Here is a 56,856-nt window from a genome sequence, read left to right on the forward strand (position 1 = left end):
TGCCGGCCGGACCTACCGCCATCGCGAAAATCTCTCAAAACCACGAACTCCAGGCCGAAAACCGCACAAGGCCATGAGTCAGAAAAATTGCTGAAATGTCTTAACTTGGGTGGATTGACGGGAACCCTGCCGCGCAAGTCGGGCAAGCCGAAAGTAGTGGTGCCATTGCCGCCAAACTGGACGCCCAGCAGGGAAAATAATGCAGTGTTAGTCGATACCGGCATCATTTGCCCTTCGCATGCTGCCCATCCCCTTGGGGCAAAGCCAATGCTGAACAGGCGTATTTCACCTAAAAACGGTTCCATTACACGTTCTCCTGATAATGAATTTATTGGGATGAATAAATATTGATTTGTTCAGGGCAAGATCACGGCCGGCTGGGAAACATCCCGGCGGTCGCGATGATGAAAGAAATGGCCATGAACGGCATCATGTTTTCATGCGGCTGCGTGCCACCGACCGGGGCAATGGTGGTCGGACTCATATTCATCAGTTCGCTGGTGACGCCGATGTAGTTATTCACCTTCGTGCTTGCCCACACGCCGCTGGCCGGACTCGATGCCGTACCTACTGCCGTTTGCGCCTGGGCAGCGTGACTATGTGCGGGCAGCTGCGTGGGGAGCACGGTAACGGTCTCGGTGCCGGCCATTTGTCCCACCGGGTGGGTAGGCGCATTGTGGATGGGAACGCGGCCGCGCAGGTCCGGCAGGGCGAATGTGGTGCTGCCATTGCCGCCATAAGTGGTGCCGATTAATGCATACAGAACCTGATTATCGCCGATGTTGAGCATTTGCCCGTCACACATCAGCCAGCCAGGAGGCGCGTAATTACCCGAAAACATCCGGATTTCGCCCATATAACATTCAGACATAAACTACCCCTTTTTTATCTAGCGAAGAAGAAAAGTTAATAATTTGTCGCCGCTTGACTTTATCAGAAGCGTAAAAAAATTCCACTCATTTTGTTGCAACAACGTAAATAAGCTTTCTGCCAGCCCTGGTTTTCGCTTATAAAATGATGTGCCGGCTTGATTTGGCTGAAAATGAGGGGATTGCAGCCAATGCTGCACCGCCTGCGGCACTGCAGGCAGTCGCATGGCGCGCCGGCCGTGTGGATTTAATGCGAAAATAAAGCGCCATGTGGAGTACCTGGCGCTGGTGGACTTATGTGAACATATACGCCTGGCGGTGCATGGAATGAAATGAATGATTAAATTGACAATTGCATATCAAGAGTGTTCTATTGCCGCTACATGTCAAGACCCGCTTGCTTATAGACGCGTTTAACGAATAATGCCACGCCGGATAATTGGATGAAAAATTTTCTTTTCGATATTTAAATGCGAGGCAAGCTCAGTGCCCCATAAAAACAAAAAGCCCACCTTCCTGCGAAGACGGGCTTTCTGATGGATACGGCGCAAGGCGGTATTACGCTTTTGCCTTGTTCTGCTTGATCCAGTAGCCGATGCCCAGCGCAGCGAGCCACACGGGGATCAGGTAGACGGAGATGCGCAAGCCAGGCGTCAGGTACATGATCACCAGGATGCCGGCCAGGAACACCAGGCACAGGTAGTTGGTAAACGGGTAGCCCAGGCTCTGGAACAGCGTCGTCTTGCCTTCGCGCTGCTTTTGCGCGCGGAAGCGCAAATGGATCCAGCTGATCATGGCCCAGTTGATGATCAGCGCCGACACCACCAGCCCCATCAGCACTTCGAACGCTTCACCGGGCATGAAATAATTGACCACTACGCAGGCGCCTGTCGCCAGGGCCGACACGCCCAGCGCCGCCAGCGGCACGCCGCGGCGATTCAGGTGCAGCAGCGCGCGCGGCGCATTGCCTTGCTTGGCCAGGCCGAACAGCATGCGCGTGTTGCAGTACACGCCGCTGTTATACACGGATAGGGCCGCCGTCAGCACCACCACGTTCAGGGCCGTGGCCACCAGGTTGCTATCGAGCGCATGGAAGATCAGCACGAAGGGGCTGCCGCCGGTGACGACGTTTTGCCATGGGTACAGCGACAGCAGAATGGCCAGCGCGCCGATATAGAAAATCAGGATGCGGTAGATGGCCTGGTTGGTGGCGCGCGGAATCGTGGTTTCTGGATCGTCCGCTTCGGCCGCCGTGATGCCGATCAGTTCCAGGCCGCCAAACGAGAACATGATGACGGCCATGGCCATCACCAGCCCTTGCCAGCCATTCGGGAAGAAGCCGCCGTGCTGCCACAGGTTGGCCACCGATGCCTGCGGACCGGCGTCGCCGGAGGCGAGCAGGTAAGCGCCGAAGACGATCATGCCGATAATGGCGACGACCTTGATGATGGCGAACCAGAATTCCATTTCGCCGAAGGCTTTGACATTCAACAAACTGATGGCGTTGATGGCGCAAAAGAAGATCAGCGCCGAGACCCAGGTGGGCACGCCCGGCCACCAGTACTGCACGTAGATGCCGACGGCCGTCAGTTCGGCCATGCTGACCAGTATATACAGCACCCAGTAATTCCAGCCCGACAAGAAGCCGGGCAGGTGGCCGCAGTACTTATCGGCGAAATAGCTGAAGGAGCCTGCGACAGGCTCGTCGACCACCATCTCGCCCAGCTGGCGCATGATCAGGAAGGCGATGACCCCGGCGATGGCGTAGCCCAGCAGCACCGAGGGGCCGGCCATCTTGATGGTTTGCGCGATGCCCAGAAACAGGCCGGTGCCGATGGCGCCGCCCAGGGCGATGAGCTGGATGTGGCGGCTCTTCAGGCCGCGCTTGAGCTCTTGTGGCTCGGTAGTCCCGACTGCCGTCATAGTGTGTGATCCTGATTTGCGGGGATAAAGTCGCTGATTCTAAAGCATGGCCGCGCAAAGCAGGAGCTAAATGCATGGTGCACTGCGGGGGCACAAGAAAAGCCATTCATCTTCCTTGAACGGCGGGCAAAACGGCTGCCGCCCGCAACGGCGACACGGTATGATGGCGGCTCATTGTCGTTGAGATGTTATGAATCTGGCGCAGCGCAGCCGCATGCAAGGCATCAGCCTGGGTTTTTTGGCCGGCTATGTCGACACCCTGGGCTTTGTGGCTCTGTTTGGCCTGTTCACGGCCCATGTGACGGGCAACTTCGTGTTGATTGGAGCCGCGCTGGCGAATGCCACGCATGCCTCGATCGCCCTCAAACTGCTGGCGTTTCCCGCCTTTGTCCTGGGCGTGGCGGCGGCGCGCCTGTTGAGCGTGGCGGTGGAACGGCGCGGCGGCCCGGCGTTGCGCCTGGCGCTGGTGCTGGAATTGGCGCTGCTGCTCGGCTTCATGGTGTGCGGCATGCTGGCCGAACCGCTGGGGCCAGAGCCGGGCGCGCTGGCCATGGCGGCGGGCCTTTTTGGCGCGGGGGCCATGGGCGCGCACAGCGCCATCAGCCGGCTGCTGCTGGCGCACCTGGCGCCCACCTCGATGATGACGGGCAACGTCACGCAGGTGGTGATCGACACGGTCGATGTGCTGCGCGGCGCGGCTGACGGCGCCACGCGCGAACGCTGCGTCAAGTTCTTCTGGCCCTTGCTGGGCTTTGCGGTGGGCGCCATCCTGGCCGCCTTTGCCTATCTGGCCGCGGGATTTGCTGCGCTGGCAGTGCCGCTGGCCATCCTGCTGGTGCTGATCGCACTCGAGCCGGCACGCTTGCCAGCTTAGTTTGCCGCGACGATGGCCGGTTCGTATACGGCCAGGAACTCCGGCGGCAAGCGCCGCGTACGGCCGCTGCTCAATTCGATGCAGATCAACTCCCAGCGCCCGCGCACCACTGTGGCGCCGTCGCTGTCGCGCACCAGCTGGAAGCGCCGCTCCATGCTGGAACGGCCATCGCTGGCGCACAGCCAGGTGGCCAGGGTCAGCGCCTCGCCGGCCCGCGTCGGCAGCAGGTAATCGTATTCGCCGCGGCGGATCGCCATGGCGCGGTCCAGGCGCCGGTAATCGTCCAGGTCCAGTCCCAGGGTGGCCGAATGGTGCCAGCCGATATGCTCGCACCAGCGAACATACACGGCGTTGTTCGTGTGCTGCAAACCGTCAATGTCACCCGCTTCCGGCGTGACGCTCAAGGTGTAGGCATGCGGATAATCCCAGTTCAAGTGGCGTCCTTTCGGTGGCTAGGAGTCAATTGTATGTGCCCGCGGCGTTATGCCAGGGGGCAGCGACTGGGCGCCCATGAACCTGCGCGCGCCTGCCATCGCATTGCTTATGTTCTCAGGGCGCGTCTAGCTGCGCCTGCAGTGCGGCCACCACCAGCGCATGGTCGTCCGCCTGCGCCAGGCCCGAGACAGTCACGCTGCCGACCAGCCCCACGCCGCGTATCAGCAGGGGGAAGGCGCCGCCATGGCCTGCGTACTCGATGTCATCGAGATATTTTACGTCTTCGAATGTGCTGCCGCGGCTTTTGTAGGAAATACCCATATAGTAAGAACTGCGGCAGAAACGCTGCACCGTGTTGTTCTTGCGGCGTATCCAGTCCGCCTGATCCAGCGTGGCGCCCGTCATGGCGTGATGGAATAGCACTTGACCGTTGCGCGTGATATTGACGGTGACGGCCTTGCCGCGCCGGCGTACTTCCTCGACGATCCACAGGCCCACGGCCAGCGCGGTATCGTTGTCGAAGCGGTCGAACTGCAGCGATTCTTCCTGCTGCGCCAGGGTTTGCAGCAAATCGGCGTAATGATCCATCGTAAAGTGGGCAAGAGTGGGTCGAAGCGCTACTGTAGCGCACCAGGGTGCCCCGCGCGCGCTTTTTGCGCCGTGCGGCTAAAATACGCGGCATGAACCTGTCCCTGTTTGCCGATGATGACCTGGCCCCGTCCGGCCCCGTGCCACTGGTGGCAGGGACGCGCGCGTCGATGCTGCTGCGCGGTTTCGCGCTGCCCATGATCGATCAGTTGCTGGCCGCGCTCGATGGCATCGTGCAGGCGGCGCCGCTGCGCCATATGGCCACGCCGGGCGGCTTGCGCATGTCGGTGGCCATGAGTAATTGCGGCCCGCTGGGCTGGGTCACGGACGGGCGCGGCTACCGTTATGTATCCCGCGATCCTGCCAGCGGCCAGGCGTGGCCAGCCATGCCGTCCGTGTTCCTGCGCCTGGCGCAGGAGGCGGCGCTGGCGGCCGACTATACGGATTTCGTGCCCGACGCCTGCCTGGTCAATCGCTACGTGCCCGCTGCGCGCATGGCGCTGCACCAGGACCGCGATGAGCGCGATTTCGATGCACCCATCGTCTCCGTCTCGCTCGGTTTGCCCGCCGTGTTCCTGTTTGGCGGCGCGGCCCGCGCCGGCAAGGCGGCGCGCATTGCCCTGTCGCATGGCGACGTGGTGGTGTGGGGCGGCGTGGACCGTCTGCGTTTTCACGGCGTGGCGCCCTTGAAGGAGGGCGAACACGCACGGCTGGGCGCGCAGCGCATCAATTTGACCTTTCGCAAGGCCGGCTAGGCGGCGCTGGCGTGCGGCAGCAATCGCGCGAAGCGCCTACACTTTTTGTCATTCACCCAGAAGGAGGACAGCATGCCGAAGAAAATCGAGCGGGACGCCAGCGATGGCACCCTGGAGCAGGAACTGCAGCGCGAACGGCGCGAGCATGCGCTGATCGACGAAGAAAAACTGGGTATGGACGAGCTGGAGGAAGAACGGCTGCGGCGCGAACTGGCGTCCGATGATGACGGTTCAACGACGAAAAAATAGCATTGCAAATCGTGCGCCTGGTGCAGGGCGAGCAGAAGGGCCAGCAATCGGCAGGCACGAGCACGCGCGTCGCCATGCTGCAAGAATTGCCGGCACTGCTGGAGTCGGTGCAGAAGTGACGCGGCCAGCCGTCGCGGCAACGCTGATCACCTCTGATGGCGGCGCGATGCTTGCCTGGCGTAAAATCCGGCCTGCTTTGTTGCCCGCCCTATATACTTGCAGAAACGGATCATCCGGCATCAGACAAGGTTACAGGCATGGCATCAGGCATGGAGCAGTTTCAGGAAAAAGCACGGCAGGCGTTGGCACAGGCGCGCACGCAGGCGATCCGCGTGGCGAGTATGGCATGGGCAAAAATGGTGGCGCTGTACCGGCGCGGCCATGCACACTTGATGACTTTACCGCCCGTGCGGCGGGCGCTGGTGCTGGGCCTGTGGTCCTTCCTGGCCTTGCTGGCGCTACTGAGTGCCTACATGCTGCTGCTGATTCCATTGACGCCCAGCATCCATGACTTGCGCCAGGCGCGCGCGGCCGCGCCGAGCACCATGGTCAGCGCGGACGGCAAGGAACTGGTGCGTTTCGACCAGGGTTTGCAGGAACGCGTCACCTTGAAGCAGATTTCGCCGAACGTGGTCAGCGCGCTGATTGCCACGGAAGACCACCGTTTCTATGCACACCACGGCATCGATTTCACGCGCACGGCAGGCGCCATGCTGCACAGCCTGCAGGGCAATGCCCAGGGTGGCTCCACTATCACGCAGCAGCTGGCGCGCAATATGTTCCCCGAGGAAATTGGCCGTTCGCGCAACCTGAACCGCAAGCTGAAGGAACTCATCACGGCGCTGAAGATCGAGGCAACGTACAGCAAGACGGAAATCCTCGAAGCGTACCTGAATACGGTGCCTTTCCTGTACAACACCTACGGTATCGAGATGGCGGCGCGCACGTATTTCGACAAGCCCGCGTCGCGCCTCGATATCCTCGAGAGCGCCACCCTGGTGGGCATGCTCAAGGGCACGAATTACTACAATCCAGTCGGCAATCCCGAACGCTCCTTGCAGCGGCGCAATGTGGTGCTGGGCCAGATGCGCAAGCATGACGTCATCGACGAGGCGCGCTACAAGCAGTTGATCAAGCGCCCGCTGCGCCTGCATTTCGAGCGTCAGAGCGAGCGGGCGCAATCGGACAGCCATTTCACGGCCTATGTGCGCAAATGGCTGATCGACTGGGCCGATGAAAACGATTACAACCTGGAACGCGATGGCCTGGCGGTGCACACCACGCTCGATCACGATTTGCAGCAGGCGGCCGAGCGCGCCGTCGAGCGCCAGGCGAATGCCTTGCAAGCCATTGCCGACGTGGAATGGAGCCGCGCCGGCGTGCCGTCGTCCACTTCAACGGGCATGTATGTGGGCATGCAGGCGGGCAGCGTAGCGTTTGATTACTTCTGGAAATCGCATCCGGCCCTGCTGGACGCGTTCGTGCGCGAATCGGGCGACTACCGCAAGCTCACAGCCGCCGGCAGCACGCCCGACGATGCGCTGGCGCAAATGAAGGGCGACCGCGCCTTCATGGCGGCCCTGCGCAAGTCGAAGACGCGCCTGGAAGCAGGCTTTACCGCGATGGACCCGGCCACCGGCGCCGTGCGGGCCTGGGTGGGCAGCCGCGACTTTGCGCGCGAGCAATTCGACCACGTGTCGCAGGCGGCGCGCCAGCCCGGTTCCACCTTTAAACCCATCGTGTATGGCGCGGCGCTGGAAAAGGGCCTCAGTCCCGAGCACGTGTACCGCGACGCCGTGATGGATATCAAGGCGGCCGATGGCACGATATGGCGCCCGACCGACATGAGCGGCACCACGGGGCGCGACATGACCATGCGCGACGGCCTCGTGTATTCGAAAAACACGATCACGGCGCAGGTGATGCAGGATGTGGGCTTGTCGCCGATCATCAAATTGGCGCGCGCGCTGGGCATCCGCGACAGCAAGCTGGAAAAAGTGCCATCGCTGGCGCTGGGCACCAGCCCCGTCACCTTGCTGGAAATGGTCAACGCCTACGCCAGCATCGCGGCGCAGGGCGAGGCGCGCGTGCCATTTGTCGTCACGCACATCACGGACCGCGAAGGCAAGACCATCGCCCGCTTCGGCGAAGACAAGCCCAAGCGCGCGATGCAGGCCGCATCGGCGGCGACACTCACCGATATGCTGCGCGGCGTCATCGACCGCGGCACGGGCACGGGCATCCGCAGCCGCTTCGGCATCCGCTCCGACGTGGCCGGCAAGAGCGGCACCACGCAAAACAATGCGGACGGCTGGTTCATCCTGATGCACCCGGAATTGGTGGGCGGTGCCTGGGTCGGCTTCAACGACGCACGCGTCACCATGCGCAGCAATTACTGGGGCCAGGGCGGCCACAACGCCGTGCTGGTGGTGGGCGACTTCTTCAAGACGGCGCTGGACACGGGAAAGATCGCACGCGATGCCATCTTCCCCGGCGGCAAGGCCCCACCGCCCCTGCGCCATGTGGAACCGGTCGAAGAACCGCAGGATGAACCGGTGGAAGAGCCGGGCGATTTGCTGCCGGAAGGTGCGCCTCCGGCCCCGTTGGCCATGCCGGCCGAAGGCGATGGCGGGCAGGAAACGCATGGCAAGGCGGTGCCGGAGGCGCCTTCTGCTACGCCAAATCCGCAGCCGGCGCCAGTACTCGTGCCGGCGCCGCCAGGCTGACCGGCCGAAGGGGCGCATCCATGTGCGCCGCGCGGCAGTGCTGCTGCTGATCAGGCCAGCTTGCTCAACTCCGCCACGTCGATCTTGGTGACCTTGTCGCCCACGGCGGCCACCAGGGTCTGCGCCGTGGCTACTTCGCTCACCTTCACGCCTTCGGTGCGCACGAGGCCAAATTGGCGAGCCAGTTACCGGCGCAAGATTAAGCCAGTTCGATGACGGCCAGCATGTCGTTGCCAGCGGCATCCATGCCTTTTTCCACGAAACCCATGCTGGCATAGAACTGCTTCGCGTTGTCATTGCCGGGCTTGTAGCAGATTTCGATGCTGCGCGCGTCCGGCCGGGTGCGCATTTCCGTCAGCGCCAGGGCCAATGCGGCCCTTCCATGGCCTTGCCCCTGGCGTCGGTGCTCGACCATGAAGCGCCAGATCTGGTAATGGCCGGGCGGATCTTCGTCGTCGGGCGAGACGAACATCAGGAAGCCGATCACTTCCTCATCACAATACACGGCGCGCGTGTGCATGGTGGCGGGATAGAAACTCGCCTGCGCGATGGAATAGTCGTTGCTGGCCAAATACTCGCGCTATTGCGCCAGCAAGGGCAATTCGCTGATGATGTCAAAATTGTCGGCGGTGACGGGACGCAGGCTGATGCTCATGATCGAGGGCAATGTAAGGGGCAAGGTTCGACAGTATGTGGGAAAGTTACTTAACAGGCAACGCCGCTCCGTCGCCGGTCCCAAACAGCTGCGCCATGGTCTGGCGCAGCCAGCGGTTCGACGCATCCTGGTGGTAGCGTTCGTGCCAGTGCTGCTTGACTGAAAAGCTGGGCAGCGTCACCGGCAGTGGCAGGATGCGGAACGCTTCGTGCTCCTGCATTTTTAGCGCGTAGTGGTGCGGTACCGTGACGATGTAATCGGTTTCGGCGACGATGCGCGACACGCCCAGGAAGCTGGGCAGCTTCAGCACGATGCGCCGCTGCACGCCGGCGGCGGCCAGCACCTTTTCCACGATGGAATGGCCGGTGCCCGAACTTTTCACTTCGATGTGCCCTTCATGCAAGAATTGCTCTACCGTAATGGTTTCGTGGATGCGGGGATGGCTGTTGGCCACCAGGCAGACAAAATGCTGGTCGAACAGTTTCTGCTGGTAAAACCCCGATTCCAGGTGCGGCATGAAGCCTACCGCCAAGTCCACTTCGCCCCCGGCCAAACGCTCCGGCGTGTCGGTGGCGATCTTCGACACGTCCAGCGTGATGCCGGGCCCGATCTGCTGCAAATGGTTGAGCAGGGTGGGCAGCAGCACGATTTCGCTGATGTCCGTCATGCAGATGGCAAATTCGCGCGTGCTGGCGGCCGGGTCGAACACGGGCTGGTCGGCCAGCGCATGCTGCCAGGCGGCAATTGCGGCGCGCACATCCTGCACCGCGTTTTGCGCGCGCGGCGTCGGTTCCATGCCTTTCGAGGTGCGCGCAAACAGGCGGTCGCCGAAATGCGTGCGCAATTTCCCTAGGCCGATGCTCACCGTCGATTGCGGCAAACCCAGGTTTTCCGCCGCGCGCGTCACGTTGCGGCTCTTGTAGATTTCGTCAAAGATGAACAGCAGTTCGATATCGAAGCGTGACATGGGGAGGGCTTTCTAGCATTATTTAGAATCGTGATGACGGTTATTATATTCCATCACTTTACCAAATACTGAGCTGGCGGCACACTAGTTGCCATACCAAGTGCAATACAAAGTGCGCAAAGCGCAAGCACACAGATCAATTGGAGGAGAATTATGGAAAGCACCAAAAAACCGTCCGCGCTGATCGTCGGCGGCGGCATCGGCGGCATGGCCGCCGCCTTGTCCCTGTCGCGCCTGGGTATGGCCGTTACCGTGCTGGAACAGGCGGCGACCCTGGGTGAGATCGGCGCCGGCATCCAGCTGGCGCCGAATGCCTTCGCCGCGCTCGACGCGCTGGGCGTGGGCGAACGCACGCGTGCCAAGGCCGTCTTCACGGAACGCCTGGTGATGATGGACGCCGTCGATGCGACGGAAGTGGGCACCTTTGTCGTCGATGCCGCCTTCCGCGAACGCTTCAGCAACCCGTACGCCGTCATTCACCGCGCCGACATCCACGGCGCCATCCTCGATTGCGTGCGTACCTCACCGTTGATCACCTTTGTCACGTCCTCGCATGTGACCGAAGTCACGGAAGATGCGGACGGCGTCACCGTGCTCGATGCGGCAGGGCGCAGCTTCCGCGCCGATGTGCTGATCGGCTGCGACGGCGTCAAGTCCGTCATCCGCGAGCGCATCGTGGGCGACAAGGTGCGCGTTTCCGGCCACGTGGTGTACCGCGCCGTGGTGCCGGCCGCCGACATGCCGGCGGACTTGCGCTGGAATGCGCCCGTCGTCTGGGCCGGGCCGAATTGCCACCTGGTGCACTACCCGCTGCGCAATGGCGAGCAATACAACCTGGTGGTGACCTTCCACAGCCGCGAACAGGAAGAATGGAGCGTCAAGGACGGCAGCAAGGAAGAAGTGCTGTCGTACTTCGACGGCATCCACGAACAGCCGCGCCAATTGCTGCACAAGCCTACGTCCTGGAAGCGCTGGAGCACGGCCGACCGCGACCCCGTCGCCAACTGGAGCACGCCGCGCATGACCTTGCTGGGCGATTCGGCCCACCCGATGCTGCAATACCTGGCGCAGGGCGCCTGCATGGCGCTGGAAGACGCGGTGACCCTGGGCGAAGCCGTGCGCGCCTGCGATTTCGACATGACTGCCGCCTTCCAGTTGTATCAGCGCTCGCGCATCGCCCGCACGGCGCGGGTCGTGCTGTCGGCCCGCGAGATGGGGCGCCTGTATCACGCCAAGGGCGTCGAACGCCTGGTGCGCAACGATTTATGGCGCGGCCGCACGCCTGCGCAATTCTATGATGCGCTGGCCTGGCTGTACGGCTGGACGGCGCAAACCTGTTTGACCACGGATTGAAAGGCAGGCCATGATTTCCCATCAAAATCCCGAACGCGAGGCCCTGTACCAGGCCTTGAGCGGCATGCATCTGTCGCCGCTGTGGCAATCCTTGCACACCCTGGTGCCGCCCCATCCAACGGCGCCGTATGCAGCCGCCCTGTGGCGCTACACTGATATCGCGCCGCACCTGGCGCGCGCCGGCGAAGTCATTACGGCCCACGAAGCCGTGCGCCGCGTCCTGGTGCTGGAAAACCCGGCGCTGCCGGGCAGTTCCTCGATCACGCAATCGCTGTACGCGGGCCTGCAGCTGATCTTGCCCGGCGAAGTGGCGCCGTCGCACCGCCACAGCCAGTCGGCGCTGCGCTTTGTCGTGAGCGGGCAGGGCGCCTACACGACGGTGGCCGGTGAACGCACCAGCATGCACCCTGGTGACTTCATCATCACGCCCTCGTGGACCTGGCATGATCATGGCAACCTGGGCGTCGATGGCATTAGCGAGCCTGTCGTCTGGCTCGATGGCCTGGACATTCCCATGCTGCGCTATTTCGACTCCGGCTTTGCGGAAAACGACATTGAGGACAGCCAGACTGTCACGCGTCCGGAGGGGCAGAGCTTCGCCCGCTACGGCTACAACATGGCGCCCGTGAAGTCGCTGCACCAGGGCGCCACTTCGCCCATCTTCAACTACCCGTATGCCCGTTCGCGCGAGGCGCTCGACCTGTTGTCGCGCACGGATGCCATCGATGACTGGCACGGCTACAAGCTCAAATACACGAATCCACTGACCGGCGGCGCGCCCATGCCCACCATGGCCACCTTCATGCAACTGCTGCCGCAAGGTTTCAAGGGCAAGCGCGCGCGCAGCACCGACGGCACCGTCTACAGCGTCGTCGAGGGCCATGGCAGTGTGCAGATCGGCGAGCAAAGTTTCGACTTTGCGCCGCGCGACACCTTTGTCGTGCCTTCGTGGGCCATCGTCTCGTTCGACTGCCCGCAGGAAGACGTCGTGCTATTCAGTTTTTCCGACCGCCCCGTGCAGCAAGCCATGGGCGTGCTGCGCGAGCAGTTTTTAACCGATTGATTTTAAACAGGATTTCACCATGACCAACTTCATTTTTGAACCTCAAGCCATCGCCGGCCTGCCTGTTCTGGGCACGGACGCGCAATTTCCCGTGCGTCGCATCTACTGCGTGGGCCGCAACTACGCCGCCCATGCGCGCGAAATGGGTTTTGACCCCGACCGCGAACCGCCATTCTTCTTTTGCAAGCCAAATGACGACAAATCCGTCGTTCCCGTCGCCCCCGGCGCGACGGCCACGGTGCCGTACCCGGTGCAGACGTCGAATTACCACCACGAGATTGAACTGGTGGTCGCCATCGGCAAGGGCGGCAGCAATATCGCCCTGGCTGACGCAGCGTCGCACATCTTCGGCTACGGCGTAGGCCTGGACATGACGCGGCGCGACCTGCAGATGCGCATGCGCGAACAGGGCCGTCCGTGGGAAATCGGCAAGGCGTTTGACTATTCGGCGCCCATCGGTGCGCTGACGCCGATAGGCGTCTCAGGCGAAATCACCACGGGCGACATCGTGCTGGAAGTCGATGGAAAAGTCGTGCAGACCAGCGACTTGACGCATTTGATCTGGTCCGTCAATGAAGTCATTGCCAACCTGTCGACCCTGTTCGAGCTGCAGCCGGGCGACATCATCATGACGGGCACGCCCGAAGGCGTGGGCGCCGTCACCAGCGGCCAGACCATGGAAGCGCGCATCGCCGGTTTGACGCCGATCAAGGTCGCCGTGCAGTAAAACCCCCGGGCCAGCGCGGCACAGATCGCGCAGCCCAATCGCACCACTGGCACCACGAATAATAATAGAGGCAAGACAATGAGCACCCATGCAGGGACAGATGTCCAGCAATTCCTTGACCAGCATCCCTTTTCGCGCTACCAAAAGCTGATCCTGTGGCTATGCTTCCTGATCGTCGCCATCGACGGCTTCGACACGGCCTCGATCGGCTTCATCGCACCGGCCATCCGCGCCGAGTGGGGCTTGACGCCGGCCGCGCTGGCGCCCCTGTTTGGCGCGGGCCTGTTTGGCCTGATGGCCGGTTCCTTCCTGTTCGGCCCCCTGGCGGACCGCTATGGCCGCCGTCCCGTGCTGATATTCTCGGTGGCTTTCTTCGGCGCGGCCAGCCTGCTGTCGGCCTGGTCGACGGACTTGACGATGCTGCTGGTGCTGCGCTTCCTCACGGGCCTGGGCCTGGGCGGCGCCATGCCGACTTCCGTCACCATGACGTCCGAATACTGCCCGCAGCAGCGCCGTTCCGGCCTGGTGACCATGATGTTTTGCGGCTTTACCATCGGTTCGGCGCTGGGCGGCCTGGCCTCGGCGCAGCTGCTGCACCTGATCGGCTGGCGCGGCGTGCTGATGCTGGGCGGCGCCTTGCCGCTGTTGCTGGTGCCCGTGCTGCTGCTGGCGCTGCCCGAGTCCTTGCGCTGGCTGGTGCTGAAGGGCCGTGACGCCAGCCAGGTGCTGAACATCGCGCGCCGCATCGCGCCCGCCATGGCAAGCTTGCCGCGCCTGATCGTCAGCGATAAAAAACTCGCCGGCTCGCCAGTGGCGGAATTGTTTCGTCCCGGCGTAATAGGCGGCACCTTGCTGCTGTGGTTCACGTTTTTCATGAGCCTCCTCATCATCTATCTGCTCTCGAGCTGGATGCCGACCCTCTTGAACGGCAATGGCCTGTCGCTGTCGAATGCTTCGCTGGTGACGATGATGTTCCAGGTGGGTGGCACCGTCGGCGCCATATTGCTGGGCCGCTGGATGGACCGCTACAGCCCGCATAAAGTCCTGAGCATCGCCTACCTGGCCGCCGCCGGCTGCATCGTCGTCGTGGCCCTGTCGGGCAGCAGCCTGGCCTTGCTGGTGCTGGCTGTGTTTGGCGTGGGCTTCGGCGTGAGCGGCTCGCAAGTGGGCGCCAATGCGCTGGCGGCCGCGTTTTACCCCACCTCCAGCCGCGCCACGGGTGTCAGCTGGGCGGCAGCCGTGGGCCGCAGCGGCTCCGTCCTGGGCTCCATGGGCGGTGGCTTGATGCTGACCCTGAAACTCGATAACGAAACCATCTTCTTCTTGCTGGCCATTCCTGCTGTGCTGGCATCCCTGGCGCTCTTGGCCATGGGCCGTTTGATGCGCAGCCGGGGAAAATCGAGCCCCGTTTGCGCCACCCTCACTGAAAGTACTGTATGAAACTACATGGCTATTACCGCAGCTCTGCGTCCTACCGCGTGCGCATCGCGCTGAACCTGAAAAATCTGGAGGCCGACACGGCTTACGTGCACTTGAGCCGCAACGGCGGCGAACAGTTCGGCGCGGCCTTTTCCAGCCTGAACCCGCAGCACCTTCTGCCCGTGCTGGAGGACGAGGGCGCGGTGCTGACGCAGTCGCTGGCCATCATCGAGTACCTCGACGAGACGCAGCAAGGGCAGAAGTTGCTGCCGGCTGACGCCCTGGGCCGCGCCCGCGTGCGCCAGCTGGCCATGGTCTCGGCCTGCGATATCCACCCGCTCAACAATCTGCGCGTGCTCAATTACCTGACGGGGCCTTTGGCCCTCTCGCAAGAGCAGAAAAACACCTGGTATCTGCACTGGACGAACCTAGGCCTGGCCGCGCTGGAAGCGCAGCTAGCCAATGACCCGCGCACGGGCCTGTTCTGCCACGGCGACACGCCGACCCTTGCCGATTGCTGCCTGGTGCCGCAGATTTACAACGCGCTGCGTTTCAAGTGCGACCTGGCGCCATATCCGACGATACGCCGCATCGTGGCGCAATGTGAGGCGCTGCCGGCGTTCCAGCAGGCGCATCCCGACGCCCAGCCCGACGCAGAGTAGCGGCCAGGCGGCAATTCAAGGCGCCGCCAGCGCCTCCAGCTTCGCCTGCAGCGTCACGAGCATCTGCGCCAGGCGCTGGTGATCGGGCGCCGCCATGCCGGCGAACAACTCGCCAGCCAGGCGCGTTTCCAGCGCTTCGAACCACAGGCATTTTTTCACGCCCGCCGCCGTCACGCTCAAGCGCCAGGCGCGCTTGTCCTGCGCGTCGGGCGTGCGCAGCAACCATCCCAGCTCTTCCAGCTCGCGCGTCATGCGCGCAATCTGCCCCTTGTCGCGTCCCATGGCTTGCACCAGTTGCCGCTGCGCGCCGCCCGGATTGCGCCAGCACAAACATAGGGCGTGCAAGTGCAGCGGTCCCAGTCCCTGGGCTTGCTGCGCATCGGCCTGCATCCAGTCTTTGAGTACCTGTTGTGCGCTGCCGAAGACGGTCATGAAGGCGACAAAATTATCGCGGGCGGGTGCAGCGGTAGCGTTTGTCATCATGGCATTTGGTTGACTTAATCAACTTGTTTGGGTATCGTTGCTATTATCAACTACTTTGAATGCCATTGCCATGCCTGCTCCATCCGTCGTTAAAAGGCCGTCGCTGACCTTCCGCCAGATCCTGCCCGACCTGATCCTGCTGCCCTCCATCGCCTTGCTCTTGAGCGGCATCATGACCTGGGCCAACGTGGGCCTGGGCGATGCGTTCTTTCCTCGCTGGGGGCGCGGCTTCCTTACCAGCCTGCTGATACTGCCGCTGATTCTGGTCTGCCTGGGCGTGCTGGAAAAAGGCGTCGACCGGGCCATGGGTGGCGCGCACTGGGTGGCGCGCAAGCTGGTCGTGGCGTTGCTGACGGCTTGCCTGATCGAAAGCGTGCTGGCGCTGGCCGTCACCGCCATCAATCATGGCGTGGGTGATGGCTTTGGCGCTGCCTGGTGGGTCGCCTTCAGCCGCTCCTTGCCGGCCGGCGTGGTGATTGGCCTGTTCATGTGCTTTTACATGAAGCCGAAAATGGACAGCATGCGGGCCGCCGCGCGCGCCGCCGCATAAACGCTTCAGCACTCTAGCGCCCGGCAGCATCGCTGCGGTAGCGCGCCGGCGGCAGCGCGAACTGCGTCTTGAAGAAGCGGGTAAATGCGCTTTGCGAGGAAAAGCCCAGGCGGTCGCCGATTTCCGCCACGCTCATGCTCGTTTCGCGCAGCAAGCGGCGCGATTCGCGGCTCTTGGCGCGCAGTTCCAGCGCGCGGAACGAGGTTTGTTCCTGCTGCAACTGGCGCTGCAAGGTCCAGCGGTTCATCGCCAGGCCGTCGCACAGGGCTGGCAGCAGCAAGGCGCCGTCGGCATCGCCCGTGCCCTGGTTCCCCAGTAAATCGAGGATGGCTTGCTCCACGCGGGCCGAAAACAGCTGCGCGCCCTGCAGCTGTTGTAATTGCCCCTGCGCGTGGCGCAGCGCGTGGGGCGCCAGCATGGCGTTGAACTGGGCGAACGGCAGGTCCAGATTGGGCGCGTCAAACACCAGCGTATTGCGCGCTTGGCCGAACGCGGCGGCGGCGCCGAAGCATTCGGAGATGGCCGGCGCAAAGCGCGGCGCCTTGCCGCGGAAATGCGCCTGGAAAGCCGTGGGCGCGCCCATGTCATAGGCGCGCGCGACCAGGGCCAGCATGCGGAAATTGGCCAACGCCTGCATCGCGCCCCCTAGCGGGCAGAATTCGGACAGGTATTCGATCTCGATGCGCGTGCCATTCTCACTCATCAGCATGAAATCAAATTCACCGATCAGGCCGCGCAGGTGCAGCAGCTCGTGCAGGGCGCTGCGCAGGGTGGGGCGGTTGAAGCAGACGTGGGCGACGCCGGAAAAATGCGCGAACCAGTGTGTGACATCGAGGTCGAGGATGCCGCAGTGCGGCGGCACGTGCTGTGCGTAGGCGACCATGCGGCGGTGCCGCTCGGCGTTGATGCGTCCGCCCGGTTCATTCAGTTGCGCGGGCGTGATGCCCGTCTGGCGGACAAAGTCGGCAGGATCGTGGCCATCGGCCTGCATGGTGCGTGCGCATTGCTGCGCAATCCGGTTTGAAACCGTGCGCGTATCGTGTTTGTGCATGGGTGTCTCCCGCTTGTTGTAGTAATTTTTCACAAATATTAGCACTTTGTAGGAAATTGTTGCTGGCAGTGCCGCCCAAACAAAAATTGTTCTCGCGGGTATAAAACGCGTGCTGCGCAGTCAAAATACGCACGGATTGTCAGGCTATATTGTTTGCGGGCCGGCCTTGCTGCCGCCCATATACCTACAAAAACAATCTAGGAGATCATCATGCATTGCACTATGAAACCGATGGCCCGCGTGGTCGCCGGCTGCGTCGCCACGCTTGCCCTCGCCGCCTGCGGCAACGACACCGTCAGCGAGGAGTACACGCAGCCTGTGTTCGGCGCCACCACGTACAATCTGCTCAAGGTCAACGGCTATACTTTCAAGGACATGAACCGCAGCGGCAAGATCGAGCCGTACGAGGATTGGCGCCTGTCGGCCGAGGCGCGCGCCGACGACCTGCTGTCGCGCATGACGCTCGATGAAAAGGCCGGCCTGATGATGCACGGTACGGCGCCCACCCTGGCGGACCCCTCCGGCATCGGCCTGGGCGGCGCGTATGATTTGACGGCCTTGCAAGACCTGATCGTCAAGCAATACGTCAATACCTTCATTACCCGCATGGCCGGCGACACGGCCAACATGGCGGCGCAATACAACAAGCTGCAGGCCTTGAGCGAAGCTTCGCGCCATGGCATTCCCGTCTCCATCAGCACCGACCCGCGCCACCATTTCCAGTACACGGTGGGCGCCAGCGCCGGTACCAAGGGTTTTTCGCAGTGGCCGGAAACCCTGGGCCTGGCGGCCATCGGCGACGATGCACTGGTGCGCCGCTTCGGCGACATCGCGCGCCAGGAATACCTGGCCGTGGGCATCACGCAGGCATTGTCGCCGCAGGCAGACCTGGCCACCGAGCCGCGCTGGTCGCGCATCAACGGCACCTTTGGCGAAGACGCAGACCTGGCCAAGCGCATGGTGCAGCACTATATCGAGGGCTTCCAGGATGGCAACACGGGCTTGCATGACGGCAGCGTGGTGGCCGTCGTCAAGCACTGGGTCGGTTATGGCGCCACGAAGGAAGGCTTCGATGGCCACAATTACTATGGCCGCTACATGACGTATCCGGGCAATAACTTCGCCTACCACGTGAAACCGTTCGAAGGGGCGTTTACGGCCAAGGCGGCTTCCGTCATGCCCACATATGCCTTGCCGGACGGCAATATTACGATCGATGGCATCACCCTGGAACAGGTGGCGGCCGGTTTCAGCAAGACCATGCTGACGGACTTGCTGCGCGGAAAATATGGCTTCGAGGGCGTGATCCTGTCCGACTGGGGCATCACCTCCGATTGCGATGCCAATTGCCGCAACGGCACGGCGCCGGGCGTCGCGCCGTCGTTTATCGGTTTCGGCACGCCGTGGGGCATGGAAGACGCCACCAAGGCCGAGCGCTACGTGAAAGCCGTCACGGCCGGGATGGACCAGTTTGGCGGCGTGACGGAAGCGCCGTACCTGACGCAAGCCGTGCAGCGGGGCCAATTGACGCAAGAGCGCATCAACGCGTCGGCGCGGCGCATCCTGGTGCAGAAATTCAAGCAGGGCCTGTTCGAGCATCCGTTCGTCGATGCGGCCAAGGCCGCTGCCACGGTGGGCAACGCTGGCTTTGTCGACGCTGGGCTGGACGCGCAGCGCCGTTCGCTGGTCTTGCTGGAAAACAAGGACAAGGTCTTGCCGCTGGCCGCTGCCGTGAAAAAAGTGTACTTGTATGGCATCGACGCTGCCGTGGCGAAGCAGTATGGCTACACGGTGGTCGCTACGCCGCAGGAAGCGGACGTGGCCCTGCTGCGCGTGGCCGCGCCGTATGAAACACTGCACCCCAATTACATCTTCGGCAGCATGCAGCACGAGGGCCGCCTCGATTACATCGATGGCAACGCCGACTACGAAGCGATCAAGAACGCGGCCAAGTATGCGCCGAAGACAGTGGTGACGGTGTACCTGGACCGCCCGGCCATCCTCGGCAACGTGCAGGACAAGGCCAGCGCCATCATCGCCAACTTTGGCGTCAGCGACGGCGCGCTGTTCGATGTCCTGACGGGCAAGGCCAAGCCGCAAGGCAAGCTGCCGTTCGAACTACCATCATCGATGGCCGAAGTGCAGGTGCAGAAATCGGACGTGCCGTATGACACGGCGCATCCGCTGTACAAGTTCGGCTACGGGCTGGCGTACTAAAACGCATCGTTCAGGATAGGGAAATCGCGCTGCGCTCCTGCATGGAGCGCAGCGTCCCTGCGGCCAGCTGGCTGGCGGGCGGCGCCTCCCGCGCTTGGTGTGGGTCTGGCCCAGGTAGCCGGCGCCAAGGGGGGGCTGTCCAGCTTGTCACGCCCTGGAATCTGCCGGCCCTGAATGGACGCAATTGACAGTCGTGCTGGCCTGGCCGATACTCGCCGCTTCGCTCATCGCTCACCTCAGGAAGGAAATCCCCGATGTCCGTCACGCCGAAATTGCAGCAGACCGTCCTTGCCGCCCTGTTCTCCACCGCGTTTGCCATGCCCGCCATGGCCGCTGCCCCCGCCGTTACCGCCACTGCGGCCGCCTGGGTCGATGCCAGCAACCGCAATGCCGCCATCGTGCTGGCGGCGCAGGCGCAGTTCTCGCCTGAAAACGCCTCCGACACAGGCCTGGCGCAGTATGACGGCCTGGCCACCGACCTGGGCCCGAAGATCACCGAGCGCTATGTGGCCGCCATGCAGCAGGCGCGCGCGCAGCTGCAGCAGAAGCTGGCGGCGGAAAAGGATGAACGCATCGCCCAGGATTTGCAGATTTTGACGGCCGCCGTCGACCAGGAAATCGCCGGTGCGCAGCTGGACGCCAAATACACCTTGCCGTGGGTCGATGTGCCGCAAATGGTCTTTGGCAGCATGCAAAGCCTGCTGCAGGAGCAGCGCCCGGCCGCGCGCCGCGCCAAGGCACTCGAACGCCTGCAGCGCTACGTGGGGCAATATCCGGGCAGCACGCCGATCACCACGCAGGCGAAGGCGCGCTTCACGGAAAAAATTGGCCAGAAGGGCCTGGCCGGACCCGTGCGGCTGCAGGTGGAGCAGTCGCTGGAAAACCTGCCAACGTACATCGCCGGCATCCGCAAACTGTTCGCCGACATGCAGATCGCTGGAGCCGAGCCGGCGCTGGCGGTCATGGAGCAGCAGTTGAACGCGTATGCGGCGTGGGAGCGGGAAGTGGTGCTGCCTTTGTCGCGCACGGATTTCCGCATGGCGCCCGAGCTGTATGCGTTCCGCCTGAAGCAGGTGGGCATCGATATCGAGCCGCGTGCGCTGGTCGAGCGGGCGGAAGTGGCCTACCTGGAAACGCGCGCCGCCATGCAGGCGCTGGCGCCCGTGGTGGCAGCCAGGCTTGCGCTGAAGGGTGTCGACGCGAATGACTACCGGCAGGTGCTGCGTGCGCTGAAAAGCGACTCCATCCCCAACGAACAGCTCGAAGCGCATTACAAGGGCGTCAATACGCAGTTAGAGGAGCGCATTCGCCAGCAGCGCGTGGTCGATGTGCCGCAGCGCGCCATGACCATGCGCCTGGCGTCGGCAGCCGAATCGGCGGCCCAGCCGGCGCCGCATATGCGTCCGCCTCCGCTGATCGGCAACACGGGCGAACATGGCCAGTTCGTGCTCACCGTCAGCAACCCTGCCGCCAGCGGCAAGGGCGAAGCGTATGACGATTTCAATTTTGCCGGTGCCGCCTGGACCTTGAGCGCGCACGAGGGCCGTCCCGGCCACGAGCTGCAGTTCAGCGCCATGGTGGAGCGTGGCGTGTCGCAGGCGCGCAGCCTGTACGCGTTCAACAGCGTCAACGTGGAAGGCTGGGCGCTGTATGCGGAAGCCGAGATGATCCCCTACGAGCCGGCCGAAGGCCAGTTCATCGCGCTGCAGTTCCGCATGCTGCGCGCCGCGCGCGCCATGCTCGACCCGATGCTGAACCTGGGGCAAGTCACGCGCGAAGAGGCGGGACGCATCCTGACGGATGAAGTGATGCTGTCGATGCCGATGGCGCGCCAGGAGCTGGACCGCTATACTTTCAACATGCCGGGCCAGGCAGGCAGCTATTTCTATGGCTATACGCGCATCTTGCAGCTGCGCGCGGAAACGGAGCTGGCGCTGGGCGATCAATTCGACCGCCTGGCGTTCAACAACTTCCTGCTGGGCCAGGGCTTGCTGCCACCAAGCTTGCTGGCCAAGGCCGTGCGCGAGCATTTCATCCCCGCGCAGCGCAAGGCCAAGGCCAGGGGCTGACGGTATTGTCCGCCGCATGCCATACTGGCGTCCTCTGATATACGACGTGAAAGTGGCGGGCATGTGGCGTGGAATCGTATTTGGCTTGCTGGCCGGCGCCTTGTGGGGCGCCGTTTTCATTGTGCCGGTACTGCTGCCCGATTTTTCCCCGCTCGAGCTGATGCTCGGCCGCTATGTCTGCTATGGCGCACTGGCCGCCGCCCTGATGCTGCCGCGGCTCTTGCCCTTGCTGCGGCGCTTGCGGGGCAGCGACTGGCTGGCCATGCTGCGCCAGGCGCTGGCCGGTAATGTCGTGTATTACCTGCTGCTGGCGTACGGCGTCAAGCTGGCCGGCGTGGCGCCCACCTCGCTGATCATCGGCTTGCTACCCCTGAGCGTGACCATTTTCGGCCACAAGGACCACGGCGCGCTGCCGCTGCGGCGCCTGGCCTTGCCGCTGCTGGTGGTGGCCTTGGGGATTGCCTGCATCAATATCGATATCTTCAGCCATGAAGGTGTTGCTGGCGCGGCCGGCGCCACTTTGGCGCACAGGCTGCTCGGCGTGCTGAGCGCCGCCTGCGCACTGGCTTGCTGGACCTGGTATGCGCTCGATAACGCCCGTTTTTTGAAGCGCCATGCGCATTTCAGCGCCGTGGAGTGGGCCATGCTGTATGGCCTGGCCAGCGGCGTGATCGCCCTGCTGGTCGGCGCCGTGGCGTTGCTGCTGCAGCCTGCGGCACTGGCCGATGGGGCGCCGGCGCGCAACTGGCCGTATTTCTGGCTGGTGTGCCTGCTGCTGGCGCTGGGGGCTTCCGTGATCGGCAACTACTTGTGGAACATGGCGTCGCGCCTGGTGCCGGTCACCTTGTCGGGCCAGCTGATCCTCTCCGAAACCCTGTTCGCTCTGCTGTATGGCTTTGTGCTTGCACAGCGCATGCCGCGTCCGCTGGAATGGGCGGCGATGCTCTTGCTGGCGGCGGGCGTGCTGTGGTCCGTGCATGCGCATGCCCGCGATGAGGGCAGGGCGACGTAGGGGGAATACCTCGCTGCCAAGCTGCCGTTGCCTGCGGACGAGTCGTATAATGACATTAATGATGCCAGTCTTCCATGGGAGTTCCGCTTGCAGTTACCGATCCGTTATCCGAACATGCCGCAACTGCTGCTGAAGGCCCGCGACAGCCTGCTGCAGCACTTCCGCCCCATCCTCAATCATTTCGGCGTGACCGAGCAGCAGTGGCGCATCATGCGCGTGCTCAATGAAAGCCCGACCCTGGAACCGCGCGAACTGTGCGACATCTGCCAGATATCGAGTCCCAGCATGAGCGGCATCCTGGCGCGCATGGAAGAAATCGGCTTGATCGGGCGCAGCAAGTTCGAGGGCGACCAGCGCCGCCGCAAGGTGCACCTGTCGGAAGCGGGCGCCAGTTTGCTGTTGCAGATGGGCAAGCTGATCGACTTGCAGTACGCAAGCCTGGAAGCTGCCTATGGCAAGCAGATTTTCGACGACATGCGCGGTGCGCTGGAAGCCTTCATCGCACTGGAAACCCTGCCAGTGGCGCCAGCCATCCTGCGCTGAGCGGCAGTCCCCGCCACCCCTCGCTTCCCCTCTCCTGAGTATCTTCCGGTACGTGCTTTTTGCCACGTGCCGCCGCTGCCTTTTCCATGTCTGCCACACCCATTGCTGCGCTCCGCCGGGCTTGCGCTCGCGCGTGCGAGTGTTTTGCTATAAGACAAAGGAATGTTTTGCTATAAGACTATGCCTTATAGTCAATCACTTACATGTGAGCAAATAAGCGTATAATTTGCGCACTTGATCTACATCAAGAAGAAAAGCGGACGCACCGGCAGTTGTGCCGAGCGACAACGCGGCGCCAAAACTCGTAAGACGTCGACATGACGACAATACTTGGTAGGCGTACAATAAATCAGGAAAATCAGGAAAATATAATGAAAAATACTTGCATGCGCGCTGTGGCGCTGGCTGCTGCTTCCCTCATCGGCGCAAACGTTTGCGCCCAAAGCAATGTGACCATCTATGGCGTCGCCGACACTGCAATGGTGTACGCGAGCAACCAGGGCGGCAACTCGAATACCTACATGCGTAGCGGTAACTTGTCAGCCAGTAAGATCGGTTTCCAGGGCGTGGAAGACCTGGGCGGCGACCTGAAGGCGCTGTTCCTGTTGGAAAGCGGCTTCGAACTCGATAGCGGCGCGCAAAGTTCGGCAGGATCATTGTTCAACCGCCAGGCGTATGTCGGTTTGCAATCGAAGGCCTACGGTACGCTGACGGCTGGCCGCCAGTACACGCCGTCTTACCTGCTGGTTGGTTCTTTGGCGTCGAGCAACATCGTCACGGGCGCCACCGGTGCCCATCCAGGCGATATCGACGGTCTCGATACGACCGTACGCATCAGCAACGCGCTGACCTACAGCATGCCAGCATGGCGCGGCCTGCAGGCAAGCGCGCAATACGGTTTTGGCGAAGCAGCCGATGGCAATGCCATCGGCAGCAGCTTTGGCGCCGCCGTCAAGTACAGCGCCTCGCCGGCCGAGTTTGCGCTCGGTTACTTGAAACTGCGCAACGGCGATACCGGCACCGGCTGGAATGGTGCATCGGGCAGCTTCGGCATCTCGGCCATCAACCAGGGCTACGCTTCGGCCGAAAGCGCCCAGTTCATCACGGCGGCCGCCCGCTACACGGTCGGCAAGCTGATGGTGGGCGCGAATGCCAGCAATGTGCAATACGAAGCGGGCAGCCGCTCGGCCTTCCGCGACACCGCCATCCTCAACACGGTCGGCCTGATCTCCAGCTACCAGCTGACACCGCGCTGGTTCCTGGGTGCCGCCTACAGCGATACGCGCGCCACGCGCGCCAATGACATTGGCAGCCGCGCCAGCTACAAGCAGTTGTCGCTGGAGCAGACCTATATGTTCTCCAAGCGCACTTCCTTCTACATCGTCGAAGCGCGCCAGCTGGCACGTGGCCAGACCCTGGGTAAGGATGGCAGCATCGTCAACGCCGTTGCTTCGGTCGGTGATTCGCAAAACGGCACGCCGTCCTCGAATGGCGGCCAGACGGTTGTGATGGCCGGCCTCAAACATTCTTTCTGAACAGTTGCTGAACTCACGGGAGCTTCAATTGGACGCTACAAATAACAAGGGCAAGAGCCCTTTCAATCCCGGCCGCCGCATGGTGCTGGCCGGTTTGCTGTCGGCTTCGGCCGCAGCCCTGATTCCCTGGGCGCTGGCCGAGCCGGTCGCCGATGCGGAGCAGGGTGCCTTTTTGGCCGTATCGGCCGTGCTGGTAGGGCGCCAGGTGCTCGAACCAGGCCTGGCCACGCGCATTTACAAGGCGCTGGTAGCGCAAGACGCTGCCTTTCCGGCCAACGTGCGCGCGCTGCTGACGCTGATCAATGCCGAGGGCTTGACGAGCGCAAACATCCAGGCTGCGCTTGATGCTGCCGAATCGAAGCTCGCTGCAGTACCGCGCCAGATCGCCAGCGGCTGGTACCTGGGCATCGTCGGCACCGGCGAAGCGGCAGTATGCGTGGCCTACGAAGAGGCGCTGAACGCGGCCGTCGTCGCCGACGTGCTTGTCCCCCCCACGTATTCCTACGGCGCCTACGGCAGCTGGGCAAGAAAACCAATTTAAGGAGCCATCATGGCTGAACAACTCTCTGCCGATTACCTCGTGATCGGTTCCGGCATCATCGGCTCCCTGGCAGCGCGCAAGCTCGCGCTGGCCGGCGCCTCGGTGCTGATCCTGGAAGCAGGTCCGCGCGTCTCGCGCGGCGAAATCGTCGCGCGTTTCCGCAACACGACGCGCCGCAGCGACTGGATGTCGCCGTATCCGTCGGTCGCCACGGCGCCGCACCCGATCTACGCGCCGAAGGATAATGGCCATCTGGTGCAGGCCGGCCCGTATCCCTACCCGGCCGAATACATCCGCCAGTTCGGCGGCACCTCGTGGCACTGGGCCGCGCAGGCCTGGCGCAATGTGCCGAACGACTTCCGCATCCATACCTTGTATGGCGTGGGCGTCGACTGGCCGATCAGCTATGAAGACCTGGAGCCGTTCTACCAGGAAGCCGAAGAAATCATGGGCGTCTCGGGCGCCGACAACACCGGTTCGCCGCGCAAGCAGGCCTTCCCGATGGAACCGGTGACGGAGCCGTTTGCGATGCGCCGCATCCGCGAACGCCTCGATCCATCATATAAAGTGGTGGGCAACACCGTGGCGCGCAACAGCGTCAGCTACGATGGCCGCCCGGCCTGCTGCGGCAACAACAGCTGCCAGCCGATCTGCCCCATCGATGCGCAATACCACGGCGGCATCGCCGCGGTGCAGGCAGAAGATGCCGGCGTCAAGATCGTGTGTAACGCCAATGTGTACAAGCTTGAGCACGACGAGCAGGGCCGCATCACCGCTGCGCTGTATTACGACGTGGACAAGAAGAGCCACCGCGTCACTGCCAAGACCTTCATCCTGGCCGCCAACGGTATCGAAAGCCCACGCCTGCTGCTCGTCTCCGCCTCGGACAAGTATCCGAAGGGCCTGGCCAACAGCAGCGACATGGTGGGCCGCAACCTGATGGACCATCCGAGTACCTCGATCACCTTCGACGCCGATGAAGACCTGTGGCTGGGCCGGGGCCCGCAAAGCCCCAACTCGATCAACACCATGCGCGATGGCGACTTCCGCAGCCAGCATTCGCCGTACCGCCTGGACTTCACGAACATTTCGCGCGTCGATGGCGCGTCGAAGGAATTGATCGGCAAGGGCGTCTTTGGCGAAGAGTTCGAACAGCAGCTGCGTTTCCGCTCGGCGCGCGAAATGAGCCTGAAGAACGTGCTCGAAGTGCTGCCGAATCCGGAAAACCGCATTGCCCTCAGCAGCGAAAAAGATGCCATGGGCATCCCCAAGCCGCAGGCGCACTATTCGATCGCCGACTACACCAAGCGCGGCCACGAGCGCTCGAAGCAGGATTTCGAGCAGATCGCCAAGCTGATGGGCGGCACCAACTTGCGTCACAGTAAGGAAGGCGTATTTGCCAACAACCAGCATATCTGCGGTACGCTGTCGATGGGTTCCGATCCGGCCAAGGCGGTCTGCGACCAGTGGGGCCGCACGTTTGACCACGCGAACCTGTTCTTGTGCAGTACCGGCGTGCTGCCCACCTCGGGCACTTGTAACTCGACCGAAAACGGCCTGGCCGTGGCCTTGCGCACCGTCAAGCACATCCTCGACGAACAGGGAGCAAAAGCATGATGGCGACCTTCAAAATGGCGGCAGGCGCGGCACTGCTGTCCCTCGTGGCCATGCCGGTGCTGGCCGCCGACACGGCCGTGCCCGATGCGGCGGCGATCGAACGGGGCCGCTACCTGGCCACGGCAGGCGACTGCATCGCCTGCCATAGCGTGCCTGGTGGTAAGCCGATGGCAGGTGGCCTGTCCTTGGCCACGCCACTCGGCGCCATTGTTGCAACCAATATCACGCCGTCCAAGACGCATGGTATCGGCAACTACACGCTGGCGCAGTTTTCAAGCGCGGTGCGCCACGGCGTGCGCGCCGACGGCGCCAACCTGTACCCGGCCATGCCCTACACGGCGTATGCCAAGGTGAGCGACGCCGATACGGCGGCCATGTATGATTACTTCATGCATGGCGTGGCAGCGGTCGATGCGGCGCCGGCGAAGCAGACGGACTTGCCGTTCCCGTTCAACATCCGTCTGTCGATGTCGGGCTGGAACATGCTGTTCCTCGACAAGAAGCCGTTCGTCGCTGACGCGTCCAAGAGCATGGAGTGGAACCGCGGCGCCTACCTGGCGCAAGGCCTGGCCCACTGCACCACCTGCCATACACCGCGCAATGCGCTGATGGCAGAGCAACTGTCAAAGGAACTGGGCGGCGCCGACCTGGGCACCTGGTATGCGCCGAACATCACCTCGGACGTGAACAGCGGCGTGGGTGCCTGGAGCCAGCAAGACCTGGTCGACTACATGCGTACTGGCCGCGCGGCAAACAAGGCGCAGGCTGCCGGACCGATGGCCGAAGCCATCGACCATAGCCTGAAGCACTTGAGCGACGCCGACCTGAACGCCATCGCGCATTACGTCAAGAGCGTGCCAGCCGTACGTGATGCGGCGGACACGAAACCGGTGACGCAATGGGGCCAGCCTGGGAACGAGCTGGGCGCGATTCGTGGCGTGCCGCTGCCGCAGAACCTGAACAAAATGTCAGGCGCGCAGCTGTACGATGCGCAATGCGCCAGCTGCCACCATGCCAAGGGCGAGGGTAGTGTCGACGGCACCTTGCCATCGCTGTTCCATAACTCGGTGACGGGCCGCAGCAACAGCAACAACCTGGTGATGGCCATCCTCGATGGCGTGGAACGCCAGGATGGCAAGGCTAGCCATGCTGCTGGCCACGCTGCAGGATATGTCATGCCGGCCTTCCGCCAAACCTTGTCGGACGAGCAGATTGTTACCTTGGGTAATTACGTGCAGAAGATGTACGGCAATCCAGACGTCAAGGTCACGGCGGAACAGGTAACGACCTTGCGCAACGGCGGCCCTGCCTCGAACCTGATCGGCCTGGCTCGCGCCGGCATCATCGTCGGCGTGCTGGTGCTGCTGGCCTTGCTGCTGTGGTGGCGCGGCCGCCGGCGCAAGGCGGCGTAACGCAGTAATGGAGTAAGTCCCAGAAGCCGGCTGCCTTGCAGCCGGCTTTTTTCGTTTACGCGGCAAAGCCGCCATCGATCTTCAGCCCGGCGCCCGTGACGAACGCTGCTTCCGCGCTGGCCAGGTAGGCCACCATGCCGGCGATTTCATCGGCCGTGCCGTGGCGGGGCAGGGCCATCAGGCCGTGCATCAGGTCGGCGAAGTCGCCCGTGGGCGGATTCATGTCGGTGGCGACCGGGCCCGGTTCGACGTTGTTGATGGTGATGCCGCGCGGTCCCAGGTCGCGCGACAGGCCTTGCGTCAGGCCGCTGAGTGCCGATTTGCTCATGGCGTAGGCGGCCGCGCCGCCAAATGGCATGCGGTGCGCATTCGTGCTGCCGATGTTGATGATGCGCCCGCCCGACTGCATGTGCGGCACGGCCGCCTTGATGGCCACGAACACGGCGCGCACATTGATGGCCAGCGTCTTGTCGAAGTCTTCCAGCGAAAAATCGTCGATGGCGCCCGGCAGGAACACGCCCGCGTTGTTGACGAGGATATCGATGCGGCCAAACTGCGCCGCCACCTTGTCGATGGCCGCTTGCAGGGCTGCTGCGTCGGCCGCATCGGCTTGCACGCCCAGCGCCTTGCCGCCGGCCGCTTCCACCGTGGCGGCCAGCGCCTGTGCTTCGGCAGCGGCACGTTGATAGGTGAAGACGGTGGTGGCGCCCTGGCTGGCCAGGCGGAGCACGATGGCCGCGCCGATGCCGCGCGAGCCGCCCGTGATAAAGGCGATCTTGCCCAGCAAGGGCAGGGAGGTGGCAGCAGTGGTGGAAGTGGTTTGCATGATGTGCTTTCTGTGGGTGGCGAGTCAGGAAGGCCAGTATCTGCCTTTCATTGCATGCGCGGTAGCCATGAATCGCTACAATCACTTTCAACCAGTACTATCAAATGAGCAAGTAGAATAGGGCATGGATGCACTCAATCACTTGCAATCATTTGTGCTGTCGGCCGAGATGGGCAGCTTTTCGGCGGCCGCGCGCCGCCTGGGCCTGACGCCGGCTGCCGTCAGCAAGAACGTGGCGCGCCTGGAGGCGAGCCTGGGATTGCGGCTGTTCCAGCGCAGCACGCGCCGCCTGACCCTGACGGAAGGGGGCGAGCGCTTCCTGCAGCAGATTGGCGGCGCTCTGGCGACCCTGCGTGAGGCGATCGCCGGTGTGGCCGAAGAGGGTGGCCAGCCTGCCGGCGTGCTGAAAATCAGCATGGCACCGTCGTTCGGACGTAGCTATGTGGTGCCTCTGCTGGGCGACTTCATCGAGCGCTACCCGGGCGTGATCCCTGACTGCCATTTTGACAACCTCCAGGTGGACTTGATCGGCGAAGGCTTTGACGTTGCCATCGGCGGCGGCATCGAGCTGACGCCCGGCGTGGTGGCGCGCGAACTGGGACATGCGCATATCGTCGCCACGGCCTCCCCAGCCTTCATGCGCGGCAAAACCATGCCCGCGCATCCGCTGGACCTGGCGCTATTCGATGGCGTGGCGCGCCGCTCGGCCGGCAGCGGGCGCTTGCGCAGTTGGGTACTGCGCGACGGCCAGGGTGGCGAAGGCGTGGCCGAATGCCGGCCGCGCGTCATCTTTGACGACCCCGAAGCGATGGCGCAGGCAGCCATCATGGGCGTCGGCGTGGCGCTGCTGCCCATGCCGCACGCGCTGGCCCACTTGCGCAGCGGCGCCCTGATCAGGCTGCTGCCCGGCTGGCATGCCGATTCCGGCCCCTTGTCCGTGTACTATCCCAGCAAGAAGCTCTTGCCCGCCAAGACGCGCGTATTCGTCGATTTCCTGATCGAGCAGTTTCGCCAGCGCGATTTCGCCGCGCAGATGCGGCCTGATTGAGCGATCCGATCGGCGCGCTGCACGGGCAGGCCAGTTACTGCGTAGCCTTCGAGTCGCCGTCGATGGGGAAGGACTGGCCGGAGATGGTGCGCGCATGCTTGCCACACAGGAACTTCACCAGTTCGGCGATATCCTGCGGATCGATGAATCGCTTGACGGCCTGGTTTTGCAAGGCGGCGTCCACTTCTTCCTGCACCGTCTTGCCAGAAACCTGGGCGCGGCCTTCGAACACGTTCATCAGCCGTGGCCCGTCGACGGCGCCGGGATGGATGGTGTTGCAGGTGATGCCGAGCGGTCCCAGTTCCAGCGACAAGGTCTTGGCAAAGCCGACCAGGCCCCACTTGGTGGTGGAGTATGCCGAACGGTTGGGGTAGCCAAAACGGCCGGCCAGCGACGACATGATGATGATCGACCCCTGGCTCGATTCCTTCAGCAGTGGAATCGCCTGCTGCGTCACGTAGAAGGTGCCGTTCAGGTTGACATTGATGGTCGATAGCCAGGCGGCCGGATCGTAGTCGGCGACGCTGGCTGTGGGGCCGGACAGGCCCGCATTGTTGACCAGGATGTCGAGGCCGCCAAGCTGGGCGCGCACATCGTCGAACAGGCGTTTGACGGCTTGCGCATCGCTGATGTCGGTGACCGATCCGGTGATCAGCGGATGGGCTGCGGTGACCTCCTTGACGGCCTGCGCGTTGACATCGGCAATATGCACGCGCGTGCCATCGGCGGCCAGCGATTTGGCGATCGCCAGGCCTATGCCGCTGGCGCCGGCGGTGATCAGTGCGCGTAGGGCCATAGTCGCTCCTTGTTAAACTGAGTTGAGCGCAAATAACGCTTATACCATAGGAAATTCCGGGCGGCGGCCGGTGTCGCCGGTTCCATGTTCAGTTCGCGGATGATGCGCATCATCCGCTCGACTTGCGCTTCCTGAAAAGACGGCAAGTGGATTATTTCCACAGACCACATTTGGATTCGGATTTAGTCGTATAAGCTTGTTCGCCTGGGATGGTTTGCAGCACCTTGTAGTAATCCCATGGATATTTCGATTCTGCGGGTGTCTTTACTTGCATCAGGAACATCGAGTTAACCATGCGACCATCCGCCCGGACATAGCCGTCCTTGACATACATGTCGTTAAGCTTTTTGCTTTTCAAATACGCCATTACTTTGTCGGCGTCATCGGTGCCAGTTGCTTTGACGGCCGCAAGATATTGCGTCACTGCCGAGTAATCGGCTGCCTGGAAGCTGGAGGGCATCTTTTTCATCTTGGCGAAATAGCGCTGGGCCCATGCGCGCGTGTCAGGATTCATGTCCCAGTACCAGCTGTCGGTCAGGTACATGCCTTGAGCAATACGCAGCGTCAGCGCATGGATATCGTTGATGACAAATATGAGCCCGGCGACCTTCATCGATTTGCCAATGGCGAATTCGTTGGCGGCCTTGACCGCATTGACCGCATCCTCGCCGGCGTTGGCCAAGCCCAGCACCTGCGCCTTGGAACTCTGCGCTTGCAGCAGGAACGACGAGAAATCGGCAGCCGCCAGCGGATGCTTGGACGAACCGAGCACCGTACCGCCGGCGGCCTTCACCACCTTGCTTGTCTCACTTTCCAGTGACGTACCGAATGCATAATCGGCGGTCACAAAATACCAGCTCTTGCCGCCTTGCTTGACGACGGCGGTGCCGGTTCCCCGCGCCAGCGCCACAGTGTCATAGGCATAATGGATGGTGTACGGTGAGCACGCTTCGTTGGTCAGGCGCGCACTGCCTGCGCCAATCGAAAAAAATGGTTTCTTTTTTTCTTCAGCGATTTTTGCCATTGCAAGGCTCGCCGCCGAATTGGTTCCTGCGATCAGGACGTCGACGCCTTGCACGTCTATCCATTCGCGCGCCTTGGAAGAGGCAATATCGGCCTTGTTCTGATGGTCAATGGTCAACAGTTCGATTTTCTTGCCATTGACTGTGCCGCCAAAATCTGCGATTGCCATTTTCATGGCCACGACGCCGCCGGCCCCATCCGTATCGGCAAACGGGCCTGACATGTCGGTGACAAAGCCAATCTTGACAGTATCGCCGGAGATTTGCGCGCTGGCGATGTGGCTGAACCCCAACCCGGCGATGGCGGATACGGCGAGAGAAAGCGCTTTTAGTTTGGTGTGCATGGTATTTCCTTTTAGATAATACGAACGGTTCCAAGCTGTCCAGGGACAGGTTTCTTGCCGTGTGCGCCGCGTGCGATTACAGCGTCAATCTCAAGGCATCGCGAATTGGGGTTTGACATGCGTGTCACTGCGCGGTAAGCCCATCATGACACGTGCCTCGGCCGGCGTCGCCGGTTCCATGTCCAGTTCGCGGATGATGCGCACGATACGCTCGACTTGCGCGACGTTGGTCGACAATTCGCCATGCCGGTAATACAGGTTGTCTTCCAGGCCCACGCGCACGTGGCCTCCCAGCAGCAGTGCATGCACCGTTGCTGGCAATTGCTTGGCACCGATCGCACTGACGCAGAACAGCGAATCCTTCGGCAGCAGGTCGACCATCATCTGCAGGATTTGCGGTGTATAGGGCAAGCCGCCCTGGAAGCCTTTTTCCGCGCCGATGACGATATTGCAATAAAACGGCGCCACGTCGAAGCCAGCGGCGATCAAGGTACTCATGTCTTGCAGGATGTGCGCGGGATTGAAGACTTCCCATTCGGGCTTGATGCCCTTTTCCTGCATCCGCTTGGCCAGCTCGAGGCAGCGCGACGGCGCCGTGTTGAGCAGCAGTTCCTTGCCGCCAAAGCTGGCGATGATGGTGTGCGAATCGAGCGTGCACATTTCGGCGCCGGCATCGAGCCCTTTCAGGCGCTGCTCGAAATCGATCTCCCAGAAGCCGTCGTCGATCTGCTTGATCATGTCGCCGCTGACACCGCCGCCGGTCGAGTTATTGATGATGATGTCGCATTTCGCGCGGATCGCCTCATTCATTCTGCGGTAGATGGCCGCATCGCAGGTGGCGCCGTCGTCGGGGCGGCGCGCATGCAGCGCCACGACGCTGGCGCCGGCGTTATAGCATTCGATGACGTCGGCGGCGATTTCGTCCGGCTGGGTCGGCAGATGCGGATTTTGTTGCTTGCTTGCCATGCCGCCCGTAGGCGCCACAGTGATGATGACTTTTCTTTTTGCCATGATGGTCTCCTGAGTGTAGTGCTGTTACTGTGCCGGCGATTGAAATTGTTGGATGGCTGAGCGCAGCTCGGGCGGAAACGGCACCGAGCGCAATTCGGCCAGCGATGTGTGGACCACCTTCAAGGTAGCGCGCACGCATTCGCGGCCATCCTTGTGGGCGCTGACTTTGATCGTGAGCGAGCTATTGCCGAGCTGTTTGACTTCGAGGCGCATGTCGAGCAGGCTGCCCATCGAATTGGGCGCCATGAATTCGCATTCGAGCTTGACGATCGGCAGTCCCATCTTGCGATGCAGGATGAAATCGGCATAATCGCCGCCCAAGCCTTCGTTGAACCAGTCTTCCATCAGTTCATGGAAGAGTATCAAGTACTGGGGGAAGAAGACGATCCCGGCAGGATCGCAATGCTGGAAACGCACCAGCTTTTCTTTATGGAACATGGCATGCCTCGATAGTGTTGATGACCAGGAAGACCTCCTGGCCATGCGGGAAGAAAGGGTGTCAGCGGGTTACTGGCGGCGCACTCAGGTCTTGCTGCCGGCAACCTTGCCGACGCGCAGCGCGGCGGCCGGCAGCGCCACCAAGGCCAGCACCGCGCCGGCGCACAGCACGGCGCTCATGAAGTACAGGCCGTAGGTCAGGCTGCCCGTGTAGCTTTTGACGATGCCGATCAAGGTCGGGCTGACGAAGCCGCCCAGGGCCCCGATCGAACTGATCAACGCAATGCCCGGCGCCCGCGTCTTGTGGCTCAGGTACGTGGGCGGCACGGCCCAGAACACGGCTGCCGAGCCCATGATGCCGAAGGCGGCGAGCGACAGCATGATCAGCGACAGCGTCAGCGAGGCCGGCAGCAGGGTGCTGGCGGACAGGGCGAGGGCGCCGGCGATGCTGGGCAGCGCGATGTGCAGCCGGCGTTCGCGGTAAGCATCGGAGCTGCGCGACAGCAGCAGCATGCCGAGGGCGCCGAAGACATACGGGATCAGCGACAGCGTGCCGATGTGCCCCACGTCAGTCACGCCCAGCGATTTGATGATGGTCGGCAGCCAGAAACTGAAGGTGTAGACGCCGCAAAAGTTGCTGAAGAAAATCAGACCCAGTACATATACGCGCTTGTCTGTAAACGCGTCTTTCAGGCGGCCATGGCCCTTGCCGGCAGGCTGGTCTGCCGCCAGCGAGGCGGCGACCAACTGTTTTTGCGCCGTGCTGAGCCAGGGGGCGTCTTGCGGTCCGTTGGACGACAGGCAATACCAGACGATGCCGAAGGCAACCGATGGCAAGCCTTCCAGCAGGAACAGCCATTGCCAGCCGCCGAGGCCGGAGACGCCATTCATGTGGCTGAGGATCCAGCCGGAGAGAGGGCCGCCCAGCACGCCGGCGACTGGCAGCGAGAACAGGAACAGGCCCGTGATCTTGGCGCGCCGCGCGCTGGGATACCAGTAGCTCAGGTAAAGTATGACGCCTGGGAAAAACCCCGCCTCGAAGATGCCGAGCAGGAAGCGCAGCGCATAGAATTGCAGGGGCGTTTGCACGAACATCATGGCCGCCGAGGTCAGGCCCCACAGCACCATGATGCGCAAGAAGGTGAGCCGCGCGCCGATGCGCTCGAACAGCATGTTGCTGGGCACTTCCATTAGCAGGTAACTGATGAAAAAAACGCCAGCGCCGACGCCGTACACGATGTCCGAGAAGCCCAGCGCGCTTTGCATTTGTAGCTGGGCATAACCGACGTTGATGCGGTCCAGGTACGCGAGCAAGTAGGCAATGAACACGAGCGGAATGATGCGCCGCGTAATCAGTGAAAAAGTGGCATTTTCAGGGTCGGCCGCCAACTGGCGGGTATCGGCCACATGCGAGGGGGAATTGATCACGTCTTGTCTCCTGTGGCGCGCAGGCGCCACACTGTCTCCAATGGGATGGGCGCTAGCCATTGCTGGTATTTTTCTTGCCGGCGCACATGGATGGTGCCGGCGCTGGGGCCGGTCGTTTCTTGTTGTGTCCAGTATGGGCAGGAGGGCGCACGCCGTCCATAAAGCCCGCTCTATGGGGCTTATCGAATTTTTCTATACTGGTTTGGCGACGTGCGGGGTATCCTCGCCGAGCCGTGCTGCCGGCGAGCGTTCCAGGAACAGTTCAGTCAGTTGCGTGCGCAGCCAGCGGTGCGCTGCGTCATGGTGGTTGCGTTCGTGCCAGTGCTGCTTGATCTGATAGTCGGGAATGGCGAAAGGCAGGGGAAATTGCCGCACCAGCGCATCATCGCCGACGAGGTCCGCCTGGCGTTGCGGCACGGTTGCCAGCAAGTCAGTCTTGCCGATGATGCTGGCCAGGCCCAGGTAGCTGGGCACTTCGAGCACGATATGGCGCTGGCCGTGGCCCTGCAGCATGCGTTCGACTACCGCGTGGCCGGTGCCGGAAGTGCTCACCAGCACATGGCCCTCGCCCAGGTAATCGCCGATGGATGGCTGTGGCGGCATGCGGGGATGGTCGAGCGCCACCAGCCCGACATAACGCTGGGTGAGCAATTTTTGCTGGTAGAAGCCGGCATCGAGCTGCGGCATGAAGCCCACGGCCAGGTCGGTATCGCCCGATTCGAGCATGTCGGCCGTGTGTTCGTTGATCGGCACGATGCGTATGGCCACGCCAGGTGCCATGCTGCGCAGGCGCGTCAGCAGGCCGGGCAGCAGGACAATCTGGCTCAGGTCCGTCATGGCGATGCGGAAGGTCTGCCGGGACAGGGCAGGGTCGAAGGCATTGCGCTGCCTCGCAACGGTATCGAACGCAGCCAGCATGCCGACGGCGCTGGCGTGCAGTGCGGTGGCAAATGCGGTCGGTTCCATGCCTGCCGGCGAACGCACGAACAGGGGGTTCTGGTAATGTTCGCGCAGCTTGGCGAGATTGAATGACACGGTCGGTTGCGACAGGCCAAGGCTGAGCGCTGCCTGCGAGACGCTGCGCAAGGTATAGATCGCCACGAATACGTGGAGATCCTTGATATCGATCTGTTGCATCCGATGTGGTCGCGGCGCGCTCTGGCCAAGTTGAACGTCAGCCATCATACACCGCCATTGACACTCATGCCGCCACCAGTCTCAAGCGCGTAATCTCTGCCGGCGCGCCGATGCGTTTCGGCGGGCCCCAGTAGCCGGTGCCGCGGCTGACGTAAATCCACAGTTTGCCGCGCCGGTGCAGGCCGGCCACGTAGGGCTGCTGCAGCGGCACGAACAGGTTCCATGGCCAGAACTGGCCGCCGTGCGTGTGGCCCGACAGCTGCAGGTCGTAGCTGGCCGCTTCTGCCTCGGGCGCGCTGCGCGGCTGGTGCGCCAGAAGGATACGTGGAATGCCGATAGGCGCGCCGGCGATGGCGCCTTGCGGGTCGCTGCGTTGATCGGGATCAAAGGAGGCCGCGTTGTAGTCGGTCACGCCGGCCAGCGCCAAACGCGCGCCGTCGTGTTCAAGCACGGTGTGTTCGTTCATCAGCACGCGCAGGCCCAGGCGGCGAAATTCCGCCACCCATGGCGCGGCGCCCGAATAGTATTCGTGGTTGCCCGTCACCAGGAAGACGCCGTGCCGCGCCTTTAAAACGCCCAAGGGGGATGTATGCGCGCCCAGTTGCGCCACCGTGCCGTCGACCACGTCGCCCGTGATGGCGATGATGTCTGCCTGCAGGCCGTTGGCGCGCGCCACGATGGCCTCCACGTAGGCCCGCTTGATGGTGGCGCCCACGTGGATGTCGCTCAGCTGCACGATGGTGAAGTTGTGCAGGGCGGCCGGTAGGCCCGCAATCGGCACCGTCACCTCGCGCACGCGCGCCACGCGGCGGGCGTTGATGAAGCCGACAACGGTGGCCAGCAGCGCCAGGAGCAAAACGGTCACGGCGGACACCTGCGCGTGCGCTCGCGCAACTGGTATGAGCATCAGCAGTTCGCGCAGCACGGCCAGCACGAACAGCGAGGAAAAAAAGCCCATGCACAGCGAGCCGGCCCAGCTCAGGCGGTCTGCCAGGCGCCCATCGCCGGTGACTGTGCGCGCGAAGATCGTCATTGGTATCAGCATGGTCGAGGCCAGCAAGACCAGGCCGCCGAGCAGCCAGCCGGCCTCGCCGATGGGCAGCGATGGCAGCAGCAGCCAGCCCAGCAGGGCGTGCAGGGCGCCCAGTATCACGGTGATGCGCAGCAGTGGCGTGCGGGTTTTCATGTCATGGATCCAGGAAGGTAGCGCCAGGCAGGCGGAAGCGATGCGCGCAACACGGTCATCCTGCGGCGGCCTTTGAAAAAGGTGCAGCAGCACCATTGCGCATTGTTTGTTGCGGCAATTGCGCATGCCAGGTGGCCCGAAATTGCGGCGATTCGCACGGCCCGATTATAGCCGAAGCATTATTGCGTGCAGTTGTCCAGCATTGCCAGTCCTGTCATGCCGGCACGCCTTAAAGATGTATATGATTTGCATGTTTAAGCGAATTCCGCTACACTGGCATCACGCAACAAGAGAGCAAGAAAAGAACGCCATGAATATCGACAAATTCAAACAGCAGCACCTGGCCATCCTGGCCGCCATTGATGATTTGCGCCAGCTGGCGCGCGGCGGTGTCGCAGTGCAGGCGCCGGCGATTGCCAGCCAGATCATCGCCATGAGCGGCTTGATCAAGCTGCACCTGGCTGTCGAGCAGCGCTATCTGTATCCGGCCGCGCAGGCATGCGGCGTGGCCAGCGTGGCCCAGCTGGGGCGCCAATACGAAAGCGAGATGCACGGCATCGCCGGCGCCTACCTGGAATTTGCCGGCCGCTGGAACAGCCCCGTGCGCCTGGAAGCCGCGCCCGAAGCCTTCCGCAGCGAAGCCAATAGCGTGCTGCACGCGCTGTACCAGCGCATGCGGCGCGAAGACCACGATCTTTATCCCGCCATTGAATCTTTGGCGTAACTGAATATTTTCACCTGACACAGGAGTTACACATGCTGACCCAAGCACAACGCGCCATCATCACCGCCACCGTCCCCATCCTCGAGCAGGGCGGCGAGACGCTGACCCGCCATTTCTACAAGAACCTGTTCCGCGACCATCCCGAAGTGCTGCCGTACTTTAACCAGGCGCACCAGCATAGCGGCGAGCAGCAGCGCGCGCTGGCCAATGGCGTGTTGATGTATGCCAAACATATCGACAAGCTCGATGCGCTGGGCGACCTGGTCGCAACTATCGTCAACAAGCATGTGGCCCTGCAAATCCGCGCCGAACACTATCCGCTGGTGGGTGCCAGCCTGCTGCAGGCGATTCGCGAAGTGCTGGGCGCGGAAGTGGCCAGCGACGCCGTCATCGACGCCTGGGGCGCGGCCTACGGCCAGCTGGCCGACATCCTGGCCGGCGAGGAAGGGCGCATCTATAAAGAGAAAGCACAGGCGCCAGGCGGCTGGAGCGGCGCGCGCGACTTTATCGTGCAAGGCAAGGTCGTGGAAAGCGAAGAGATCACCTCCTTTTTGATGGCGCCCGCCGATGGCCAGGCCGTGCTGGACTTCGCGCCAGGTCAATATATCGGCGTGGTGGCCACCGTCGATGGCGTGCCCATGCGCCGCCAGTATTCGCTGTCGGCCGCCAGCAATGGCCAGACTTACCGCATCAGCGTCAAGCGCGAGCAAGGCGGCAAGGTCTCCAATTACTTCCACGACCAGGTGCAGGCGGGCGGCACCGTGCAGCTGACGCCGCCATCGGGCGACTTCGTGCTGCATGACAGCGACAAGCCGCTGGTGCTGATCAGCGGTGGCGTGGGCATCACGCCGACCCTGGCCATGCTGACGGCAGCTTTGCGCGGCAAGCGTCCCGTGCATTTCATCCACGCGGCGCGCCACCAGGGCGTGCATGCATTCCGCGCGCAGATCGACGAACTGGCCGCGCAGCATCCGCAACTCAAGCGCTATTACTGCTACGCGGAACATGGCGGCGAACAGGGCGCGCCCGATGCGGTCGGCCTGCTGAATAAAGAGAGCCTGAATAATTGGCTGCCCGTATCGCGCGACGTCGATGCGTATTTCCTGGGACCGCAGCCCTTCATGCGCGCCGTCAAGCAATATCTGCGCGAACTGGGCGTGCCCGAGCAGCAGACGCATCATGAATTCTTCGGACCTGCTGCCGCATTGAACTGACGTTGTTTCCTGTATGCATTGTGTTGGCCTTGCGAGAAATACGCCCGCCGTAAGGGGCGGGTAAGCCTCGCCCTGTACTGTGAATCCAAGCTCAAAAAAGAGCAGGCTTTTACATAACAGGAGGCAACACAATGCATGACGATTTAGTTCAAAAAATCAAGAGCGATCCCAACTATCATCAGCTGGTCAAGGTGCGCTCGCGCTTCGGCTGGGCGCTGACGGGCCTGATGATGCTGGTGTATTACGGCTACATCCTGTTGATTGCTTTCAATAAAGAATTTCTTGCCACCAAAACCGGTGATGGCGTGATGACTTGGGGCATGCCGATCGGTTTGTTCGTCATCCTGTTTACCGTGCTCGTGACCGGCATCTATGTGCGCCGCGCCAACAAGCAGTACGACGAGCTGACCCAGGCCATCCATGCGCGGGTGCAGGCATGAACGGCGCCACATTGATCCAGCGCAAACGCTCCGGCTTGGCAGCCTTGGCCGCCTTGACCGCTTTGACATTACTGGCTGCTGGCGCCAGCAGCAGCGTGTTCGCTGCCGGCCCGGACCTGGGTCAGGTGCAGCAACAGCCCACCAACTGGACGGCGATCAGCATGTTCGCCGCCTTCGTCATCTTTACCCTGTTCATCACCAAGTGGGCGGCTGCGAAGACCAAGTCGGCTTCCGATTTCTACACGGCCGGCGGCGGCATCACAGGCTTCCAGAATGGCCTGGCCATTGCCGGTGACTTCATGTCGGCCGCATCCTTCCTCGGCATTTCCGCCGCGGTGTTCCTGAATGGCTACGATGGCCTGATCTACGCCATCGGCTTCCTGGTGGGCTGGCCCATCATTACCTTCTTGATGGCCGAGCGCCTGCGCAACCTGGGCCGCTACACCTTTGCCGACGTGGCTGCCTACCGCTTCAAGCAGGCGCCGATCCGCATTTTCTCGGCCTCCGGCACCCTGGTCGTCGTGGCCTTTTACCTGATCGCGCAGATGGTCGGCGCGGGCCAGCTGATCAAGCTGCTGTTCGGCCTGGAATACTGGATCGCCGTCGTGCTGGTCGGTACCCTGATGATGATTTACGTGCTGTTTGGCGGCATGACGGCCACCACCTGGGTGCAGATCATCAAGGCGGTGATGCTGCTGGGCGGTGCCAGCTTCATGGCCATTGCCGTGCTGGCACAATTTAATTTCAGCCCGGAAGCGCTGTTTGCCAAGTCCGTGGAAGTGCATGCCACCAAGGAAGCCATCATGGGCCCAGGCAGCTTCATCAAGGACCCGATCTCGGCCATTTCCTTCGGCATGGCGCTGATGTTCGGTACGGCCGGCCTGCCGCACATCCTGATGCGTTTCTTCACCGTGCCAAATGCCAAGGAAGCGCGCAAATCCGTGTTCTGGGCCACCACCTGGATCGCTTACTTCTACATCCTGACCTTCATCATCGGTTTTGGCGCCATCGTGCTGGTGAGCACCAATCCTGAGTTCAAGGATGCTGCCGGCAAATTGCTGGGCGGTAACAACATGGCGGCCGTGCATCTGGCCAAGGCCGTGGGCGGCGACGTTTTCCTCGGCTTCATGTCGGCCGTGGCGTTTGCCACCATCCTGGCCGTCGTCGCTGGCCTGACCCTGTCGGGCGCTTCGGCCGTCTCGCATGACTTGTATGCCACTGTGTTCAAGAAGGGCAAGGCGACGGGCGCGAACGAACTGAAGGTCTCGCGCGTGACCACCATCGTGCTGGGCATCATTGCCGTGGTACTGGGCATCGTGTTCGAGAAGCAAAACATCGCCTTCATGGTCTCGCTGGCCTTTGCCATTGCCGCCTCGGCCAACTTCCCCGTACTGTTCATGTCGGTGCTGTGGAAGGATTGCACCACGCGGGGCGCCACCATCGGCGGCTTCATGGGCTTGATCACGGCGGTGGGCCTGACGGTCGTGTCGAAGTCCGTGTGGGTCGACGTGCTGGGCCATGGCGAAGCGCTGTTCCCGTACGCTTCGCCGGCGCTGTTCTCGATGACGGCAGGTTTTGTCGGTATCTGGCTGTTCTCGGTGCTCGATCGCAGCCCCCGTGCGCGCATCGACCGTGCCGGTTACGAAGCGCAGCAGATGCGTTCGGAAACGGGCATCGGCGCCGCTGGCGCCAGCGCGCATTGATCTGATTCGTCGCTGTTAAAAAACACAATGCCCGGTTCGCCGGGCATTGTTGTTTTTGGCGACAGCGTTTACTTTTTTAGGTGCAAGGGAATGACGCCTGCCGCCAGCGCTGGCGCGTTCTGGACCGGTGCCAGGATCGATGCCAGGGTCACGCTATCGAGCACGGCCAGGAATGCCCCCGTGGCCTGGCCCAGCTTGGCCTTCAGCTGGCAATCCGGCGTCAGCGGACAGGTATTGTTGTCTGTATTAAAGCATTCCGCCATGAAAAAATCGTTTTCCGTTTCGCGCACCACGGTGCCGATATTGATCTCGGCCGGGTCGCGCGCCAGGCGCAGGCCGCCGTTGCGTCCGCGCACGGTTTCCACGATGCCGGACAAGCCCAGCTGATGCACCACCTTCATCAAGTGATTTTTCGAGATGGAATGCAAGTCGGCAATGTCCTGGATGGTCACGAGCCGGTCGCGGTGCGCGCCCAGGTACATCAAGGTGCGCAGGGTATAGTCGGTGTAAGCAGTCAGTCGCATCGGAAGTGGAATAGGTAAAGATGTGGAATACATGCTTGTTTCAAGCCGCCAGCATACAGGAGAGCGCCTAGCCAGAGCCAGCGCATTGCGCATTGCGGCGTCACATTTCCGCCGCTAAAGACAAAAGTTGGTTGCCTTTCATTCAAATGCGTAGTAAATTTTCATATTATTGACCCAATAAACAGCTTGTACGCCCTGAAAAGCCCTTTGAGCATGGATTTGATTGATTAAAATCAAGAGGATGGTGAAACAATAAGGTAAATTTACTACAAATTGGACGATGGGCGTTTCCCGAGCCGGGGAACGCGTACTACACAATCTGTGCGGTGCCAGCACTGTGGCCGCCCCAGGAAATGAATACCATGCAAATGAATGAAGTGAAAGACGAGCTGCTGAGCAGCGATATCCGCCAATTGGGCCGTCTGCTGGGCGACGCCATCCGCAATCACCTGGGCGATCCTGCTTTTGAGCGCATCGAACACGTGCGCCAGCTGGCCATCCGTTTCCGCCGCGACAATGACCAGGCTGCCCGCGTGCAACTGTCGGACGCGCTGCAAGCGCTGTCGCAGGAGGAAACCACCCAATTGATACGCGCCTTCAGTTATTTCTCGCTGTTGGCCAATATTGCTGAAGATCAACATCACATCCGTCGTACGCGCGCCCATTTGATCGCCGGTTCGCCGCCGCGCCAGGGTAGCCTCAGCCATGCGGTGGGCAATGTGCTCGACGCCGGCCAGGCCGATGCGCTCGAAGCGTTCTTTGACGATGCGTTTGTCAGCCCCGTCTTCACGGCCCATCCGACCGAAGTGCAGCGCAAGAGCATCCAGAATTGCCAGATGGCGATCGCGCGCCTGTTGAGCGAGCGCGACCGCGTGCAAATGACGCCCGAGGAAGCCGAGCAGAACGAAGAAGCGCTGGGGCGCGGCATCGTCACCCTGTGGCAGACGCGCTTGTTGCGTACGAGCAAACTGTCCGTCATGGATGAAGTGGCCAATGGCCTGTCGTTCTACGACCACACGATCTTGCGCGAACTGCCCAAATTGTATTCCTCGCTGGAAACCATGCTGGCCCAGCGCGATGCTCGCTGGGAAGATGTGGAATTGCCCAATTTCATGAAAGTAGGCAGCTGGATCGGCGGCGACCGGGATGGTAATCCTTTCGTCACGGCCGAGATCCTGCGCAGCACCCTGCAAGCGCAGGCCGACAAGGTGCTCGACTTTTACCTGGGCGAATTGCGCAAGCTCGCTTCGCAACTGTCGCTGGCGCAAATATTGAACGCCTGCAGCGAACCGCTGCGCGCGCTGGCCGAACGCTCGGCCGATGCCTCGCCACACCGGGTCGACGAGCCGTACCGCCGCGCCCTGCATGGCATCCACGCGCGCCTCGATGCTACGCGTGTCGTTCTTGCAGGCAAGGGCAAGCAGGCCGACAACGTGCAGCCGTATGCTTCGGCCTTTGAACTGCTGGCCGACCTGGACGTGGTGCAGCATTCGCTGGTCAGCAATGGCTTGCGCGCGCTGGCACGGGGCCGTTTGCGCCAGCTGCGCCGCGCCGTCAAGGTCTTCGGCTTCTCGCTGGCGCCGCTCGATTTGCGGCAGAATTCCGACGTGCACGAGCGCGTCGTGGGTGAACTGTTTGCCGGCGTGCAGCCTAGCCTGGTCTACACGGACCTGGACGAAGAGCAGCGCATCGCCTTGCTGCTGGCCGAGCTGGACTCGCCGCGCCTGTTGACCTCGCCGTATGCGCAGTATTCCGAGGAAACCACGTCCGAGCTCGACATTTTCCGCGCCGTGCGCGAAGCCCACGTCAAGTACGGCCGCGAATCGGTGCCGAACTGCATCATTTCGAAGGCGGCCAGCGTCTCGGACTTGCTGGAAGTGGCCTTGCTGCTGAAAGAAGTGGGCTTGCTGCGCCAGGACAGCCTGGAAGTGGACGTCAACATCATCCCCCTGTTTGAAACCATCGACGACTTGCGCGCCGGGCCCGCCATCATGGCGCGCGCGTTCGGCTTGCCGTTCTACCGCGGCTTGCTCGCTTCGCGCGGCGACCAGCAGGAAGTCATGCTCGGTTATTCGGACAGCAACAAGGACGGCGGCTTTTTGACGTCCGGCTGGGAACTCTACAAGGCCGAGATCGAACTGGTGACGGTTTTCAAGCAGCATCAGATCAAGCTGCGATTGTTCCACGGCCGCGGCGGCTCCGTCGGTCGCGGCGGCGGCCCCAGCTACGAAGCCATCCTGGCCCAGCCAGCGGGCGCCGTGCAAGGGCAAATCCGCTTGACGGAGCAGGGCGAAGTCATCACGGCCAAGTATGCCAACCCGGAAGTGGGGCGGCGCAACCTGGAAGTGCTGGTCGCTGCCACCATCCAGTCGACCCTGCTGCCGCAAGCGCAGCTGCAGCCGAGCGCCTCGGCTGGCGCCGGCCACCTGGCTGCCATGGAAGAGCTGTCTGGCACGGCACTGAACGCCTACCGCGACCTGGTGTACGGTACGGACGGTTTTGAGCAGTACTTCTGGGAATCGACGGTGATTGCGGAAATTGCCGCGCTGAACATCGGCAGCCGCCCCGCCTCGCGCAAGAAATCGACCTCGATCGAGGATTTGCGCGCCATTCCCTGGGTCTTGAGCTGGGCGCAATGCCGTTTGATGCTGCCGGGCTGGTTCGGTTTTGGTTCCGCCGTGCAAGCTTACCTGGCCGCCCATCCTGCCGGCGGCGCAGACGTGCTGCGCGGCATGTACACGGACTGGCCATTCTTCACCTCCCTGCTGTCGAACATGGATATGGTCCTGGCCAAGAGCGACATCGCCATTGCCGGCAAGTATGCCGAACTGGTCAAGGACAAGGCCCTGCGCGACGCCATCTTCACGCGCATCCGCGCCGAATACGCGGCCACGCTGGAAGCCTTGAAGCTGATCACGGGCCAGGAAGAGTTGCAACAAGCCAACCCGCTGATGCAGCGGTCTATCCGCAACCGTTTCCCGTATATCGACCCGCTGAACCACGTGCAGGTGGAGCTGCTGCAGCGTTTCCGCGAAGGAAAACAGGATGCGGCGGCCCGCACGGGCATTCATTTGTCGATCAATGGGATTGCGGCGGGTTTGAGAAATAGTGGTTGATTGACTCATTCAAACAAAATAAAGGAGATAGCATGACCATCAAAGTTGCCATCAATGGCTATGGCCGCATCGGCCGCAATGTCTTGCGCGCGTTTTATGAAGGCGGCAAGCAGCAAGATATCGAGATCGTCGCCATCAATGACCTGGGCGACGCCAAGTCGAACGCCCATTTGACGCGCTACGACACGGTGCACGGCAAGTTCCCCGGCGTCGTCACCATCGATGGCGACAACATGGTCGTCAATGGCGACCGCATCCGCGTGTTTGCGCAGCGCGACCCGGCCCTGATTGCCTGGGGCGAGTTGAAAGTCGACGTGGTGCTGGAATGCACGGGTTTCTTCACCACCAAGGAAAAGGCTTCGGCCCACCTGAAGGGCGGGGCGAAAAAGGTCATCATTTCGGCGCCGGGCGGCAAGGATGTGGACGCCACTATCGTGTTTGGCGTCAACCAGCACGTGCTGAAAGCATCGGACACCGTCATTTCGAACGCTTCGTGCACGACGAATTGCCTGGCGCCACTGGTCAAACCCCTCAACGACGCCATCGGCATCGAATCGGGCCTGATGACCACCGTGCACGCCTACACGAACGACCAGGTACTGTCCGACGTGATGCATGAAGACTTGCGCCGCGCCCGTTCGGCCACGCATTCGATGATCCCCACCAAGACGGGCGCGGCCGCTGCCGTGGGCCTGGTCTTGCCGGAATTGAATGGCAAGCTGGACGGTTTCGCCGTGCGCGTACCGACGATTAACGTGTCCCTGGTCGACCTGACTTTCATCGCCAAACGCGATACCACGGTGGAAGAGGTGAACGGCTTGCTGAAAGCGGCGTCGGAAGGCGCCTTGGCCGGTATTTTGACGTACCAGACGGAACCGCTCGTATCGATCGATTTCAACCACAACCCGGCTTCGTCGAACTTTGATTCGACCCTGACCAAGGTATCGGGCCGCCTCGTCAAAGTGTCGTCGTGGTACGACAACGAGTGGGGTTTCTCGAACCGCATGTTAGATACCACGGTCGCCCTGATGGCGGCCAAGTAACAAGGCTTTACCACACAGGTTTCACCGCTGATCCAGCGTACCAGGACGGCCGGCCCACAAGGCTGGCCCTTGTAGCAACTCATCATAGAAAGCAGCACACCATGACCATGCAAGTACAAAAACGCGCGACCAAGATCGTCGCCACCATCGGCCCCGCGTCGAACGATATCGATACCCTGGTGCGCATGTTCAAGGCCGGCGTCGACGTCGTGCGCCTGAACTTCTCGCATGGCAAGGCGCAAGACCATATCGACCGCGCCCGCATGGTGCGCGAAGCAGCAGCCCTGTGCGGCCGCGAAGTGGCCATCATGGCTGACTTGCAAGGCCCGAAGATTCGCGTCGGCAAGTTTGAAGAAGGCAAGATCTTCCTGGAAAACGGCGCCCAATTCATCCTCGACGCGAAGTGGGGCGAAAAGGGCGAACTGGGCAACATCGAGCGCTGCGGTCTCGACTACAAGGAGTTGCCGCGCGACTTGCGCGCCGCTGACGTACTGTTGCTCAATGACGGCTTGATCGTTTTGACGGTGGACAAGGTCATCGGCAGTGAAATCCACACCACCGTCAAGATCGGCGGCGAATTGTCGAACAACAAGGGCATCAACCGCCAGGGCGGCGGCCTGTCGGCGCCTGCCTTGACGGCGAAAGACATGGAAGACGTGAAAACGGCGATGAGCTTCCAGGCCGATTACGTGGCCGTGTCGTTCCCGAAAAACGCCACCGACATGGTCATGGCGCGCCAGCTGGCCAATATCGCCGGCGAAGCGTGGGACCACAAGCCGATGATGATCGCCAAGATCGAGCGCGCGGAAGCCATTCCTGCGCTGCAAGAAATTCTCGATGCCTCCGACGGCATCATGGTGGCGCGTGGCGACCTGGCCGTGGAAGTGGGCAACGCGGCCGTGCCGGCCTTGCAGAAACGCATGATCAAAATGGCACGCGCCTCGAACAAGCTAGCCATTACCGCCACGCAGATGATGGAATCGATGATCGTCAACGCCGTGCCGACCCGCGCGGAGGTATCCGACGTGGCCAATGCCGTGCTCGACGGCACGGATGCCGTGATGACGTCGGCGGAAACGGCTTCGGGCCGCTATCCGATCGAAACCGTGGAAGCCATGGCCGCCATCTGCCTGGACGCGGAAAAATGGGATACCTGCAAGCTCGATGCCGATTTCCTCAATGCCACGTTTTCGCGCATCGACCAGTCGATCGCCTACGGCGCACTGTTTACCGCCCATCACCTGCGCGTGAAAGCCATCGCCACCCTGACGGAATCGGGCTCCACCGCGTTGTGGATGAGCCGTTGCAACATCGATATCCCCATCGTCGCGCTGACGCCAAGCGTGGGCACGCGCCGCAAGCTGGCCCTGTACCGCAACGTCAGCACCCTGGAACTGACGTCCGGCACCGACCGCGACAAGGTCTTGCAGCAGGCCGAAGACTTGCTGGTAGAACATAAAGTCGTGGCCAAGGGCGATACCGTGGTGCTGACCTGGGGCGAGCCGATGGGCAAGGTGGGCGGCACGAATGCCCTGAAAATCATGAAGATCGGCCAGAACTAAGGGTTGTATTAAGGGTTGTACTCAGCGTTGTACGTGGGTGGAGGCCTTGCTGGCCTCTGCCATGCCCCTTCAATTTGCCCTATGTGCGCAAGCGCATATACCTGCCGCTCCCACAATCTTAAAATTCAGGCATCCCCATCGCTCTTAAGGGCTTGCCATGCATATCCATCCGCCCGCCACGCCGCTTGCCGCCAGCGCACGAGCGTCCATCCCCTTGTACCCCCTGTCTGTGCATATCAATGGCGTGCAGCAACACTTGTATGTGGAAGCCTGGGTCAGCCTGCTCGACTTGCTGCGCGATCGGCTGATGCTGACCGGCACCAAGAAGGGCTGCGACCATGGCCAGTGCGGCGCCTGCACGGTGCTGGTCGACGGCAAGCGCATCAACGCCTGCCTGACCCTGGCCCTCATGCAGGAGGGGCGTAGTATCAACACCGTGGAAGGGCTGGCCGATTCCGCCGTGTTGCATCCGCTGCAACGGGCCTTCATTGCGCATGACGCCTTCCAGTGCGGTTATTGCACGCCGGGCCAGCTGTGCTCTGGCGTCGGCATGATCGCCGAAGGCCAGGCGCACACGCGCGCGCAAGTGCGCGAACTGATGAGTGGCAATCTGTGCCGCTGCGGCGCCTATCGGCAAATCGTTGCGGCGCTGGCCGAAGTGATGCAGTTGCCACCCGACAATGAGGACGGCAGCGTGCAAGCGCCTGCCGGCAAGGTGAGCGCATGAACCCCCTGTCCTTTGTCGTGCCGCTTGACGTGGCCGCTGCGCTGGCGCAGATCCGGGCCGAAGGCGCGCGCTTTATCGCCGGCGGCACCAACCTGGTCGATTTGATGAAGGAACGGGTGATGCTGCCGCGGCGCCTGGTCGATATCAATCACCTGGCCCTCGATACCATCGAAGTAGAGGCGGACGGCGGCCTGTCGCTGGGCGCACTGGCGCGCAATGCGGCCACCGCCTATCATCCGCTGGTGCTGGAGCGTTATCCGTTGCTGAGCGCGGCCATCCTGGCAGGCGCCTCGCCGCAGATACGCAATATGGCGACGAATGGCGGCAACCTGCTGCAGCGCACGCGCTGCCATTATTTTTACGATGTGGGCGTGCCATGCAACAAGCGCGAGCCGGGCAGCGGCTGTCCCGCCATCGGCGGCCTGTCGCGCCAGCATGCCATTCTGGGCGCCAGCGTCGCCTGTATCGCCACGCATCCCTCGGACATGTGCGTGGCGCTGGCGGCACTGGAGGCGGTGGTGCACGTGGCCTCGCAGTCGGGTGAGCGCAGCATTGCCTTTGCCGACCTGCACCGCCTGCCGGGCGACCAGCCGCACGTCGATACCAGCGTGGCGCCCGATGAATTGATTACGCGCATCGTGCTGCCGCCAGCGGACCGCTTTGCCGGCCACAGTGTCTATTTGAAGTTGCGCGAGCGTGCCTCGTATGCGTTTGCGCTGGTGTCGGTGGCTGTCATGCTCGACATCGGCGACGATGGCGTGATCCGCGAGGCCCGGCTGGCGCTGGGCGGGGTGGCGCACAAGCCCTGGCGCGTGCCCGAGGCCGAAGCGCTGCTGCAGGGCGCGGCGCCCGATGCGGGCCGCTTCGCCGCCTGTGCCGCGCGCCTGCTGGCTGGCGCACAGGGGCAGGGCGGCAATGACTTCAAGATCGTCATGGCAAGCCGCGCCATCGTGCGTGCGCTGGCCATGGCGGTGGCGGGCACGCGCAGCAATACGGCGCAGGCCGGTAATGTGCCCGGCAGCGCCCTGGCGGCAAGGGGAGCGGCATGAGCGCCCTGATTCCGGCGCTGCGCACGCCCGTGGCCGATGCCGGCACCGGTTATGTGCAAACGGGCACGCCTGTCGCGCGCATCGACGGACGCGACAAAGTCACGGGCGCGGCCCGCTATGCGGCCGACTATGCCGATGAAGCGCAAGACGGGCTGCTGCACGGGGTAATCGTCAATAGCAGCATCGCCAGGGGCCGCATCACGCAGATCGATACGGCGCAGGCGCTGGCCCAGCCTGGCGTGCTCGACGTCGTCACGCACCTGAACCGGCCAAAGATCCGCACCTTCGACCTGTTCTACAAAGACATGACGGCACCCGCCGGCGCCCCGTTCCGGCCTCTGTACGATGAGCGCATCGTCTGCAATGGCCAGCCCGTGGCGCTGGTGGTGGCGCAAACGTTCGAGGCGGCACGCCACGCCGCCGCCCTGGTGCGGGTGGACTACGAGCAGGAGGCGCATGAAACGGGCTTGCTGGCGCACCTGGCGCGGCGCCGCCAGCCCAGCCGGCTGAAAGCGGGCTATGCGCCGCCACCGGACGAGAAAGGCCACGCCGAGCAGGCCTGGCAGGATGCCGCCGTGAAGGTCGATGCGCAGTATGTCAGCGGCGTGGAACACCACAATCCTATGGAAATGTTCGCCTCCACCGTCATCCGTGGCGCCGATGGCCACCTGACCATCTATGACAAGACGCAAAGTTCGCAGAACAGCCGCTGGTATGTGTCGCGCGTCTTTGGCCTGGGCAAATCGAAGGTCACGGTGCGCAATCCCTATGTGGGTGGCGCGTTTGGCGCCGGCTTGCGGCCGCAGTACCAGTTGCCGCTGGCCGTGATGGCAGCGCTCAGGCTGGAACGCTCGGTGCGCGTGGTCATGACGCGCCAGCAGATGTTCACCTTCGGCCACCGTCCGGAAACCTGGCAGCGCGTCAAGCTGGCGGCCAGCCCTGACGGCCTGCTGCGCGCCATTATCCACGAGGCGGTGGCGGAAACCTCGCGCTTCGAAGATTACGTGGAAAAAGTCGTCAACTGGTCGGGCCAGCTGTATGCCTGCGAGAACATCCGCCTGTCTTATCAACTGGTAGGGCTGGACCAGTACAGCCCCATGGATATGCGCGCGCCGGGCGCCGCGCACGGCGTGCATGCGCTGGAAGTAGCGATGGATGAGCTGTCATACGCGCTGGGCATGGATCCGCTGGCCCTGCGACTGAAAAATTATGCGCAGCGCAATCCTGCTGACGATCTGCCGTATTCGACGAAAGAACTGCGTGCCTGCTACGCGCAGGGTGCCGCGCGTTTCGGCTGGGAAGGGCGGCCACTGGCGCCGCGCAGCCGCAAGGAGGGCAATGAGTGGGTGGGCTGGGGCATGGCCAGCGGTATCTGGGACGCCATGCAGATGTTTGCCCGCGCCAGCGCCGTGCTGTACGCCGATGGGCGCCTGCTGGTCAGCAGTGCGGCCAGCGACATCGGCACGGGCACATACACGGTGATGGCCACCATTGCTGCCGAGGAACTGGGATTGCCGCTCGAACAGGTGGCTTTCCAGCTCGGCGACTCGACCCTGCCGGTGGCGCCGGTCGAAGGCGGCTCCTCGCACGTGGCCACAGTGGGCTCTGCCGTACACGGCGCCTGCCAGAAACTGAAAAAGCAGCTGTTCAAGCTGGCCAGGGGCATGGCGAATTCTCCGTTTCCCGATGCCAGTTTTGCCGAGGTGGAATTCGTCGAGGGCCAAGTGCGCTTGCGCCGCGAACGCCACAGTGGCATTGCGCTTACGGCCGTGCTGGCGGCGGCCGGCAAGGCCAGCATCGCCGAAAAGTACCTGTTGCTGCCAAATGTGCTCAAGCAAAGAAAATATGCGCGCGCCGTGCATTCGGCCGTGTTTTGCGAAGTGCGCGTGGACGAAGAACTGGGCACGGTGCGCGTCACGCGCGTGGTCAGCGCCGTGGCGGCGGGCCGCATCATGAACACGAAAACGGCCGCCAGCCAGGTCAGCGGCGCCGTGGTGTGGGGCATCAGTGCCGCCCTGCACGAAGAGACCCAGATGGACCACGCTTTCGGCCGCTTCATGAATCACAGCCTGGCCGAGTATCACGTGGCCGTCAATGCCGATATCCACGCTATCGAGGTGCTCTTCGTGGAAGAGGACGACCGCATCGTCAGCAGCCTGGGCGCCAAGGGCGTAGGGGAAATCGGCATCGTCGGCGTGGCGGCAGCCGTGAGCAACGCCATCTATCATGCGACGGGGCGCCGCCTGCGCAGCACGCCGATGACGCCGGACAAGGTGATGGCCGATTAGCGCGCTGTGCTGCTGACGCTGCCGCCTCGTCCATTGTCGCCTCCATTGACGGTGCGCGTGGCAACGCTGCTGCACGCCACGCGCGTAGATTTCCCCTGATCCGCGTGGTGGGCGCGGCTTGGCCCCGGGCCTGGACGGGCGCTGTCGCATCGCCGCCGCAGTATCTGTTATTTTTGATAATAGTATTGCTGAAGTCCTATGAATATTTTTGTAAAGCAACTATACTCATCGCTCTTTAAAAAATCATCGTCACGCTGGTGGCCAGCTATCCGCGCCAGAGTTCGACCGCTTTGCGTTTTTTCTGTCTGAAAAAGCATCTTTCCCCCGCGCGGCAGGCGCGGGCGTGATGACCGAGTCTTGCCCTGGTCGACCCGTACCGTTGTTATTTCCGCTGTGTTGCCGCTTTGATCAAAGTGTGGCGCCGGCATGCGCTACGCCGTCATGTTTTTGCGACGCCAGGTTTTACTCTATTTCACTCTCTCTATTTCACTTTCTCTATGTCACGCCAGTATGCTTAGTTCCATGTTTGCCGCCGCTACCGATACGCTGCCCTATATTTATGGCACGCACAATGTCTGGCTGGTGCTGTTTTCCATCGGCATTGCCATCTTTGCCTCCTTCATGGCCCTGCAGATCGCCGGCATGGCGCGCAGCAGCGAACGCGGCTTCCAGCGCCAGACGGCCATTGTCACGGGCGCCATCGCGCTGGGCGGCGGCATCTGGTCGATGCACTTCATCGGCATGCTGGCTTTCGACATCTGCACGCGCGTGTCCTTCGATCCCAGCCTGACCCTGCTGTCCATGCTGCCCGGCGTGGCGGCCTCGTGGGTAGCGCTGCATCTGCTGGCGCGTCCGCACATCAACTGGCGGCAGCTGGTGGTGGGTGGCGTACTGGTCGGCGTGGGCATCGGTTCCATGCATTACAGCGGCATGGCTGCCATGCAAACCTCGCTGACCCTGCATTACCAGCCCTGGCTGTTTGCCTTGTCCCTGCTGGTCGCTGTCGTCATGGCCATGCTGGCGCTGTGGATACGCTTCGGCCTGCACGCATGGCGCCAGCGCCTCAGTCCCTTGGCATCGTTGCTGGTCAGCAGCGTGGTGATGGGCCTGGCCATTTCCGGCATGCATTACACGGGCATGCTGGCGGCGCGCTTTTCCGGCACGCCCACGCTTGGCGACAACACCATTACCGTACAGGCCTCGTTCGTGGCCATGGCCGTGGCCCTGATCACCGTCACCCTGACCGTCTTCGTGGCCGCCGCGAATGGCTTGCTGCGCTACCGCCAGCTGCTGCGCCATGCCAGCGCCAGCGAATCGCGCCTGCGCGCCATCGTCGACACGGCCGCCGATGGCTTGATCACGATCGACGGCGAGGGCAAGGTGCGTTCCTTCAATCCGGCCGCCGAAGCCCTGTTTGGCTGGCGCGAAGCCGATATCGTGGGACGCGACGCCAGCGTGCTGCTGCAGCCGGTCGACGCAGCCCACTACCAGGGCTATCTGCGCGACTACCTGCAAACGGGCGCCTCGCGCATCCTCGCCAGCGGGCGCGAACTGGAAGGCCGGCACCGCGATGGCGCCGTGCTGCCGATGCGCGTGGCCATCGGCAAGATCGACACGCCGGGCCAACCGCTGTTCGTCGCGTTCGTCACCGACATGCGCTCCTCGCGCAATATGGAGCAGGCGCTCAAAGACAGCGAGCGCCAGTACCGCACTCTGATCCGCAATATCCCGGGCGTCTCTTTCCACTGCAGCTACGCGCCCGAGTGGCAGATGATTTTCATCAGCGACGCCGTCTTCAACCTGACGGGCTGGATGCCGCAGGACTTCATCGAGGGCCGCGTCAGCGTCTTTGAGCTGGTGCATCCGGACGACCGCCAGCGCGTCAACGACACCTGCGTGCAGGCGGCGAATGAACAGCGCGACTTCGAGAACGTCTACCGCATGCTGCATCGCGACGGGCGCGAGCGCTGGGTGCGCGAAAGCAGCGGCCCCGTGCTGAATAACGACGGCGTGGTGCGCTGGATCGACGGCGTCATCCTCGACATCACGGAAAGCGAATTGCGCAATGCCGAATACGAAGGCAAGGTGACGGCCATTTCGCGCGCGCTGGCCGTGATCGAATTTGACTTGCAGGGACGTATCCTGGCGGCCAACCAGAACTTCCTCGACCTGGTCGGCTACCAGCTTGAGGATGTGCTGGGCCTGCATCACAGCATCTTTTGCGAAGGGGCCTATGTGACCTCGCCCGCCTATGCCACCTTCTGGCAGCAGCTGGCGCAAGGCCAATTCAATGCCGGCGAGTACAAGCGCATCGGCATGGCCGGCCGGGAAGTGTGGATACAGGCGTCGTATAACCCGATTTTTAATACGGACGGCAAGCCGTTCAAGGTGGTCAAGCTGGCCACCGATATCAGCGAGCGGCGCGCCATGCAGGAAAACCTGCGTGCGGCGAAAGACCGCGCCGAACTGGCAGCCGAATCGAAGACCAGCTTCCTGGCCAACATGAGCCACGAAATCCGCACGCCGATGAACGCCATCATCGGCTTTACGGAAGTGCTGCTGGGCACGCCCCTGGACAGCCTGCAGCGCCGCCATCTGGGCACGGTGCGCCAGTCGGCGCGCTCCCTGCTCGAATTGCTCAACGACATACTCGACACGGCCAAGCTGGAAAAGGGCGCCACCGAGCTCGAACTGGTGGACTTTTCGCTGCCCGACCTGGTTGACCATGTGGCGGCATCCCTGCGCATCTCGGCGCAGGCGCGCGACCTGGTGCTGCACGTCGACATCGACCCGGGCATGGGCCAGTTCTTCCTTGGCGACGCGCGCCGCGTGCAGCAGGTGCTGACGAACCTGATCGGCAATGCCGTCAAGTTCACGGAAGTGGGCCATGTGCGCGTGGCTGTCGACATGCAGGGCGCCAGCGTGCATATCGCCGTGCACGACACGGGCATCGGCATTCCCGAAGACCGCCTGGAGAAAATCTTCGCGCCGTTCACGCAAGCCGATTCTTCGATGAGCCGCCGCTTTGGCGGCACGGGGCTGGGCACGACGATTTCGCGCCAGCTGGTCGAGCTGATGGGCGGCACCATCACTGTGGACAGCACCCTGGGCGCGGGCAGCGTGTTCCACGTGCTGCTGCCGCTGGCGCCGGGCAAGGCCGTCTTGCGCCGCAGCGAGCAGCCGGTGGTGGCCTTGCCGCCGCTGCGTATCCTGGCCGCCGACGACGTGCCGCAGAATATCGAGCTGCTGCTGATCAGCCTGGGCGCGGCCGGGCACCAGGTGGTTGCCGCCAGCGACGGCGAGAGCGCCGTGCGCGAATTTAGCAGGGGCAGCTTCGACATCGTCCTGATGGACGTGCAGATGCCGCGCATGGATGGCCTGGAAGCGGCGCGCCTGATCCGCGTGCACGAGCGCGAGCAGGGCCTCAAGGCGACGCCCATCATCGCCCTGACGGCCAGCGTGCTGGAACAGGACCGGCGCGCCGCGCAAACGGCTGGCATGAACGGTTTCGCCTCGAAGCCGCTGGAAATGCACAAGCTGACGGCGGAAATCGCGCGCCTGCTCGATATCGCCGTCGCCATGCCGCCACCCGCGGCGGGTGCCGGTGCGGGTGCAGCTGCCCGCGCGGCGCCCGGCCAGGTCGATTGGCAGCGCGGCATCGCCCTGTGGGGCGGGCGCGACACCTTGCAGCGGGCCATCGCGCGCTTCGTCCAGGCCAACGGCGATTGCGCGGCGCTGCTGGCGGCCGAACTGGAACGCGGCGGCAGCAGCGTGGCGGGCCACTTGCTGCACCGGGTCAAGGGCGCCGCTGGCAATCTGTGCCTGGTGCAGCTCGAAAGCCTGCTTGGACGCATCGAGCAAGCCATCGCGCGCCAGCAGCCAGCAAGCGATTTGCTGGTGCAGCTGGCGGCCGCCTTCATGGCGCTTGCCGCGGAACTGGAGGCGGGCATTGGTGCGCCGCAGGCGCTGGCCGTCGAGGCGCTTGCCGCCACGGCGCCCCTCGACGGTCAAGCCGCCGGCACTTTGCTGCGGCAAGCCATCGCCAGCCTGGAAGGCGGCCAGCTCGATGAACCCCTGATGGCGCAGATCGCAGCCATGCTGGCGCCACACGGCCAGCAGCTGCGTTTGCAGGCGCTGGCCAGCGCCATCGACGACTTTGAATTCGCACGTGCCGTGGCCGTGCTGCGGCAACTGCTGGAGTGGCTGGAAGCCCGGACGCCGGCCGCATTTTCCTGATATTGGGCTTGAGATGACTTTACACGAAGACAAACCGATCCTGCTGCTGGTCGACGATGAAGCGACCAATTTGCAGGTGCTGCGCCAGATTTTGCAGGACGACTACCGCCTGCTGTATGCCAAAGACGGCGACAAGGCGCTGGAGCTGGCGCAAAGTAATCGCGTCGAACTGATCCTGCTCGACATCATGATGCCCGCCATGACGGGCTATGAAGTGTGCCGCCAGCTCAAAGCCATGCCGTCCACTGCCGCCATTCCCGTCATTTTCGTCACTGCCCTGTGCGACGTGAAGGACGAGGCGGACGGTTTCGAGGCAGGCGCCGTCGACTACATCACCAAGCCGGTCAGCCCACCCATCGTGCGCGCCCGTGTGCGCACGCATTTGTCGCTGGTCGATGCCGAGCAATTGCGCCGTTCGCGCCTGCAGGTGATCCAGACCCTGGGCCAGGCGGCCGAGTACAAGGACAACGAGACGGGCATGCATGTGATCCGCATGAGCTATTATGCGCGCCAACTGGCGCTGGCGGCCGGCTACAGCGCGGCCAGGGCGGAGGACTTGCTCAACGCGGCGCCCATGCACGACGTGGGCAAGATCGGCATCCCCGACGCCATTCTGCAAAAGCCCGGCAAGCTCGATGAAGAGGAGTGGAAGGTCATGCGCAGCCATGCGGAAATCGGCGCGGCCATCATCGGCGAGCA

At 62.7% G+C, this 56,856-nt stretch carries 51 protein-coding genes (1 of these 51 only partly in view); 31 read left to right on the forward strand and 20 right to left on the reverse strand.

The annotated features are described in order from the left end of the window. The 4 genes from ACQ4W6_RS16975 to ACQ4W6_RS16990 form a co-directional block, all read right to left on the reverse strand. Positions 1-305, reverse strand: a 305-nt coding sequence (locus tag ACQ4W6_RS16975; RefSeq protein WP_436568344.1) for a phage tail protein, incomplete at its 3' end; no start/stop codon positions are given. Between the two features lie 62 nt (positions 306-367). Further along, entirely contained in the window at positions 368-856 is a 489-nt protein-coding gene (locus ACQ4W6_RS16980) for a phage tail protein (RefSeq protein ID WP_436568345.1), read from the reverse strand. Positions 857-889: 33 nt separating this feature from the next. Beyond that, entirely contained in the window at positions 890-1,096 is a 207-nt protein-coding gene (locus tag ACQ4W6_RS16985) for a hypothetical protein (protein WP_436568346.1), read from the reverse strand. 331 nt (positions 1,097-1,427) lie between these two features. Continuing rightward, positions 1,428-2,792, reverse strand: coding sequence for an amino acid permease (locus tag ACQ4W6_RS16990; RefSeq protein WP_436568347.1), 1,365 nt, complete (start codon positions 2,790-2,792; stop codon positions 1,428-1,430). Positions 2,793-2,982: 190 nt separating this feature from the next. Here ACQ4W6_RS16990 and ACQ4W6_RS16995 point away from each other — a divergent pair, with 190 nt between their 5' ends. Continuing rightward, the gene (locus ACQ4W6_RS16995) at positions 2,983-3,666 is read left to right on the forward strand and encodes a YoaK family protein (protein WP_436568348.1); all 684 of its coding nucleotides are present in this window, start codon (positions 2,983-2,985) and stop codon (positions 3,664-3,666) included. On the opposite strand, the gene ACQ4W6_RS17000 is transcribed toward ACQ4W6_RS16995, so the two are convergent. Together ACQ4W6_RS17000 and ACQ4W6_RS17005 are read right to left on the reverse strand one after the other, a co-directional pair. After that, positions 3,663-4,100 carry an acyl-CoA thioesterase gene (locus tag ACQ4W6_RS17000; protein WP_436568349.1) on the reverse strand — a complete coding sequence of 146 codons (438 nt, stop codon included), beginning with the start codon at positions 4,098-4,100 and terminating at the stop codon, positions 3,663-3,665. The genes ACQ4W6_RS16995 and ACQ4W6_RS17000 overlap by 4 nt on opposite strands. Positions 4,101-4,215: 115 nt before the next feature. Beyond that, complete coding sequence (locus tag ACQ4W6_RS17005) at positions 4,216-4,689, reverse strand: heme-degrading domain-containing protein (RefSeq protein WP_436568350.1); 474 nt, start codon at positions 4,687-4,689, stop codon at positions 4,216-4,218. A gap of 92 nt (positions 4,690-4,781) precedes the next feature. Between ACQ4W6_RS17005 and alkB the strand changes: the two genes are divergently transcribed. The 3 genes from alkB to ACQ4W6_RS17020 all read left to right on the forward strand — a co-directional run bounded on the left by alkB (position 4,782) and on the right by ACQ4W6_RS17020 (position 8,419). Next, the gene (alkB, locus tag ACQ4W6_RS17010; RefSeq protein WP_436568351.1) at positions 4,782-5,444 is read left to right on the forward strand and encodes a DNA oxidative demethylase AlkB; all 663 of its coding nucleotides are present in this window, start codon (positions 4,782-4,784) and stop codon (positions 5,442-5,444) included. Between the two features lie 72 nt (positions 5,445-5,516). Next, positions 5,517-5,693 (forward strand): hypothetical protein, encoded by a 177-nt coding sequence (locus ACQ4W6_RS17015; RefSeq protein WP_436568352.1) that lies wholly within the window; start codon positions 5,517-5,519, stop codon positions 5,691-5,693. Positions 5,694-5,962: 269 nt separating this feature from the next. Further along, the gene (locus ACQ4W6_RS17020; RefSeq protein WP_436568353.1) at positions 5,963-8,419 is read left to right on the forward strand and encodes a penicillin-binding protein 1A; all 2,457 of its coding nucleotides are present in this window, start codon (positions 5,963-5,965) and stop codon (positions 8,417-8,419) included. Positions 8,420-8,618: 199 nt separating this feature from the next. Here ACQ4W6_RS17020 and ACQ4W6_RS17025 read toward each other — a convergent pair whose 3' ends face one another. Both ACQ4W6_RS17025 and ACQ4W6_RS17030 read right to left on the reverse strand, forming a co-directional pair. Continuing rightward, positions 8,619-8,990, reverse strand: a complete 372-nt coding sequence (locus ACQ4W6_RS17025; protein ID WP_436568354.1) for a GNAT family N-acetyltransferase — start codon at positions 8,988-8,990, stop codon at positions 8,619-8,621. A 130-nt stretch (positions 8,991-9,120) separates the two neighbouring features. Then, positions 9,121-10,041, reverse strand: coding sequence for a LysR family transcriptional regulator (locus ACQ4W6_RS17030; protein ID WP_436568355.1), 921 nt, complete (start codon positions 10,039-10,041; stop codon positions 9,121-9,123). 153 nt (positions 10,042-10,194) lie between these two features. On the opposite strand from ACQ4W6_RS17030, the gene ACQ4W6_RS17035 reads away from it, so the two are divergent. The 5 genes from ACQ4W6_RS17035 (at position 10,195) to maiA (ending at position 15,265) form a co-directional block, all read left to right on the forward strand. After that, the gene (locus ACQ4W6_RS17035; RefSeq protein WP_436568356.1) at positions 10,195-11,394 is read left to right on the forward strand and encodes a 3-hydroxybenzoate 6-monooxygenase; all 1,200 of its coding nucleotides are present in this window, start codon (positions 10,195-10,197) and stop codon (positions 11,392-11,394) included. Between the two features lie 10 nt (positions 11,395-11,404). After that, positions 11,405-12,457, forward strand: coding sequence for a gentisate 1,2-dioxygenase (gene gtdA, locus ACQ4W6_RS17040; RefSeq protein WP_436568357.1), 1,053 nt, complete (start codon positions 11,405-11,407; stop codon positions 12,455-12,457). A gap of 19 nt (positions 12,458-12,476) precedes the next feature. Beyond that, positions 12,477-13,184, forward strand: coding sequence for a fumarylacetoacetate hydrolase family protein (locus ACQ4W6_RS17045; RefSeq protein WP_436568358.1), 708 nt, complete (start codon positions 12,477-12,479; stop codon positions 13,182-13,184). Between the two features lie 78 nt (positions 13,185-13,262). Then, positions 13,263-14,624 (forward strand): MFS transporter, encoded by a 1,362-nt coding sequence (locus ACQ4W6_RS17050; RefSeq protein ID WP_436568359.1) that lies wholly within the window; start codon positions 13,263-13,265, stop codon positions 14,622-14,624. After that, positions 14,621-15,265 (forward strand): maleylacetoacetate isomerase, encoded by a 645-nt coding sequence (gene maiA / locus ACQ4W6_RS17055; RefSeq protein WP_436568360.1) that lies wholly within the window; start codon positions 14,621-14,623, stop codon positions 15,263-15,265. Before ACQ4W6_RS17050 ends, maiA begins: the two co-directional genes overlap by 4 nt. Before the next feature lie 15 nt (positions 15,266-15,280). Here the strand turns inward: maiA and ACQ4W6_RS17060 are convergent, their stop codons facing one another. Continuing rightward, complete coding sequence (locus tag ACQ4W6_RS17060; protein ID WP_436568361.1) at positions 15,281-15,748, reverse strand: MarR family winged helix-turn-helix transcriptional regulator; 468 nt, start codon at positions 15,746-15,748, stop codon at positions 15,281-15,283. 70 nt (positions 15,749-15,818) lie between these two features. Between ACQ4W6_RS17060 and ACQ4W6_RS17065 the strand changes: the two genes are divergently transcribed. Further along, the gene (locus ACQ4W6_RS17065; RefSeq protein WP_436568362.1) at positions 15,819-16,298 is read left to right on the forward strand and encodes a DUF2798 domain-containing protein; all 480 of its coding nucleotides are present in this window, start codon (positions 15,819-15,821) and stop codon (positions 16,296-16,298) included. A 13-nt stretch (positions 16,299-16,311) separates the two neighbouring features. Here the strand turns inward: ACQ4W6_RS17065 and ACQ4W6_RS17070 are convergent, their stop codons facing one another. Further along, positions 16,312-17,349 (reverse strand): helix-turn-helix transcriptional regulator, encoded by a 1,038-nt coding sequence (locus ACQ4W6_RS17070; RefSeq protein WP_436568363.1) that lies wholly within the window; start codon positions 17,347-17,349, stop codon positions 16,312-16,314. A gap of 210 nt (positions 17,350-17,559) precedes the next feature. Between ACQ4W6_RS17070 and ACQ4W6_RS17075 the strand changes: the two genes are divergently transcribed. From ACQ4W6_RS17075 to ACQ4W6_RS17110, 8 genes are all read left to right on the forward strand, one after another. Beyond that, the gene (locus ACQ4W6_RS17075) at positions 17,560-19,566 is read left to right on the forward strand and encodes a glycoside hydrolase family 3 protein (RefSeq protein ID WP_436568364.1); all 2,007 of its coding nucleotides are present in this window, start codon (positions 17,560-17,562) and stop codon (positions 19,564-19,566) included. A gap of 254 nt (positions 19,567-19,820) precedes the next feature. After that, positions 19,821-21,635, forward strand: a complete 1,815-nt coding sequence (locus ACQ4W6_RS17080; protein WP_436568365.1) for a DUF885 domain-containing protein — start codon at positions 19,821-19,823, stop codon at positions 21,633-21,635. 61 nt (positions 21,636-21,696) lie between these two features. Further along, positions 21,697-22,647: a DMT family transporter gene (locus ACQ4W6_RS17085; RefSeq protein ID WP_436568366.1), complete on the forward strand. Its 951-nt coding sequence runs from the start codon at positions 21,697-21,699 to the stop codon at positions 22,645-22,647. Between the two features lie 87 nt (positions 22,648-22,734). Continuing rightward, on the forward strand, positions 22,735-23,190 hold the full coding sequence (hpaR, locus tag ACQ4W6_RS17090; RefSeq protein WP_436568367.1) for a homoprotocatechuate degradation operon regulator HpaR: 456 nt from the start codon (positions 22,735-22,737) through the stop codon (positions 23,188-23,190). 371 nt (positions 23,191-23,561) lie between these two features. Further along, entirely contained in the window at positions 23,562-24,725 is a 1,164-nt protein-coding gene (locus tag ACQ4W6_RS17095; protein ID WP_436568368.1) for a porin, read from the forward strand. A gap of 28 nt (positions 24,726-24,753) precedes the next feature. Next, positions 24,754-25,266 carry a sugar dehydrogenase complex small subunit gene (locus ACQ4W6_RS17100; RefSeq protein WP_436568369.1) on the forward strand — a complete coding sequence of 171 codons (513 nt, stop codon included), beginning with the start codon at positions 24,754-24,756 and terminating at the stop codon, positions 25,264-25,266. Positions 25,267-25,275: 9 nt separating this feature from the next. Next, a complete protein-coding gene (locus ACQ4W6_RS17105; protein WP_436568370.1) occupies positions 25,276-26,883 on the forward strand; it encodes a GMC family oxidoreductase in 1,608 nt (535 codons plus the stop codon). Beyond that, on the forward strand, positions 26,880-28,295 hold the full coding sequence (locus ACQ4W6_RS17110; RefSeq protein ID WP_436568371.1) for a c-type cytochrome: 1,416 nt from the start codon (positions 26,880-26,882) through the stop codon (positions 28,293-28,295). Before ACQ4W6_RS17105 ends, ACQ4W6_RS17110 begins: the two co-directional genes overlap by 4 nt. 55 nt (positions 28,296-28,350) lie before the next feature. Here ACQ4W6_RS17110 and ACQ4W6_RS17115 read toward each other — a convergent pair whose 3' ends face one another. Then, positions 28,351-29,121, reverse strand: coding sequence for an SDR family oxidoreductase (locus tag ACQ4W6_RS17115; RefSeq protein ID WP_436568372.1), 771 nt, complete (start codon positions 29,119-29,121; stop codon positions 28,351-28,353). 124 nt (positions 29,122-29,245) lie between these two features. Here ACQ4W6_RS17115 and ACQ4W6_RS17120 point away from each other — a divergent pair, with 124 nt between their 5' ends. Then, complete coding sequence (locus ACQ4W6_RS17120) at positions 29,246-30,169, forward strand: LysR family transcriptional regulator (RefSeq protein ID WP_436568373.1); 924 nt, start codon at positions 29,246-29,248, stop codon at positions 30,167-30,169. 34 nt (positions 30,170-30,203) lie between these two features. Here the strand turns inward: ACQ4W6_RS17120 and ACQ4W6_RS17125 are convergent, their stop codons facing one another. The 7 genes from ACQ4W6_RS17125 to ACQ4W6_RS17155 form a co-directional block, all read right to left on the reverse strand. Beyond that, on the reverse strand, positions 30,204-30,965 hold the full coding sequence (locus ACQ4W6_RS17125) for an SDR family oxidoreductase (RefSeq protein WP_436568374.1): 762 nt from the start codon (positions 30,963-30,965) through the stop codon (positions 30,204-30,206). A 151-nt stretch (positions 30,966-31,116) separates the two neighbouring features. Continuing rightward, positions 31,117-32,331 carry an ABC transporter substrate-binding protein gene (locus tag ACQ4W6_RS17130; RefSeq protein ID WP_436568375.1) on the reverse strand — a complete coding sequence of 405 codons (1,215 nt, stop codon included), beginning with the start codon at positions 32,329-32,331 and terminating at the stop codon, positions 31,117-31,119. A gap of 90 nt (positions 32,332-32,421) precedes the next feature. After that, the gene (locus tag ACQ4W6_RS17135) at positions 32,422-33,342 is read right to left on the reverse strand and encodes a beta-keto acid cleavage family enzyme (RefSeq protein ID WP_436568376.1); all 921 of its coding nucleotides are present in this window, start codon (positions 33,340-33,342) and stop codon (positions 32,422-32,424) included. Between the two features lie 24 nt (positions 33,343-33,366). Further along, complete coding sequence (locus tag ACQ4W6_RS17140) at positions 33,367-33,780, reverse strand: acyl-CoA thioesterase (RefSeq protein WP_436568377.1); 414 nt, start codon at positions 33,778-33,780, stop codon at positions 33,367-33,369. 84 nt (positions 33,781-33,864) lie between these two features. Then, complete coding sequence (locus tag ACQ4W6_RS17145; RefSeq protein WP_436568378.1) at positions 33,865-35,208, reverse strand: MFS transporter; 1,344 nt, start codon at positions 35,206-35,208, stop codon at positions 33,865-33,867. Between the two features lie 192 nt (positions 35,209-35,400). Further along, positions 35,401-36,345, reverse strand: coding sequence for a LysR family transcriptional regulator (locus tag ACQ4W6_RS17150; RefSeq protein ID WP_436568379.1), 945 nt, complete (start codon positions 36,343-36,345; stop codon positions 35,401-35,403). Positions 36,346-36,409: 64 nt separating this feature from the next. Further along, positions 36,410-37,531, reverse strand: a complete 1,122-nt coding sequence (locus ACQ4W6_RS17155) for a metallophosphoesterase (protein ID WP_436568380.1) — start codon at positions 37,529-37,531, stop codon at positions 36,410-36,412. Between the two features lie 310 nt (positions 37,532-37,841). On the opposite strand from ACQ4W6_RS17155, the gene ACQ4W6_RS17160 reads away from it, so the two are divergent. The 4 genes from ACQ4W6_RS17160 (at position 37,842) to ACQ4W6_RS17175 (ending at position 41,612) form a co-directional block, all read left to right on the forward strand. After that, the gene (locus tag ACQ4W6_RS17160; protein WP_436568381.1) at positions 37,842-38,255 is read left to right on the forward strand and encodes a hemerythrin domain-containing protein; all 414 of its coding nucleotides are present in this window, start codon (positions 37,842-37,844) and stop codon (positions 38,253-38,255) included. A 32-nt stretch (positions 38,256-38,287) separates the two neighbouring features. Next, positions 38,288-39,469 carry an NO-inducible flavohemoprotein gene (gene hmpA / locus ACQ4W6_RS17165; RefSeq protein WP_436568382.1) on the forward strand — a complete coding sequence of 394 codons (1,182 nt, stop codon included), beginning with the start codon at positions 38,288-38,290 and terminating at the stop codon, positions 39,467-39,469. 131 nt (positions 39,470-39,600) lie between these two features. Beyond that, the gene (locus ACQ4W6_RS17170) at positions 39,601-39,909 is read left to right on the forward strand and encodes a DUF485 domain-containing protein (RefSeq protein WP_436568383.1); all 309 of its coding nucleotides are present in this window, start codon (positions 39,601-39,603) and stop codon (positions 39,907-39,909) included. Continuing rightward, positions 39,906-41,612, forward strand: coding sequence for a cation acetate symporter (locus ACQ4W6_RS17175; protein WP_436568384.1), 1,707 nt, complete (start codon positions 39,906-39,908; stop codon positions 41,610-41,612). The genes ACQ4W6_RS17170 and ACQ4W6_RS17175 overlap by 4 nt, the downstream gene beginning before the upstream one ends. A 68-nt stretch (positions 41,613-41,680) precedes the next feature. Here ACQ4W6_RS17175 and ACQ4W6_RS17180 read toward each other — a convergent pair whose 3' ends face one another. Continuing rightward, the gene (locus tag ACQ4W6_RS17180; protein WP_436568385.1) at positions 41,681-42,136 is read right to left on the reverse strand and encodes an RrF2 family transcriptional regulator; all 456 of its coding nucleotides are present in this window, start codon (positions 42,134-42,136) and stop codon (positions 41,681-41,683) included. A 362-nt stretch (positions 42,137-42,498) separates the two neighbouring features. On the opposite strand from ACQ4W6_RS17180, the gene ppc reads away from it, so the two are divergent. The 6 genes from ppc (at position 42,499) to ACQ4W6_RS17210 (ending at position 51,921) form a co-directional block, all read left to right on the forward strand. Then, complete coding sequence (gene ppc / locus ACQ4W6_RS17185; RefSeq protein ID WP_436568386.1) at positions 42,499-45,252, forward strand: phosphoenolpyruvate carboxylase; 2,754 nt, start codon at positions 42,499-42,501, stop codon at positions 45,250-45,252. A 32-nt stretch (positions 45,253-45,284) separates the two neighbouring features. Further along, positions 45,285-46,295 carry a type I glyceraldehyde-3-phosphate dehydrogenase gene (gene gap, locus ACQ4W6_RS17190; protein WP_436568387.1) on the forward strand — a complete coding sequence of 337 codons (1,011 nt, stop codon included), beginning with the start codon at positions 45,285-45,287 and terminating at the stop codon, positions 46,293-46,295. Between the two features lie 101 nt (positions 46,296-46,396). Next, a complete protein-coding gene (pyk, locus tag ACQ4W6_RS17195; RefSeq protein ID WP_436568388.1) occupies positions 46,397-47,857 on the forward strand; it encodes a pyruvate kinase in 1,461 nt (486 codons plus the stop codon). Between the two features lie 157 nt (positions 47,858-48,014). Beyond that, positions 48,015-48,584 carry a (2Fe-2S)-binding protein gene (locus ACQ4W6_RS17200; RefSeq protein ID WP_436568389.1) on the forward strand — a complete coding sequence of 190 codons (570 nt, stop codon included), beginning with the start codon at positions 48,015-48,017 and terminating at the stop codon, positions 48,582-48,584. Beyond that, positions 48,581-49,633, forward strand: coding sequence for an FAD binding domain-containing protein (locus ACQ4W6_RS17205; protein ID WP_436568390.1), 1,053 nt, complete (start codon positions 48,581-48,583; stop codon positions 49,631-49,633). Before ACQ4W6_RS17200 ends, ACQ4W6_RS17205 begins: the two co-directional genes overlap by 4 nt. Further along, complete coding sequence (locus ACQ4W6_RS17210; RefSeq protein WP_436568391.1) at positions 49,630-51,921, forward strand: xanthine dehydrogenase family protein molybdopterin-binding subunit; 2,292 nt, start codon at positions 49,630-49,632, stop codon at positions 51,919-51,921. The genes ACQ4W6_RS17205 and ACQ4W6_RS17210 overlap by 4 nt, the downstream gene beginning before the upstream one ends. A gap of 167 nt (positions 51,922-52,088) precedes the next feature. Here ACQ4W6_RS17210 and ACQ4W6_RS17215 read toward each other — a convergent pair whose 3' ends face one another. Beyond that, positions 52,089-52,349 carry a hypothetical protein gene (locus ACQ4W6_RS17215; protein WP_436568392.1) on the reverse strand — a complete coding sequence of 87 codons (261 nt, stop codon included), beginning with the start codon at positions 52,347-52,349 and terminating at the stop codon, positions 52,089-52,091. Positions 52,350-52,431: 82 nt separating this feature from the next. Here ACQ4W6_RS17215 and ACQ4W6_RS17220 point away from each other — a divergent pair, with 82 nt between their 5' ends. Both ACQ4W6_RS17220 and ACQ4W6_RS17225 read left to right on the forward strand, forming a co-directional pair. Then, positions 52,432-56,157: a PAS domain S-box protein gene (locus ACQ4W6_RS17220; RefSeq protein ID WP_436568393.1), complete on the forward strand. Its 3,726-nt coding sequence runs from the start codon at positions 52,432-52,434 to the stop codon at positions 56,155-56,157. Positions 56,158-56,170: 13 nt separating this feature from the next. After that, positions 56,171-56,856: the 5' portion of a response regulator gene (locus ACQ4W6_RS17225; RefSeq protein ID WP_436568394.1), read on the forward strand. It continues 310 nt past the right edge of the window; 686 of the gene's 996 nt are visible here — the first part of the coding sequence; the start codon lies at positions 56,171-56,173; the stop codon falls past the right edge of the window.

The sequence above is a fragment of the Janthinobacterium woesei genome (genome assembly GCF_051380875.1).
Taxonomy (GTDB): Bacteria; Pseudomonadota; Gammaproteobacteria; order Burkholderiales; family Burkholderiaceae_D; genus Janthinobacterium.

Coding starts and splice junctions, on each gene's coding strand:
- ACQ4W6_RS16980 (WP_436568345.1), bottom strand. CDS start 856: ATGGGCGAAATCCGGATGTTTTCGGGTAATTACGCGCCTCCTGGCTGG.
- ACQ4W6_RS16985 (WP_436568346.1), bottom strand. CDS start 1,096: ATGCGACTGCCTGCAGTGCCGCAGGCGGTGCAGCATTGGCTGCAATCC.
- ACQ4W6_RS16990 (WP_436568347.1), bottom strand. CDS start 2,792: ATGACGGCAGTCGGGACTACCGAGCCACAAGAGCTCAAGCGCGGCCTG.
- ACQ4W6_RS16995 (WP_436568348.1), top strand. CDS start 2,983: ATGAATCTGGCGCAGCGCAGCCGCATGCAAGGCATCAGCCTGGGTTTT.
- ACQ4W6_RS17005 (WP_436568350.1), bottom strand. CDS start 4,689: ATGGATCATTACGCCGATTTGCTGCAAACCCTGGCGCAGCAGGAAGAA.
- alkB (WP_436568351.1), top strand. CDS start 4,782: ATGAACCTGTCCCTGTTTGCCGATGATGACCTGGCCCCGTCCGGCCCC.
- ACQ4W6_RS17015 (WP_436568352.1), top strand. CDS start 5,517: ATGCCGAAGAAAATCGAGCGGGACGCCAGCGATGGCACCCTGGAGCAG.
- ACQ4W6_RS17020 (WP_436568353.1), top strand. CDS start 5,963: ATGGAGCAGTTTCAGGAAAAAGCACGGCAGGCGTTGGCACAGGCGCGC.
- ACQ4W6_RS17030 (WP_436568355.1), bottom strand. CDS start 10,041: ATGTCACGCTTCGATATCGAACTGCTGTTCATCTTTGACGAAATCTAC.
- ACQ4W6_RS17035 (WP_436568356.1), top strand. CDS start 10,195: ATGGAAAGCACCAAAAAACCGTCCGCGCTGATCGTCGGCGGCGGCATC.
- gtdA (WP_436568357.1), top strand. CDS start 11,405: ATGATTTCCCATCAAAATCCCGAACGCGAGGCCCTGTACCAGGCCTTG.
- ACQ4W6_RS17045 (WP_436568358.1), top strand. CDS start 12,477: ATGACCAACTTCATTTTTGAACCTCAAGCCATCGCCGGCCTGCCTGTT.
- ACQ4W6_RS17050 (WP_436568359.1), top strand. CDS start 13,263: ATGAGCACCCATGCAGGGACAGATGTCCAGCAATTCCTTGACCAGCAT.
- maiA (WP_436568360.1), top strand. CDS start 14,621: ATGAAACTACATGGCTATTACCGCAGCTCTGCGTCCTACCGCGTGCGC.
- ACQ4W6_RS17060 (WP_436568361.1), bottom strand. CDS start 15,748: ATGATGACAAACGCTACCGCTGCACCCGCCCGCGATAATTTTGTCGCC.
- ACQ4W6_RS17065 (WP_436568362.1), top strand. CDS start 15,819: ATGCCTGCTCCATCCGTCGTTAAAAGGCCGTCGCTGACCTTCCGCCAG.
- ACQ4W6_RS17070 (WP_436568363.1), bottom strand. CDS start 17,349: ATGCACAAACACGATACGCGCACGGTTTCAAACCGGATTGCGCAGCAA.
- ACQ4W6_RS17075 (WP_436568364.1), top strand. CDS start 17,560: ATGCATTGCACTATGAAACCGATGGCCCGCGTGGTCGCCGGCTGCGTC.
- ACQ4W6_RS17080 (WP_436568365.1), top strand. CDS start 19,821: ATGTCCGTCACGCCGAAATTGCAGCAGACCGTCCTTGCCGCCCTGTTC.
- ACQ4W6_RS17085 (WP_436568366.1), top strand. CDS start 21,697: ATGTGGCGTGGAATCGTATTTGGCTTGCTGGCCGGCGCCTTGTGGGGC.
- ACQ4W6_RS17095 (WP_436568368.1), top strand. CDS start 23,562: ATGAAAAATACTTGCATGCGCGCTGTGGCGCTGGCTGCTGCTTCCCTC.
- ACQ4W6_RS17105 (WP_436568370.1), top strand. CDS start 25,276: ATGGCTGAACAACTCTCTGCCGATTACCTCGTGATCGGTTCCGGCATC.
- ACQ4W6_RS17110 (WP_436568371.1), top strand. CDS start 26,880: ATGATGGCGACCTTCAAAATGGCGGCAGGCGCGGCACTGCTGTCCCTC.
- ACQ4W6_RS17115 (WP_436568372.1), bottom strand. CDS start 29,121: ATGCAAACCACTTCCACCACTGCTGCCACCTCCCTGCCCTTGCTGGGC.
- ACQ4W6_RS17120 (WP_436568373.1), top strand. CDS start 29,246: ATGGATGCACTCAATCACTTGCAATCATTTGTGCTGTCGGCCGAGATG.
- ACQ4W6_RS17125 (WP_436568374.1), bottom strand. CDS start 30,965: ATGGCCCTACGCGCACTGATCACCGCCGGCGCCAGCGGCATAGGCCTG.
- ACQ4W6_RS17130 (WP_436568375.1), bottom strand. CDS start 32,331: ATGCACACCAAACTAAAAGCGCTTTCTCTCGCCGTATCCGCCATCGCC.
- ACQ4W6_RS17135 (WP_436568376.1), bottom strand. CDS start 33,342: ATGGCAAAAAGAAAAGTCATCATCACTGTGGCGCCTACGGGCGGCATG.
- ACQ4W6_RS17140 (WP_436568377.1), bottom strand. CDS start 33,780: ATGTTCCATAAAGAAAAGCTGGTGCGTTTCCAGCATTGCGATCCTGCC.
- ACQ4W6_RS17150 (WP_436568379.1), bottom strand. CDS start 36,345: ATGCAACAGATCGATATCAAGGATCTCCACGTATTCGTGGCGATCTAT.
- ACQ4W6_RS17155 (WP_436568380.1), bottom strand. CDS start 37,531: ATGAAAACCCGCACGCCACTGCTGCGCATCACCGTGATACTGGGCGCC.
- ACQ4W6_RS17160 (WP_436568381.1), top strand. CDS start 37,842: ATGAATATCGACAAATTCAAACAGCAGCACCTGGCCATCCTGGCCGCC.
- hmpA (WP_436568382.1), top strand. CDS start 38,288: ATGCTGACCCAAGCACAACGCGCCATCATCACCGCCACCGTCCCCATC.
- ACQ4W6_RS17170 (WP_436568383.1), top strand. CDS start 39,601: ATGCATGACGATTTAGTTCAAAAAATCAAGAGCGATCCCAACTATCAT.
- ACQ4W6_RS17175 (WP_436568384.1), top strand. CDS start 39,906: ATGAACGGCGCCACATTGATCCAGCGCAAACGCTCCGGCTTGGCAGCC.
- ACQ4W6_RS17180 (WP_436568385.1), bottom strand. CDS start 42,136: ATGCGACTGACTGCTTACACCGACTATACCCTGCGCACCTTGATGTAC.
- ppc (WP_436568386.1), top strand. CDS start 42,499: ATGCAAATGAATGAAGTGAAAGACGAGCTGCTGAGCAGCGATATCCGC.
- gap (WP_436568387.1), top strand. CDS start 45,285: ATGACCATCAAAGTTGCCATCAATGGCTATGGCCGCATCGGCCGCAAT.
- pyk (WP_436568388.1), top strand. CDS start 46,397: ATGACCATGCAAGTACAAAAACGCGCGACCAAGATCGTCGCCACCATC.
- ACQ4W6_RS17200 (WP_436568389.1), top strand. CDS start 48,015: ATGCATATCCATCCGCCCGCCACGCCGCTTGCCGCCAGCGCACGAGCG.
- ACQ4W6_RS17205 (WP_436568390.1), top strand. CDS start 48,581: ATGAACCCCCTGTCCTTTGTCGTGCCGCTTGACGTGGCCGCTGCGCTG.
- ACQ4W6_RS17210 (WP_436568391.1), top strand. CDS start 49,630: ATGAGCGCCCTGATTCCGGCGCTGCGCACGCCCGTGGCCGATGCCGGC.
- ACQ4W6_RS17215 (WP_436568392.1), bottom strand. CDS start 52,349: ATGCCGGCGCCACACTTTGATCAAAGCGGCAACACAGCGGAAATAACA.
- ACQ4W6_RS17220 (WP_436568393.1), top strand. CDS start 52,432: ATGCTTAGTTCCATGTTTGCCGCCGCTACCGATACGCTGCCCTATATT.